The sequence below is a fragment of the Tardiphaga sp. 20_F10_N6_6 genome (assembly GCF_052076045.1).
In the GTDB taxonomy this organism is placed as follows: Bacteria; Pseudomonadota; Alphaproteobacteria; order Rhizobiales; family Xanthobacteraceae; genus Tardiphaga; species Tardiphaga robiniae.
In genome coordinates this window covers 3115514-3172594 of record NZ_CP197239.1, presented here as the reverse complement: position 1 = coordinate 3172594, position 57081 = coordinate 3115514, and the positions used below count along the sequence as shown (strand labels likewise).

The window sequence follows — 57081 nt, the reverse complement described above, 5'->3', positions numbered from 1 at the left end:
GGTATCGTCGACCTTCCATTCGGTGGCGAGGCCGGGAATGAGTTTGCCGGGACGATCGGCGACATCCATTTCCCAGGCGACGAGCGGATCGTAGATCGTGTAGCCGGTGAACTGGTAGCCTCCGGCGCCGCGATCAGGCTGGCCTGTGGTCAGCGGCACGTCCGCCATCGAGATGCCATAGCGCACCACCGTTTCGGCTTGCGCCGGCGCGGCTGCACCTATGGCGGCGGCGATGGCCGCAACAAATAACGAGCTTCGAACGCGCATAAACCAGACTCCGTATGGTGGGATATTGTCCGCCAGATACCTGCAATCCTGATGCCAGATTGGGCATATCGAACGGTTGGTGTGTGCTGGTGTGCTGCAGTGCCGCAGTTTGAGTCATTGCGGTGCAAGGTTGCAGGCCTTGGCACAAGCGTTGCATAAGAATTAGCCAGTTTAGAACAAGCCAACACTGGCGAAAGCCAACGTGTCATCCAAAGCCAAGAGGGACTGATTACGATGCGTATCGAAAAGCCGACAAAGAGCCGTCTCGCGACAGCAATCACCTTGCTGACGCTTGCCACGGCCCTGACCTTGCCACAGGTGGCGCGCGCCGAAACGGTGCTGCGCATCGGCATGACCGCTGCCGATATTCCGCGCACGCTCGGCCAGCCCGATCAGGGCTTCGAAGGCAATCGTTTCACCGGCAATACGATGTATGACGGCCTGACCGGCTGGGATCTGTCGTCCGCGACCAAAGCGAGTGTTGTTATCCCGGCGCTCGCCACTGAGTGGGCAGTGGACGACGCCGACAAGAAGAAATGGACCTTCAAGCTGCGTCCCGGCGTCACATTCCACGACGGTTCGGCCTTCAATGCGGATGCCGTGGTCTGGAATGTGGACAAGGTGCTCAAACAAGATGCAGTCCAGTTCGACGCCAGCCAGGTCGGTGTAACCGCCTCGCGCATGCCGACCCTGGTGTCCGCGAAGAAGATCGACGACATGACCGTCGAACTGACCACCAAGGAGCCGGACTCCTTCCTGCCGATCAATCTTACCAACCTCTTTATGGCGAGCCCCACCAAGTGGCAGGCGCTGTTCGACAAGGCCGAAGGCGCCGATGCCAAGGCCAAGTCGCAGGCCGCATGGGCGGCCTTCGCGCGCGAAGCCTCCGGCACCGGCCCGTGGAAGATGTCGAAGTTCACGCCGCGCGAGCGTCTCGAACTGGTGAAGAACGACGCCTACTGGAACAAGGACCGCGTTCCGAAGACCGACAAGATGGTGCTGCTGCCGATGCCGGAAGCCAACGCACGCACCGCTGCGCTGCTGTCCGGTCAGGTCGACTGGGTCGAGGCGCCGGCGCCTGACGCCGTCAAGGAAATCACCGCACGCGGCTTCAAGATCGAGAAGAACGAGCAGCCGCATGTCTGGCCGTGGCAGTTCTCCCGTGCCGAAGGCTCGCCGTGGAACGACATCCGCGTCCGCAAGGCCGCCAATCTCTGCATCGATCGCGAAGGCCTGAAGGACGGTCTGCTCGCCGGCCTGATGGTGCCGGCAAGCGGCACTTTCGAGCCGGGCCACCCCTGGCGCGGCAAGCCGAGTTTCGAGATCAAGTATGACCTGAAGGCTGCACAAGCGTTGATGAAGGAAGCCGGTTACGGTCCCACCAAGAAGCTCGAAGTGAAGACGCAGACCTCGGCGTCCGGCTCCGGCCAGATGCTGCCGCTGCCGATGAACGAATATCTGCAGCAGGCGCTGGCGGAGTGCTACTTCGACGTCAAGCTCGACGTTATCGAATGGAACACGCTGTTCACCAACTGGCGCCGCGGCGTCAAGGATCCCTCGGCGAACGGCTCCAACGCCACCAACGTCACCTATGCGGCGATGGATCCGTTCTTCGCACTGGTTCGCTTCCTGCAGTCGTCGATGGCACCGCCGGTCTCGAACAATTGGGGCTTCATCAACAATCCGAAGTTCGATGAACTCGTGACCAAGGCACGCACCACCTTCGATGCGACGGCACGTGATGCGGCTCTGGCCGAGCTGCACGCCGCGTCGGTCGATGACGCAGCCTTCCTCTACGTGGCCCATGACGTCGGTCCGCGTGCGCTGAGCCCGAAGATCAAGGGCTTCGTGCAGCCGAAGAGCTGGTTCGTCGACTTCTCGCCGGTGTCGATCACGCCGTAAGCAACAAGCGAATATCGGCCGCATATTGTGCAGCCGATATTCGCACGAACCTCTCCACGTCATGGCCGGGCTTGACCCGGCCATCCACGCCTTCTTCGCTGCAAAGACGTGGATGCCCGGGTCAGGCCCGGGCATGACGAACGAGGGGGCAGAGTTTCTGAATCGAAGGTGATCAGTGTTCGTCTACATCGCGCGACGCGTCGTCTATGTGATTCCTATCGTCCTCAGCGTGGCGCTGGTGTGTTTCCTGCTGGTGCACATTACGCCCGGGGATCCTCTCGTTGCCATTCTTCCCGCTGACGCATCGCAGGAGCTGGCGCAGCAACTGCGCGTCGCCTACGGCTTCGATCGTCCGCTGCCGGTGCAGTTCGGCCTTTGGCTGTGGCGCGCGCTACACGGCGATCTCGGCAGCTCCATCGCCACCGGACGTCCTGTTCTGGCGGAGGTGATGAAAGCCGTCGGCAATACCGTGACGCTGGCGATCGCCGCCGCCGCCATCGGCTTCACGCTCGGTCTGTTCTTCGGGCTGATCGCCGGCTACTTCCGCGATACCTGGATCGACAAGGTCGCGACCTCGATTGCCATCGCCGGCGTCTCCGTGCCGCATTACTGGCTCGGCATGGTGCTGGTCATCATCTTCTCGGTGCAGCTCAATTGGCTGCCTGCGGTCGGTGCCGGGCCGGGCGGTTCGGGCTCATGGGCCTGGGACTGGGAGCACATCAAATATCTCGTGCTGCCGGCGATCACGACATCGGTCATTCCGATGGGCATCGTGACGCGCACAGTGCGCGCGCTTACCGGCGATATCCTGTCGCAGGATTTCGTCGAAGCGCTGCGCGCCAAGGGCTTGCAAGAAACCAAGGTGTTTCGTCACGTCATCAAGAACGCTGCGCCGACGGCGCTGGCCGTGATGGGCCTGCAGCTTGGCTACATGCTCGGCGGTTCGATCCTGATCGAGACTGTGTTCTCGTGGCCCGGTTCGGGGCTTCTTTTGAACTCCGCAATCTTCCAGCGCGACCTGCCGCTGCTGCAGGGCACGATCCTGGTGCTGGCGCTGTTCTTCGTGTTCCTCAATCTTCTGGTCGATATCGCGCAGGCGTCGATCGATCCGCGCATCAAGCGGAGCTGACCATGCTGGATATCCTCTCATGACCGCGATGACAGACACTGCACTGCAGGCGGCGCCTGCCACCAAGGCCCGCGGCTATTGGGCCACGGTCGGCCGCCGCATCGTGCGCGACAAGGTCAGCATGGCCTGCGCGTTCATTCTGCTGCTGATCTTCCTGGCAGCGATCTTTGCGCCCTATCTGCATCTCGCAGATCCCTATCAGGGCTCCATGATCCGCCGTTTGCGTTTCATCGGCACACCCAACTATCCGCTCGGCACCGACGAACTCGGTCGCGACATGCTGGCCAGGTTGATCTATGGCGGGCGACTGTCGCTGCTGATCGGCATCCTGCCGGTGATCCTTGCCTTCTTCATCGGGACGGGGCTTGGCGTTGTGGCCGGCTATGTCGGAGGGAAGCTCAATACCGCGATCATGCGCACCGTCGACGTGTTCTACGCGTTCCCCTCGGTTCTGCTGGCCATTGCGATTTCCGGTGCGCTGGGCGCCGGCATCGTCAATTCGATCGTGTCGCTGACCATCGTGTTCGTGCCGCAGATCACGCGCGTCGCCGAGAGCGTCACGACTGGCGTGCGCAACATGGACTATGTGGAAGCGGCACGTGCCTCCGGCGCGAACGCCTTCACCATCATGCGGGTGCACATGCTCGGCAACGTGCTGGGCTCCATCTTCGTCTACGCGACCGGCCTGATCTCGGTGTCGATGATCCTCGCCGCCGGTCTGTCGTTCCTCGGCCTCGGCACCAAGCCGCCGGAGCCGGAATGGGGTCTGATGCTGAACACGCTGCGCACTGCGATCTACGTCAATCCATGGGTGGCAGCACTCCCCGGCGCGATGATCTTCGCCGTGTCGATCTGTTTCAATCTGCTGAGCGACGGCATGCGCAGTGCCATGGACATCCGGAACTGATGGCATGAGTGATATTGTAGAAGAAATCGACAAGCTGGAACCGCTCGAAGATATTGGCGGTGTTGCGCAGCCGCTGTTACAGGTGGTCAGCCTGACCAAGCATTTCCCGGTACGCGGCGGGCTGTTCGCGCCGAGCAAGACCGTGCGCGCGGTGGACGATGTGTCCTTCGCCATCGCCAAGGGGGAGACTGTCGGCATCGTCGGCGAGTCCGGTTGCGGCAAGTCCACCACGGCGCGGCTGCTGATGCATCTGATGCCGCGCAATTCCGGCGATATCATCTATGACGGCCGCACCGTCGGGCGCGAACTTTCGCTGCGCGAGCTGCGCCGCGGCATGCAGATGGTGTTTCAGGACAGCTATGCGTCGCTCAACCCGCGCCTGACCATCGAGGAATCGATCGCCTTCGGACCGAAGGTGCACGGCATGGCCGACAAGGCCGCGCGACTGCTGGCGCGCGAGCTGCTCGGCAAGGTTGGCTTGCGGCCCGAGACATTCGCCAACCGCTATCCGCATGAGGTCTCCGGTGGCCAGCGTCAGCGTGTCAACATCGCGCGTGCGCTCGCGCTGTCGCCGCGTCTTGTCATTCTCGATGAGGCCGTCTCGGCGCTCGACAAGTCGGTCGAGGCGCAGGTGCTCAACCTGCTGGTCGATCTCAAGCGCGAGTTCGGCCTGACCTATCTGTTCATCAGCCACGATCTCAACGTGGTGCGCTATATCTCCGACCGCGTGCTGGTGATGTATCTCGGTGAGGTTGTCGAACTCGGGCCGGTGGACGAGGTCTGGGACGGGCCGGCGCATCCCTATACCCGCGCGCTGCTCGCGGCGATGCCATCGTCCGATCCTGACAAGCGCACGGAAACGCCGCCGATCACCGGAGATCCGCCGAACCCGATCGATCCACCGTCCGGTTGTCGTTTCCACACACGCTGCCCCTTTGCCGAAGCGATGTGCGGGGAGGCGACGCCGAAACTGACTGAAATCACGGTGACTGGCCATCAGGCTGCCTGTTACATGGCGATCCCGGGTTCGGGACACAGCAAAGCACCTGCCGCAGGAGTGCACTGACATGACCAAACCGACTGCCAAGCAGATCAAGGCGCTGACCGAAGTCAGCGGCCTTCCCGCATCCGACGAGGTTGCCGAGCGCATCGCCAATTCGATCGGCCCGGCGTTCGAAGGATTCGCGGCTGTGTCCGGGACCCTACCGTTCGATCTCGAACCCGCGACCTTCCTCGCTGTCCAGAATACCAAGGCTGCCAAATGAGCGTCACCGAACCCGCATTGCTGTCGCTGACGGAAGTCGCCGACGCTATCGCCACGAAGAAGATTTCGTCGCGCGAAGCCACGCAGTCGTGCCTCGATCGCGCCGTGAAATCGCAGCCGAGCCTCAACGCCTATATGTCGATCGAGGCCGATGCAGCGCTGAAGGCGGCGGACGCGGCCGATGCGTCGCTCGCTAGGGGGCAAAGCCGCGGCGTGCTGCATGGGGTGCCGCTGGCGCACAAGGACATGTATTACGACGAGGGACATGTCGTGACCTGCGGCTCGCATATTCGCCGCGACTGGGTTGCAACTACCACGGCGACATCGCTGCAGCGCCTGAAGGATGCCGGCACGGTGCGGCTCGGTTCGTTGCAGATGGTCGAATTCGCTTATGGCCCGCTCGGTCACAACGTGCATTACGGCGCCGTGCATAACCCGTGGCATGTCGATCACGTCACGGGTGGTTCGTCGTCGGGTTCGGGCTCGGCCGTCGCAGCGCGTCTCACATTTGCAGCGCTGGGCTCCGACACCGGCGGATCGATCCGTCTGCCAGCGCATTTCTGCGGCGTCTCCGGTTTGAAGACGACGGTGGGTCTGGTCAGCCGCGCCGGCGCGATGCCGCTGTCGCAATCGCTCGATACCGTCGGTCCGCTGGCACGCACCGTCGAGGATTGTGCGCTGCTGACCCGCCTGATGGCTGGTGCCGATCCGCTCGATCCAACCACCAGCGCACGCCCTGTGCCGGACTACGTGGCGGCGACGCGCGCCTCCGCCAAAGGCATGACGGTCGGCATCCCCAAGGCCTTCTATGTCGACGATCTCGATGCCGACACGGCTGCCATTCTGCAGAACACCATCGCGACGCTGAAGGATGAAGGCATCAAGATCGTCGAGGTCGATCTGCCCAATCAGGGCCAGCTCACGGCGGCCTGCCAGTTCGTGCTCGCGACGGAAGCCGCGGCGATGCATAAGCGCTGGATGATCGAGCGGCCGCAGGATTACGGCGCGCAGGTGCTGATGCGGTTACAGAACGGTCTGGCGATCACCGGCGTCTCCTACATCGAGGCGCTGCGCTGGCGCGGTCCGGCACTTGCAGCCTATCTCGCTGCAGTCACCGGTACTGACGCCGTGCTGGCACCCGTCTCGCCCGGCGCGGCTCCGACCATTGCGGAGACCGATGTCGGCAACAGCTCTGGCGCCGAAGCGATGATCCAGCGCCTGACGCGCTTCACGCGCCCGATCAACTATCTCGGTCTGCCCGGTCTCTCGATCCCGGCGGGTTTCACCAAGTCGAAACTTCCGGTGGGCATGCAGCTGATCGGTCGCCCGTTCGATGAAGCGACGTTGCTGACCATCGGTGCGGCCTTCCAGCGCGCCACGGACTTCCACAAACAGTGCCCGGAGTTGGCATGAGTAATCTCGTCGAGGTTCGCAATCTCAACGTCCGGTTCGGCGGCGAACGCACCGTCTATGCGGTGAACGATCTCAACCTCACGCTCGGCGAAGGCGAGGTGCTCGGGCTGCTCGGTGAGTCCGGGTCGGGCAAGAGCGTCACCTTGCGCGCGCTGATGCGGCTACTGCCGAAGAAGCGCACGCAGATCACTGGCACGGTCAATGTGCTCGGCAAGGACGTGCTGGCGCTCGATGACGACGAGCTTTCGGCGTTTCGTGGCCAGACGGTGTCGATGATCTTCCAGGAGCCGGCGCTGGCGCTGGACCCGGTCTATACGATCGGCCAGCAGATCGCTGAAAGCGTGATGCGGCACGAGGGCAAGAGCCAGGCCGAGGGCGTGAAGCGCGCGCTCGAAATGCTCGAAGTCGTGCGTATCCCCTCCGCCAAGCGTCGCCTCGATGCCTATCCGCACGAGATGTCCGGTGGCATGCGGCAGCGCGCAATGATCGCGCTGGCGCTGGCCTGCAAGCCCAAGATTCTGCTCGCGGACGAGCCGACCACTGCGCTCGATGCCACCGTGCAGATCCAGATCCTGCTGCTGCTGCGCGAGCTGCAGCGCGAATTCGGCATGTCGATCATCTTCGTGACGCACGATATCGGCGTGGCCATCGAGATCTGCGACCGGGTCGCGGTGATGTATGCGGGCCAGATCGTCGAACAGGGCACGCTGAGCCAGATCGTACGCTCGGCCGTGCATCCCTATCCGCAGGGGCTGCTGGCCTCCACCGTGCACGGCGCCAAGCGCGGGGCACGGCTTGAGACCATTCCCGGTACGCCGCCGTCGCTCGACAAGCCGCCGGTGAATTGCTCCTTCGCGCCGCGCTGCAAATTCGCCCAGCCGCGCTGCGTCGAGGCGCCGCCGCCGAATGTCGAACTCGCCGATAATCGTGTGGTGCGGTGTATTCTCGCGGAGCAGGCGGCAGCGGCAGTGCCGGCCTGACGCTGTCCTAACCCGCCAAATTCTTCAGCAGGAACGTCAGCGCCGTCTGCGCGAAACTGTGCATGTTGCCGGAGCGGTCGTTGCTGCCGGTCTCCAGTGTCATGACCTCGTTTCGCGGGCCGGCGACGGCCATGCAGCTATGGCCGGCGGCATCGCCATAACGATTGCCGGAGGGGCCGGTGGCGCCGGTCTCCGACAGTCCCCAGTCGCAGCCGAGGCGGGTGCGGATCTGCGTCGCCAGCAGTTGTGCGTAGGGCTCTGAAGATGAGCGCATGCCCGGTATCCGAAACGCATCATCGGAAATATCCATCAGCACACGCCGCGCATCGCGCGTATAGATCACGCCGCCGCCGATGAAATAGGCGGAGGCGCCGGGCACTGCGAGCAGTGCAGCGGAGATCAAACCGCCGGTCGAGGATTCAGCTATGCCGATGGTCTGCTTGCGCGCGATCAGCTCAATGGCGATCTTCTCGGTGAGGGGGATGAGATCTCTCATGACTTCTTCCCCCAAGGTTTAGACCAGGGCCTGATCCACGGCTTCTTCGCCAGTGATCCATAGACAGCGCGAATGAAATTCTTGCTGGTGGTCTCATTCGGCGCCCATTTGGCGTCGAGATCGGCGAATGGCTTGGCCGCCAGAACCTCGTCCTCGGTCTTGCCCTCCTTGATCAGCTTGGTCATGCGATCGCGCGCCGTCACCAGCATGGTGCGATAGTCGACCAGCGCAGCTTTGTTCGCGAGCGAGCCGTGGCCGGGGACGATCTTGGTGGTGTCGGTCGCCAGTTTGAGATAGGCGTCGGTCGCGGCGATCATGCCCTTGATATTGCCGCCGTTGAGAACATCGATATTGGGATAGCGGCCATTGGTGAATGTATCACCGGTCGCAATGACATTGGCGCTCTTGAAGTAGACATAGGTGTCGCCATCGGTATGCGCGTTGTCGGGATGGCGCAGTTCGGCGATGCGGCCGCGCAGGCTGAGCTTGAGCTGATGCGTGTAGGTGTTGGTCGGCAGCGCCGCCTTCGGCGTAGGCGGATTCTGTGCACCGGTCAGGAAGTTCGTGGTGCCTTTTTTCAGGCGGGTTCTGACCTTGACGTTGGCGACGATGGTTGCGCCTTCGTTGGCAAAGGCCTCGTTGCCGCCGGTATGGTCGCCGTGGAAATGCGTGTTGACGAGATACTTGACCGGCTGCGGTGTCACCGCGGCGATGGCCGCCTTGATCTTGTCGTGCAGCGGGGCAAACTGGCTGTCGACGAGGATGGCGCCCGATTTGGCCGTGGCCAGCGTCATGTTGCCGCCTTGGCCTTCGAGCATGTAGACGCCGTCACCGAGATCCGTGGTCTTGATCTCGACCTTTGAGAAGTCGGGCGGCGGCGGTGCTGCCGGCGGTGTGGACGCCTGCTGTGCGAGCGCAGGCGCCAGCGCCAGAAGGGTGAAAACCGCGGCCAGTGTCGTCCGATTCATCGCAAGCTCCATTCCGAAACAGGCCAGACTTCTAGCATGTTTCGGATGGCGATCTGCTCGCGAACACGTGATGTCGACAATGCCGATCAGCGGCCAGAACGGTCACGTTCCGGCGGGACCTGGGAGAGCAGCCAGTCGCGAAAGGCCCTTAGTTTCCGCGAATCCGACGACGCTTCGGGAGATACCAGATAGAAGCCGGCATCGGCAGGCATGCGCATGTCGAAGGGCACCACCAGCCGGCGCTTGGCGAGATCGCCCTCCACATAGGTGGTGCGGCCGATGGCGACGCCGAGGCCGTCGATCGCCGCCTGCAGGGTCATGAAGATCATGTCGAAGGTCAGGCCGGGCTGCTTCGAGATATCGGCCGGCAATCCGGCGGCGGTGAGCCAGAGCCGCCAATCATCGTCATAGCCGCCGCTCGAATGCAGCAGCGTATAGCCAGCCAGATCCTGCGGCTTCAGCAGCGCCTTCTTTCCGGTGCGAAGCGCCGGGCTGCAGACCGGAAACAGATCGTCCGCCGTCAGCCAGTCGGCGCGGAGGCCAGGCCATTGGCCACGACCGTAACGGATCGCGGCATCGACATCGCCACTCTTGAGATCGACCATGCTTGTCGATGTGGTGATGCGCACATCGATATCGGGATGGGCTTTCTGGAACGCTGAGATGCGCGGCAGGAGCCATTTCGATGCCATCGATGCGAGCGTGCTCACCGTCAGCACGTGGTCATTGTCGCGGCGCTTGAGCCGGTCTGTGGCAAGACGCAGGTCGTTGAAGGCGGCGCGAACGCCCGGCAGATAGTCGTGTCCTTGCGGGGTGAGTGCGAGCGCGCGGTTCTGCCGAATGAACAGCTTGAGACCAAGCTCTTCTTCCAGCCGCTTGATCTGATGGCTGATCGCCGTCTGCGTGACGTTCAGCTCGCTTGCCGCATTGGTGAAGCTCAGATGGCGTGCGGCGGCTTCGAAGGCGCGCAGCCCGTTGAGTGACGGCAACCGGGTGCTCATCCGTGCTCTCTCCCCTGGCGATTCACCCTTCGTCCCATCCATGAGTTTGTCTCATGTGATGCGGTGCACAATGTCGTTTGTGCAATGTGAGAATGAAGCCGATATTTCCTAAGTAAATTTAGCTTTAGGAGAGCAAAATGTCTACTTGCACCCATGAATCGATGACAAATCATCATGCTCCGCTCAGCGTGGCGGCCATCGCCGAGACTTTCCACGTCTGGCGGGAGCGCGCCCATCAACGCCGCGAACTGACCCATTGGAGCGAGCGTGACATCCACGACGCCGGCCTTTCGGTGGGCGACGTGATGGCCGAGGCCAGCAAGCCGTTCTGGCGCGCGTAAGGACGGTCCGATCGTCCGGGAGCAACTGTCATGCAACATCTCAACCTCGATGACCTCGGTCAGTATTCCGATGTGGTGTTGTCACGCAGCGGCGCTGCGGTGACGGTTCGGTTTGTCGAGCTTCACGATGCGGACGCGTTACAGGCCTATTTCCGCGGCCTGTCGGTGCGGTCGCGCTACAATCGCCTGATGGGCGCCGCCAGCGAATTGCCGGCGGGGCAGCTGGACAAATTCATCCATGTCGGTGAGGCCGACAGTTTCTCGGTCGTCGCGACGGTCTCGCGCGATGGCTCGGAGACCATTGTCGGCGAGGCCCGCTACGCGTTCGATGAAGCGACGTCCCGTTTCGAACTGGGCCTGTCCGTAGCTGATTCCATGCAAGGGCAGGGCATCGGCCTGGCACTCATGTCCAATTTGGAATGCCGTGCTGCTGCGCTCGGAGCCGACCAGCTCTTCGGAGATACATTGCGCTCAAACGAGGCAATGCTCGCACTGGCCCGTAAGGCCGGCTTCACATTCGCGCCGACGCCGGGCGATTGGAAGCAGGTGCGCTTCGTAAAGCAGATCGATGCGGCGTCAATCGCAAACCCATGTGCGGTCTGGCGCCTCGCAGCGCAATCCCTGCAGCCGATACTTGCCTAAGCGCGGCAACGCTCGCCACGTTTAGGCAAGGTATGATGCGACGAAGCAATTCAATCCGTCTCTAGCTCAGGATTTCTTCGTCGCATCTGCGTGTCTTGAAGACGGCGCCTATGCCGTTCCTTTCGCGAAGTCTGTCGATGTGGCCACGTCGCGCCACGCAGCCAGTTCCTTTTCGACAAAAGCATGCTTGCTCTCAATCCGCGCAACCGTGTCGCTGCCAAGCGGCAGACGGATCGGAGGAGTCTTGGCAGCTGCAAGCTGCATGAAGGCCTTCGCCAGCTTGCTGGGATCGCCGGGCTGCGCGTGATTGACGTCGGCGGCGTGGTTGCGGGTCTTGCCGACGGTGGCGTGATAGTCGCCGATCTCCAGTGCGGTACGCACCAGCGAGTTATCGTCCAGAAAGTCGGTGCGGAAGAAGCCGGGTTCGACCACGGTGACATGGATGCCGAGCGGCGCGACTTCGCCGGCCAGTGCTTCACTGATGCCTTCGACCGCGAACTTGGTCGAGCCATAGACGCCCCAGCCGGGGAAGCCGGCATATCCGCCGACGGATGAAATGTTCATAATGTGACCCGAGCCCTGCCGGCGCATATGCGGCAGCACGGCACGGGTGACGCCGAGCAGGCCGAACACGTTGGTGGCATAGAGGCGTTCGACTTCATTGGCACTGGCTTCCTCGATCGCGCCGAGCAGGCCATAACCGGCATTGTTGACCAGCACATCGATGCGGCCGAATTTCTTCACGGCCTGACCTGCGGCCTCATGGGCCTCGGTCTCGCTGGTGACATCGAGCCGCGTCGCCAGCAGGCGCTCATGGGTGCCGAGACGTGCAGTGACAGCATTGGGATCGCGGGCCGTTGCCACGACGGCATCGCCCTGGGCCAAGGCTTCTGCCGCGATGAGGGCGCCGAAACCGCGGGATGCTCCTGTGATGAACCAGACACGCATGGTGGTCTCTCCTGTGTTGGCCCCGCGTTAGTGCAGGGCTGATGGGAGGAAACTAGCGGCTCGCCAGAACTGAAATAATCCTCTATTTGTTCCATGTGTTCATGAGTCGGATTCAACAATGAGCCTGATCGGCCCGGCCGACCTCGCCACCTTTCTGGCGATTGCCCGGCATCGCAGCTTTCGCAATGCCGCCATTGAGCTGGGCGTATCCGCCTCCGCGCTGAGCCACGCCTTGCGCGGCATCGAGGAGCGTCTTGATGTCCGGCTGGTCAATCGCACCACCCGCAGCGTCGCGCTGACGGAGGCGGGCGAGCGGTTGTTCGCGCGGGTCAGTCCGGCGTTTCAGGACATCAATGATGCGCTGGAGGACCTCAACCATTTTCGCGGCAAGCCGGCGGGGACGTTGCGCTTCAACGCCGCCCGGCAATCCGCACAGCTCGTGCTGCTGCCGATCGTCACGCGATTTCTGAAAGCCTATCCGGAGATCAATGTCGAGATTGCCGTGAATGACGGTCTTGTCGACATGGTCTCGGCCGGTTTCGATGCGGGCATCCGCTTCGGCGAAACTGTTGCGGCGGACATGATTGCCGTGCCGATCGGCCCGCGGCAGCGATCGGCGGTCGTTGCGTCACCCGGCTTCTTCAAGCAACACAAGCCGCCGCAGACGCCGCACGAGCTGAAAGACCTGCCGTGTATCCGCTATCGCTTCTGGGGTGGCGCGCTGTATCGCTGGGAGTTCGAGCGCGGTGGCATCGAGGTCGAGATCGATGTCGCGGGCACGCTCACTTTGAACGATCAGGACCTGATGGTGGACGCTGCGCTGGACGGAGCCGGACTGGCTTACGTGTTCGAAGGGCAGGTCGAGGAGTTGATCGCCAAGCGCAAGCTGGTGCGGGTCCTCGCTGATTGGTGCCCGGCCTATCCCGGCTTCTTCATGTATTATCCCAGCCGCCGACAACTGCCGGCGGCATTGCGGGCCTTTGTCGATTTTGCCAAGACGCCGGCTTTAGTGAAGTCGAAGGTTTAGATGCGCATCAGTTGCCTTTGAAGTTCGGCTTGCGCTTCTCGATGAAGGCTTGCACCGCCTCGCGGTGATCTGCCGTCATGGTCGTGCGGATCAGCCGCTCGGCCTCATGGTCCCGCGCCGTCGCAAAATCGAAGGCCAGTGCCTCATCGAGATTGTCCTTCATGTAGCGCAACGCCAGCGTCGGCCCCTGCGCCATGCCGCGCGCCAGTGCGAAAGCCTCGTCCTGCAGCCTGTCGTCCGGCACCACGCGGTTGAACAGCCCGATGGCTTCGGCGCGGGTTGCCTCGACTTTGTCGGCAGTGAACATCAGCTCGCGCGCGCGGGCCGTGCCGACAAGACGCGTCAGCAGCCAGGCGATGCCGTAATCGCCGCTGAGGCCGACGCGCAGATAGCCGGTGGAAACGAAAGCCGATTGCGCCGCGATGCGGATGTCGCAGGCCATGGCTATGGCAAGGCCGGCGCCTGCAGCGGGGCCGGGCAGGGCGGCAATGGTCGGCTTGCGTACGGCGACCAGCGCACCGGTCAGCAGGCGCTGGCGCTCCTGCAGGTCGGCAACGCGTTCGTCGAAGGACATATCGAGCGTGGACTGCTTGCGATGAGCGCCCATGCCCTTCACGTCCCCGCCGGAGCAGAAGGCCGTGCCGGCGCCTGTAATCAGTAGCGCGCCGACATCGGGGTTTTCGCCGCAGGTGCGGATCATTGTGCGCAATGCAGGCGTGAGATGGTCCGACAGCGAGTTGCGCGCTTCCGGCCGGTTCAGGGTGATGACGGCAACGCGCTCGCGGATCTCGCACAGCAGCTCACCGGTGCCGGTGTTGATGACCTGTACGGCTTCACTCATGTATCTCGCCCCGTTCTCGCGTCAGAATTTTTCGACCCATGGACGGATTTCGAGCTCCGAACTCCAGGCACTGCGCGGCTGCTGTAGCACGTTCCAGTAATTCATGGCGATGGCATCGGGGTCGAGCATCGAGTCCGGCCTGTCCGCTGGCTCAACGCGGACTGAACTGCGAATGCCGCCATCGATGACAAAGTGGGCGATGTGGATCCCTTGCGGTGCAAACTCGCGGGCCAACGACTGCGCCATTCCGCGCAACGCGAACTTGCCCATGGCGAAGGGTGCCGATTGTGCGAAGCCTTTGATACTCGCGGAGGCACCAGTGAACAGGATGGCGCCGTGCTTGTTGGGCAACATGCGCTGCAATGCCTGTTGCGCGACCAGAAATCCGCCGAAGGCGCTAACGGCGATGGATTGTGCAACATCGGGAGGTGCGAGCTCGATGAAAGGCCCACGGGCGCGTTGGCTGGCGTTGTAGACGACGATATCGGGCGCGCCGATCTGGCGTTCGACATCTGCAAACAGCTTGGCGACATCTCCGGCCTGGGTCGCGTCGCAGGCAAAGGCCTTGGCGCCGGTCTCCTGGCACAGCGCATCCAGCTTGCCGGGATTGCGGGCGGCGAGTGCGACGCGGATGCCCTGTTTGGACAGCAGCCTCGCCAGCGATGCGCTGATGCCCCCACCGACGCCGACGATCAAAGCGGTTTCGTAATGCGGAATTTCCATGGATCAAATCTCCGGCTGGGGCACTTTATTCGCTGGCGCGGCAGGCGCATGATGAAGATGGAAACGCAACTGCCAAACACAAGAGGCCGTCATGAACGCCCACGCCCAGATTGCCGCCAATCTGATCGCACCCGACACGTCCGGCATGAATTTCTACCGGGCCGATCCGGCACTGACCGATTTGCTGCGTATTCATCTGCCGGAGGATCTGTTCAACCATATCGAGCCGCATCTCGATCGGCTGGGCGGTCTTGTCGGTGGGCCGCTCGATGAAGCCGGGCGGATGGCCGACAAGCATGGACCCGTGCTGCATCAGCGCGACAAGTTCGGCCAGGACGTGCAGTGGGTCGAATATCACCCGGCCTATCGCGAACTGGAGAACGCAGCCTTCGGCGAGTTCGGCATTCACGCGCTGTCGCATCGCAAGGGCATTATGGGCTGGCCCTCGACCTATCCGGTGGCGGCCAAACACGCCTTTACGTTCCTGTTCAACCAGGCCGAGTTCGGCATGGGCTGCCCGATCAATGTCACCGACGGTGCTGCGAAGCTGCTGTCGAATTACGGCGACGATGCGCTCAAGGCGAAATATCTCGACGGGCTGACGCAGACCGACATGAGCAAGCTGACCCAGGGCGGCCAGTTCATGACCGAGAAGGAAGGCGGCTCCGACGTCGGCAAGCTGACGACGCGGGCCGTGCAGGAGGGCGATCACTGGCGGCTGTATGGAGAAAAGTGGTTCTGCTCCAATGCCGATGCGAAGGTCGTGATGCTGCTGGCGCGGCCGGAAGGTGCGGTCGGCGGCACCAAGGGCGTCGGCCTGTTCCTGATGCCGCGGACGCTCGATGACGGCACGCCCAATCACTACCGGATCGTGCGCCTGAAGGACAAGCTCGGCACGCGGTCGATGGCATCAGGTGAGATCAAGCTTGAGGGCGCTATCGCTTATGCCGTCGGCAAGCTCGATCGCGGCTTCGTGCAGATGGCCGAGATGGTGAATTCGTCGCGCCTGTCGAATGGCGTGAAGTCGACCTCGCTGATGCGCCGCGCCTGGCACGATGCGATGGCAGTCGCGCGTGGACGTGTCGTGTTCGGCCAGCGCATTATCGACATGCCGCTGGCGCGGCGGCAGTTGATGAAGATCATGCTGGCGACCGAGCAGGCGTTGTCGATGAGCTTCCTCACCGCGGATGCGCTGGACCGTGCAGAGGCCGGCAGCCAGGACGCTGCAGCACTGCTGCGGATCCTGACGCCGACGCTGAAATTCCGTGCTACCCGTGACGCGCGCAAGGTCTCCGGCGACGCGATGGAGATGCGCGGCGGTGTCGGTTACATCGAGGAATTCGCCACCGCGCGGCTGCTGCGCGATGCGCATCTCGGCTCGATCTGGGAAGGCACCGGTAATATCGTCGCGCTCGATGCGCTGACACGTGCGGTTGGGCGGCATGGCGCGGAGGCTGCGCTTGCTGCCGACTTGCATGCGCGGCTCGATGACTCGCCAAGCGTGCCGCAGGCATGGCGGGATCGCCTGCGCGGTCTGACAGACAAGGCGATCGACTTTGCCCGTGAGGTGGCTGCACGTTCGGACAATGAGGGCGATGCCCGCCGCGCAACGAGTTCGCTGTATCATGTGGCCAGCGCCGTGGCACTCACATGGGAGGCGCACCGCATCCACGCCCGGCGCGGCGACGCCCGGCGCCTGCTGCTGTCGCGCCTCGTCATCGATCATCGCCTGATGGCGCCCGATCCGTTTGCTGTGATCGAAAGCGAAACCCAGAAGCAGATCGTCGCGCATCTGCTGGGTGAGCGCGATGTCAGCATGGAGGAGGCCAGTCGGCTGATGCTGGCCTGACCTGATCGCAGGGACTATGAGCGCGGACCGTTATCTTTCAGGAACTTGAGCAGCAAGCGGCCGACCTCTTGTGGTTGTTCCTGCTGCACCCAATGGCCTGCGCCGTCGATCAGGTGCACCGCGCGCATATTCGTGCAGGCGCTGTTTTGCATCGTCTCGATGGCGCCGGGACGCTGATAGATGCCCCAGTCCTGCTTGCCCGAAATGAAAGCTGAAGGGACGTCGATGGTGCGACCGGCAAAGGTCTCGTAGTCGGCATTGAACGCGCCTGTCGTGTTACAGCGGTACCATTGCAATCCGCCCTGGAAGCCGGTGCGGGCATATTCACCGGCATAGAAGGCCAGTTCATTGTCCGGCAGCCATTTGCATGATGCGATCTGTTCAGGCGTCGGCATCTCTGCCGCGACGGTCTCGGCCATGGTCTGGTCGCGGTCCATCACATAATAGGTCGGCAGTTTCGCAAGTTCATTCGCCGTCCAGCCCTGCAATGGAGTGGGCGTGTTGCCCGGCCAGTCCGCACTCTTGTGATGATAATAGGCGCGCAGGAAATCATGCACGCCTTGCGGTGCGTGTTGCATGTGAGCATTGGCTTCGCGTGTGGCGTAGTACCACTGATAGTGGATACGCGGCCGCGGCAGTGCCGCGAGGTCGCGATGCACGGGATCTTCGGCCTTTGGCGGTGCCGGCTGATCGGCGGTGCCGAATGGCAGCGGCGGAGGCCCGGCAAAGGGCGCGCTCATCAGCACAACGGATCTGAAGACATCCGGTCGCACCAGCGCGCACCAGGCCGCAACCGAGCTGCCGTAGTCGTGTCCGACCACGGCGTCGACATGGCGATAGCCGAAAGCTGCGACCAGCCCGACCGCATCGCGCACGAGGTTGAGCAGATTGAAGGGACGCAGATCGCCATCATAGTCTGCGCTCCAGCCGGTGGTACGACCATAGCCGCGTTGGTCCGGCGCAATCACGTGATAGCCGGCCGCGGCGAGCTGCGGCATGACCTTGCGCCAGCTGAAGGCCAGCTCGGGAAAGCCGTGCACCAGCAGGATGCAGGGCCGGCCTTTGGTTTCAAAGCCGGCCTCCAGCACATGGACACGCAAACCGTTGATGCCCTCGACAAAACGCGAGCGAATTCCGGCCGGAAGAATGTGGGACTCGATGGGTGTCACGTCGCCTCCATGCTGCACTTGTCTGACAGCGTGGGCGCACTCCAGCGCAAGCACCGTGAAAAGACAACTAGCGTTTGAAGCGGGCCACCAATTCGATATGCGGTGTATGCCGGAACTGGTCCACGGGTGTGACGCTTTCGAGCTTGTAGCCGCCATCGATCAGGATCTTTGCATCGCGTGCGAAGGTCTGGACGTTGCACGACACGGCGACGACGACGGGGATCTTGCTTGCCGCGAGCCGTTCGACTTGTGCCTGCGCACCCTGGCGCGGCGGATCGAACACGACAGCGTCGAAGTCGCGCAATTCCTGCGGCACCAGCGGACGGCGAAACAGGTCGCGCGTCTCCGCTTTGATCGGCTTCAGGCCCTTGGTGTCCTTGATGGCCTGCTGCAGCGAGGTGATGGCGCCTGCATCGCTATCGAAAGCTGTAATCTTCGACTTGGTGGCCAACCGCAGCGCAAAGGGACCGATGCCGCAGAACAGGTCGGCGATGTTCTTCGCGCCCTTGCACAGCTGCAGCACAAGTGCTGCCAGTGTCTCTTCACCGGCCGCGGTGGCCTGCAGGAACGAGCCGGGTGGTAATGTGACCTGTGCGCTGCCCATCGTGACGACCGGCGGCACGCGCATCAGCACGAGTTCGCCATGCCGTGTGAGGCGCGCGAGTTTGTGCGCTTCAGCGATGCGCGACAGCGCTGTGATGATCGCGGTCGGCAATGGCCCGGTGCCGCGGACGTCGATATCGAGTCCGTTACTGGCCGCTGTCACCTGAATGTCCAGCGGCTTGCTGACCGGCTTCAACACCTCGGCTAGTGCGCGCGCGGCATCGAGCGCGCCATCCAGCGCGGGATCCAGAATCGGGCACGCGTCGATAGCGATGATGGCGTGGCTTGCCGATGCCGCGAAGCCGACACGCAGTCCGCCATCGCTGCCACGCCGGGCATGCAACGTCACGCGGCGGCGGCCGGCGCCATGGGCATCGACGATCGGATCGACCGGGCAAGTGATCTTCGCCTGCGCCAGCGTGTCGATCACGATCTGGCGCTTCCAGGCCTGATAGGGATCGGGTTGCCAATGCTGGATGGCGCAGCCGCCGCAGCGCGTGAAGTAGGTGCAGAACGGATCAATTCGTTCCGGGCTGGCGGTGTCGATCTGCAGCAATCGTCGACGCTCCGGATGTTCGTCGTCGCGTTCCGTCTCGACGATCTCATGCGCCAGCGTGTAGGGCACGAACAGCGACGCGCCACTGGTGAGGCTGACGCCGTCGCCGCGCTGGCCGACATGATCGATGGTCAGGTGTTCAGCCACGCCGGGCACCCATGAAGAACTCGATATTGCCATCGCCGCCTGTGATCGACGACGGGAAGACCTCGATATCGGTGCAGCCGAGTGTCCTGGCAAAATCCGTGATGTCGTCGCAGATGGCCTGATGCACGGCAGCATTCTTGATGATGCCGCGCTTGGATTGCTTCCGGTCGGCCTCGAATTGCGGCTTGATCAGCGCCAGCAGGCTCATCGGCGCCGCGGCGAGCGACAGCGCGACAGGCAGCACCGCCTTGAGCGAGATGAAGCTGACATCGATCACAACCACATCCGGGCGGGCCGGCAGACGCTTGTTCTCATAGCTGCGGATATCCGTTTCTTCCATCGAGATGATTTTCGGATGGCCGTGCAGCGATGGATGAAGCTGGCTGTGCCCGACATCGATGGAGAACACCATGCTGGCGCCGTTGGCGAGCAGCACTTCGGTAAAACCGCCGGTGGAGGCGCCGACGTCGAGGCAGACGTGGTCCTCGATCTCGATCGGATATAGCTCGAGCGCGCCGGCTAGCTTGACGCCGCCGCGCGAGACCCAGGGATGCGCCGGTTCAGCCTCGATCGCGGCGTCGAGCAGCAGCGGTTCTGACGCTTTGGCGACCGCTTTGCCGTTGGCTTTCACAAGCCCCGCTTCGATGGCGGCCTGCGCACGCGCGCGGCTTTCGAAAATTCCGCGGTCGACGAGAAGTGTATCGGCGCGTTTGCGCGGCGCGGTAGCAGTGTTCTGAGATTTCGTCATGGTCAGTACGATGCAGCAAGTTTCAAACAGGCTTCGAAGCTCGTTAGATCCTGCCAGAGATCTTCGGGTGCTTCGCGGGGGACGATCATGGGCGCGCCGTAGAGATCGAGCGCATGGATCATCATCAGATTGTCGGCGAGGCCGAAATTCTCAACGGTGAGCCCATCCGCATCCACCAGATGTCCGTCCCGATCGGTGACCTCTGTCATGCGGCGGACACGGTCGATATAGAGCGTGGGGTCATTGCAATAGCCGAAGCAGAGCTTGCCGTGGCCCGCCATATAGCCAAGCTCGAACACCGTGCCGGCATCGGCGCTGGGACCGCGGAACGGCGTGAGATTGGCGATGATAATGTCGCAATGATTCATCATCGCTTCGTTGCCGTGGAAGATCTGGCGCGAAGCGTCGCCGGCATTGATGTCGATGGCGTTATCGAGCGGGAAGAACCCGTGCGCGCCGTAGCGCTTGCAGAGCGCGACCTTCTGCCGGCCGATCTCGGCGGCATTGGGTAGGAACACGTCGGGGCCTGCGAGATAGATATTCATGAAGTCCCCGTCTCATGGTGAGCCGCGCCGACATTGACGAGCCAATTCAGACGAGAACGAGGCAATCCGGCGGTTCCTGCCGAATTGCCTCGTCGTATTCTCTTCGCAATTGCAAACGCGATGTCGCGTTCAACGACAGATCAAGCGAGCTTGACGGTCTCGGCCTTGAAATCCTTGCCGAGGGTCTCGAACACCTTCTTGACGATCCCCTTGGAGTCGAGACCCGCCTGGGCATACATCGCTGCCGGCGTGTCGTGATCCTGGAACATGTCGGGCAGCACCAGCGAACGCATGCGCAGACCGCCGTCGAGCATGCCGTTGTCGGCGAGCAGCTGCATCACATGCGAGCCGAATCCACCAATCGAACCTTCTTCGACGGTCAGAAGGATCTCGTGATCGCGGGCGAGCTTGAGGATCATGTCAGTGTCGAGCGGCTTCATGAAGCGCGCGTCGGCAATGGTGGTCGACAGGCCGTGGGCGGCGAGTTCGTCGGCAGCCTTCTCACATTCGGCGAGGCGCGTGCCGAACGACAGAAGCGCAACCTTGCTCCCTTCGCGGACGATGCGGCCCTTGCCGATTTCCAGGGGAATGCCGACTTCCGGCATTTCGACGCCGCGGCCTTCGCCGCGCGGATAACGCAGGGCGCTCGGTGAATCGTTGATGGCGACCTGGGTCGCGACCATGTGGACCAGTTCGGCCTCGTCGGAGGCGGCCATGATGACCATGTTCGGCAGACAGCCGAGATAGGCATTGTCGAATGAGCCCGCATGGGTCGCACCATCCGCACCGACCAGTCCGGCGCGATCGATGGCGAAGCGCACGGGCAGGTTCTGGATCGCCACGTCGTGGACGATCTGGTCGTAGCCGCGCTGCAGGAAGGTCGAGTAGATGGCGCAGAACGGCTTGTAGCCTTCGGTGGCGAGGCCAGCCGCAAAGGTCACCGCATGCTGCTCGGCGATGCCGACGTCGAAGGTGCGGTTCGGGAACGCCTTGTTGAAGATGTCGACGCCTGTACCCGACGGCATGGCCGCGGTGATGGCGACGATCTTGTCGTCCTTCTCGGCTTCCTTGACGAGGCTCTGGCCGAACACGTTCTGATAGGCCGGGGCGTTGGGCTTGGACTTCGATTGGGTGCCGGTGGCGACGTCGAATTTGACGACCGCATGATATTTGTCGGCGGCGGCTTCGGCCGGACCGTAGCCCTTGCCCTTCTGCGTCACGACGTGAAGCAGGATCGGGCCGGTCTCCATGTCGCGGACGTTCTGCAGCACGGGCAGCAGGTGATCGAGGTTGTGGCCGTCGATCGGGCCGACATAATAAAAGCCGAGCTCTTCAAACAGCGTGCCGCCATTGACCATGAAGCCGCGCGAATATTCTTCGACGCGCTCGGCACGATCGGCGATCAGTTTCGGCAGATGTTTGCCGAGCTGCTTGGCGGCATCGCGCAGCGAGCGATAGGTCTTGCCCGAATACATGCGCGACAGATAGGCCGACATGGCGCCGACCGGCGGCGCGATCGACATGTCGTTGTCGTTGAGGATGACGATCAGGCGGGAATTCATCGCGCCTGCGTTGTTCATGGCTTCATAAGCCATGCCGGCCGACATCGAACCGTCACCGATCACGGCGATAACGTTGTTCTTGCCGCCGGAGAGGTCGCGGGCGACCGCCATGCCGAGGCCGGCGGAGATCGAGGTCGAGGAATGCGCGGCGCCGAACGGATCGTATTCGCTCTCGCTGCGCTTGGTAAAGCCGGACAGACCACCGGCGGTGCGGAGCGTACGGATACGGTCGCGGCGGCCGGTGAGGATCTTGTGCGGATAGGCCTGATGGCCGACGTCCCAGATGATGCGGTCGCGCGGCGTATCGAAGACGTAGTGGAGGGCGGTGGTCAGTTCGACAACGCCAAGACCGGCGCCGAAGTGGCCGCCGGTGACGGACACCGCATCGATGGTTTCCTGACGAAGCTCGTCGGCAACCTGACGAACCCGCTCGATCTTCAGCTTCCGGAGATCTTCCGGAGTCTTGATGGTATCGAGCAACGGTGTCTTACTAAAATCGGTCACGGCACTATTCCAATTTTACATGTCCGGGACTGCGTCTGGCTTCGGGGCCGTCGCGTTTCCGCGCGCCCACCGGACAACCGCAGCCTCCAGAACCGGGAAGCCTGTTTCGAGGCCTTATAATGGGCTTCGATTTTTCAGTGTGATATCTAACATGCTTGGCGGCGACTTCATCTGATCATTTTTGCCAGATGAATGAAGCGCTTATCTACGTTAACGGCCGGCGTTTCAGCCTGCTCGTCAGCGCATAGTCCTAGTCCCTTTACACCAAAGCGATGGCCAAAGCCAACCGCCGTGCCTGCGGGGGTGGCAGCACAAAGGCGCTATGGACATTCGCGCGGTGTGCCTAGCCGATGCGCCGGGCGACCGGTTCCGTCTCATGGGAACCCGTGTGAGTAGGGCTCTTCGCACCCAAATCGAGCTTTTTCCATGCGTTTTCGCGGGTAGTAGGGGTGCCGTCCACCAACGCCAAAGTTGTGGCCGGCTGACTGACACGCCCCCTGAGAGGCACAGGCCCGCAAACGATCATAAAGAAATCGTAGGCATGCGGCCGCTCATTGGCCATGACGAACTGGAAGTGCACCCGGAAGAACTTCCAGCGGAACCGGTTGTAATGTTCCGGGCGGATGATTTCGCGGAACCGGACGGGGACGATGGTTGGATTCCGCCGGGCCGGGCCAGCGTCGATCCCGTGACCGGCGATGGGATCGAACGGGAAGAAGTTCATCACGTCCTTGCGGGATTGGCAGTCAATCCAATCGACGGAAGGCTCCACGGCCAGCAGCCGCAAATTGTCGCGAAAGCCTTGCGCGACTCTATGGAAGCCGACGATGGGCATATTGCCGCCGAGCGTCAGCAGCACGACGCGAGGGCCGTGGCTGCCGAGTTCCGGATCGAGTTTCAGCGCGCGGGCGAGGATTTCGGAGCCAAGGAACGAGCCGGAGCTGTGACCGACCAGCACGATTTCCTGCGCTTTGGTAGACTTGGCGACCTGGACCAGATGCTGCGCGAAGCGGTCGATCCGGGCGTCCCAGTCCGGCCGGTTGCCGTGGGAAAACTGCCAGGTGAAGATTGTATCGGCCATCAGATAGAGCAGATAGGTGTGCTTTTCGGTGTATTTCAGCAGCGAGCCGAGCACGGCCACGAACACCGCCGCAGCGCCGCAGCCCACCAGAAATCCGTGTATTCCAAGCGCCTGCAGCCCCAACGCGAACAGCCAGGCGATGCCCGCCGACCAGATCGCTCCGTTGAGCAGCAGGACGTGGGGCCAGCTGATGAAGGTGGCGAAGCGCCAATGCGCCTTCCAGAACCGGCCCATCGTGCCGGAGAAGACAAGGCCCCAATAGATGGCGATGGCGTGGATCAGCGTGCGCCAGATCGGCACGGCCAGATCGCGCTGGATCATGTCTTCCCAGCGCAGGAAATCGTAATCGGTCGTGGTCTGCCAGCCGTCGCCGGAGGTTTCGATGCGCCAGGAGGCGGATTCATGCGCGAATTCGCCGTCCGTATGACCTTTCGGTCGGCTGACCGAGGTGGTCAGGCCATAAAGGCGGCCGAACTTGCGCAGTTCGGTCCGAAACATGCGGTAATACTGCGAGAGTCCCCGCGGATCGTATCCCTGCACATAGATGACATGACGGTGCTGGACGCGCACGCTGGTTCCCCGGACTGACGGCGGACTATAAACAGGCCGCGCCATGCGCCAAGCGCTAATTCGGCCGCGGGGTGGTGCGAGGTCTCAGCCGCGCGATTTCCTACTGGACGTCCAGCGGTTCGGTGCCGACCGCTTTGCCGTTCGAATCCGTGGTGATCTTGTCCACGCGGGCTTCGGCCTGACGCAGCAATTCGTCGCAACGCCGCTTCAGCGCCTCGCCGCGCTCATAGATGGCGACCGACTCTTCCAGCGGCACCTTGCCGTCTTCGAGGCGCTTCACGATCGATTCCAGTTCTTCGATCGCGGTCTCAAACGTCAGCTTCTTGACGTCAGCATGGGTGTTCTCGGCCATTCGGTTTCCCGTGTGCGCATTTTGGAAGGACGGAGTCAAAGATATGTTTGAGGGCGTATTGTGGCGGGTACGTTTTGCGACCTGCGCCCCTTTCAGCGCGATGCCCCCATCAGCGCAGAGACATGGGCCGCGGCCGATTCTTTCAAGCCCTGCAGATCATAACCACCCTCGAGTACCGAGACAATGCGGCCACCGGCGGTGCTGTCGGCGAGATCCATCAGCTTGCGCGTCACCCAGCCGAAATCCTCGGCGTCCAGATTAAGCGACGCGAGCGGATCGCGACGATGCGCATCGAAGCCGGCAGAGATGATCAGCAGTTCCGGTGCGAATTTCTGGAGTTGCGGCAGGATGAGATTGTCGAAGGCAGAGCGAAATTTTGCACTGCCGTCGCCGTCATGCAGCGGGGCATTGACGACTGTGTCGTGCTCGCCGCGCTCCTGGGATGCACCGGTACCGGGAAACAGCGGCATTTGATGTGTCGAGCAATACATCACGGTGGGGTCGGCCCAGAAAATGTCCTGCGTGCCATTGCCATGGTGGACGTCGAAATCCACGACGGCCGCGCGGGTAATGCCGTAGGTGCGCTGCGCATACCGCGCTGCAATCGCCGCCTGATCGAAGAAGCAGAAGCCCATCGGCTTGTTGTGCTCGGCATGATGGCCGGGCGGGCGCGTCGCGACGAAGGCATTGGTGTGCTCGCCTTTCATCACCGCGTCGGTCGCCGCGATTGCGCCGCCGACGCCGCGCATCACCGCTTCCCAGGTGCCGGGGGACATCGACGTGTCGCCGTCGAGATAGACGAGGCCGCTGCTCGGCGCGACATGGCGCAGCTCATCGATGTAATGATTGTCATGACAGAGGCTGACGACGTCGAGATTGCCCTCCGGCGCTTCGCCCCGCACCAGCGCGTTGAAGCGGTCTTCGCTGAGTGCCTGCGCCACCGCGCGCATACGGTCGGGGCGTTCGGGATGACCGGGCGGGGTGAGGTGATCGAGCGAGGCCGGATGGCTCAGAAGAAGTGTCGTCATGCAAATGGTCCGCAAGCGCAGGGTGCGCTGGTATGATGAGACGATAACCTAGCCGGTCAGGTCAGGTTCCGATAGGGGGGCATCGCTGGTGCGGTCGTCCCCTAACAAAGCTACCGATCAGAATTATGGATCGCTTTCTTCACATTCGATTCATGTCGTTTCATCGACACCGCCTGACGCCGCGGAATTGAAATGCGCGTTAAGTCGCGGCTGCTATCGGTGGAGGCCGCGGCATTCTGCGGAGAAGGTGCGCATATTCCATCGTCGGACTCCGCAGTTGCGCTCGCGTCTGGGGTGGGTTCGTACGCGATGAGTGAATCGAAATATCCAAGGCGCGTACCCCATCTCTTGCGTTCGGTGTGGCCGTTCGTTGCCATCGTCTTGCTGCAGGCATTTCTCGCCGGCACCAGCATCCACATCCTGTCGTCGGTCCGCGCCTATGTCACCGGCGAAAGCCGATGGTCGAAGGGGCAGATGGAGGCGGTGCATTCGCTCAGCCTCTATGCCGAGACCGGCGACGACAAATATTATCGTCTCTATCAGGCGAGCATCGCCGTGCCGCTCGGGGATCTCATCGCGCGCCGCGCGCTCGAACAGGCGGTGCCGGATCTGCGGGCTGCCTATGACGGATTCCTGCAAGGCGGCAACGATGCCGCAGACATCCCCGGCATGATCTCGCTGTTTCGCAATTTCAGCAAGGTCGTCTATCTCGCCCGAGCCATCGAGACCTGGCACGCCACCGATCCCGTGATCCAGAATTTGGTGGATACGGCCGACGCCATTCACGCCAGCGTCACCGATGGCAAGGTGGGATCGATGCGCCTTGCAGCCCTGAAGGCGCAAATCGACCAGATCAATGAACAGACCTCGCCGCTGGCAGTGGAGTTCTCCCGACGCCTCGGCATCGGCTCCCGCGCCATTCAAGGCATTCTGCTGGTCGCCAATGTGTTCACCGCGGCGCTGTTGATCCTGCTCGGCATCTGGCGGACACGTAATCTGCTGATCCAGCGTCAGCGCTTCGAGACGGCGCTGAAGATCGAGAAGGAGCGTGAGCAGAAATACATCTCACGTCTCGCGTTCCAGGCCTCGCATGATGCACTGACGGGGCTGGCGAACCGCCGCGAATTCGAGCGTCGGGTCCAATACGCATTGCCGCGGATCGACGCCGATGCGCGGCCGCATGCACTGATGTTCCTCGATCTCGATCAATTCAAGATCGTCAACGACACCTGTGGCCATGCTGCCGGCGATCATCTGCTGCGGCAGGTCTCGGGCATACTGAAAAAACATCTGCGCCCGGACAATCTGTTGGCCCGCCTCGGCGGCGATGAATTCGCTGTGCTGCTGGAACGCTGCGAGCCGGATCGTGCGGCGGCGACCGCCGAGCGATTGCGGCGGACGGTCGAAGAGCTGAACTTCGTCTGGAACGGACGTTCGTTCAACGTCACCGTCAGTATCGGCCTCGTCTGTATCGCGCAGCCCGAGGTGACACTGGAAGAAGCGCTGCGCGCGGCCGATGCAGCTTGTTACATGGCCAAGGAGAAAGGCCGCAATCGCGTTACACTGCATCAGCCCAGCGATTCCGAATTGCTGCAGCGGTTCGGCGAAATGAACTGGGTCCAGCGCATTCACGATGCGCTGGAACAGGATCGCTTCTGTCTCTATGCCCAGAAGATCATTCCGCTCAGCGAGCGCGAGGATGGCACTCTGCATGTCGAACTGTTGTTGCGGCTGCGCGACGAGGCGGGGCAACTGGTTGCGCCCGGCCATTTCATTCCCGCGGCAGAACGTTATGGTTTGATGACGCTGATCGATCGCTGGGTGGTCAGGAATGCGTTCATCATTCTCGCCGCGCGATTGGTCGAAGGTGCGACGCCGGTCTCGACCTGCGCCATCAATCTGTCCGGCGCGACATTCAAGGATGAAAGCTTTCTGGACTATGTCCGCGAGCAGTTCCGCATCTATCGGATACCGCCGACCATCATCTGCTTCGAGATCACCGAGACAAGCGCCATCGCCAATCTCGCCGATGCCAATAAATTCATCCAGGCGCTGCAGCAGATCGGTTGCCGCTTCTCGCTGGACGATTTTGGCAGCGGCATGTCGTCCTTCGCCTATCTCAAGCACCTGCCTGTGGACTATCTCAAGATCGATGGCTCCTTCGTCAAGGACATGCTCACCGATCCGATCGACCGCGCCATGGTCGAGATGATCAGCCATATCGGCAAGATCATGGGCAAGCGGACGGTGGCGGAATTTGTCGAGAGCGACGAGATCATCACGACGCTCACCGAGATCGGCGTGGACTTTGCGCAGGGATATGCGGTGGGCCGGCCGGAGCCGTTCGATGTCCATAGCGAGATCGATCGGAGAAACGTGGCGTAGAAGGTGGAGCGGTTGAATTTCATGATCGTCATGGCCAGATGGCGCGAAGCGAGCTTCGCAATAATCCCAGGCCTCTCCCCACGTCATGGCCGGGCTTGACCCGGCCATCCATCTTTCTTGTGCGACGGTGTGCGGGCCAAGCTGGATCCCCGGGTCAAGCCCGGGGATGACACCTGTGGGTGCGGCGCCTCCATCGCAGATTCAAATTTCAAACAGCCACTGCTCTTCAGACATGCGTCATCGCCCCCATTGTTTGCGGCGCGGGGCGCCGTCGTCCTTTGCATTCCCACCCCCTTGTGAGAGGGCGTGCGGAACGCCGGGTGCCCGTTGCACCCTTGGGCCTGATGCGAATGCGGTCTTCCGCAATTGAGAGTGCATCAGGACTTTCGGAGGCGCCGAGCGAGTGCCCGACGTTCCGCCTACGGTGTTTTTTCGGTTGCTTGCACATCTGCCATGGCGAACGGTCCCATCACCAAAATTAATGTCCCAGGGCGGAGGGACAGGGTAGCCGCAAAGCACTTGGCCGAACGCGTTTCGATTTGGTCGTCCGTCACACTGTCCAGGGGGGCTTCCATCCGAAGGTCGGCCGTCTCCTTGCCAGTGGCAGTGCTGGCGCAGATCCGTCCTGCCCGAAGACAGACGTCACCCCCAAACCGCGTGACGCCGCATCTCCGGCGTCCACCGCATCCCACCCCGCGAACGTGACGATCGCGATCGCCCCTCTCGGTGGGGCAGGACGAGGGGGAATATAATCAATGCAGGGATATTGTCAACGGGGGATAGGAAAAAATGTTTGGGCGCCCCAAACTGTCATTCCGGGGCGCGAGGAGACGCCGCAGGCGGCGTATCGCGAACCCGGAATCTCGGCATGGGAGTCTCTGATCGTGCCAAACACATCGAGATTCCGGGTTCGCACTACAGCGGCTCCGCCGCTTTCGTGCGCCCTCAGGCAAACCAATTGGTTTGCCGGGGAATGACGAGTGTGGATCGAGATTCCGGGCCTCGGAATGACAGCTTCGGGCAGACAGTCGTTCCGCTAATCCACCCGCGCAATCCGCCCCAGCGGCATCGGCGACACCGGGCTGTTGGCCTTCATGTAAGCGTTCAGCGCATCGACATCGTAGACGCCGACCAGCGGCTCCTTGCCCTCTTTCAATACCGTGAAGCCATCGCCGCCGACGGCCAGAAAGCCGTTCACGGTGACGCGATAGTTGGCCGTGGGATCGATCACCTTGCCATCCAGCATCATGCGCCCGGGCGGGACGCGCTGACCCGCCGCCGCCGTGTTGTCCCACGCGTAGCTGAAGCCTTTCGAGGCCTGCAGGATGCGCGGCCGGCTCGGCGTGTTCCATTGCTGCTCGAGCATCGCCTTGATTTGCGCGCCGGTGAGCGTCAGCGTCACCAGCTGGTTGCGGAACGGCTGCGCTGCGAAGACGTCGCCATAGGTCACGCTGCCGTCGGCCGATCTGGTGATGTCGGCGCGGATGCCGCCGGGATTGGTAAAGGCGATCACGGCGGCGCCGAGATTGCCGGCCGATGTCGCGGCGAGATGTGCGTCGGCGATGATATCGCCAAGTGGGCTTTCGCCGGTCGTCATGTCGGGCATGCGCGACAGCGTTGCGGTGATCGATCCCGCAGGACGGCGGGCGATCGGCGCGGCAACCTTGTCATAGGCGGCGAGCAAGGCGGTCTGCGCGGGATCGGCGGGATAGGTCGCCGTGCGCACGATGACGTTGTCGGCCTTGGCGCTGATGACATCGCGCGTCGTACGGTCGAGCTTGAGGTCGATGGTGGTGACCAGCGTGCCGTATTTGTCGCCTGACGTGACGAGGCGTCCGTCGATCTGGCAGGTGTAGGCGCGGTGCGTGTGACCACTGACCACGACATCGACCGCCTTGTCGAACTTCTTCACAATATCGACGATTGGTCCGGAGATGCCCGGGCATTCATTGTAGTCGCCGGTGGGGAAGCCGCCCTCATGGATCAGCACCACGATGGCCTCGACGCCTTTGGCCTTCAGTTCGGGCACCAGCGCATTGACCGTCTCGGCTTCGTCCCTGAATTCGAGACCGGCAATGCCGGGCGGCGCCACGAGGCCGGGCGTACCTTTCAGCGTCAGGCCGATGAAGGCGACGGGAATGCCGTCGAATGTCTTGATCTGATAGGACGGCAGCAGCGACTGGCCGGTCTTGGTATCGATGGTCGAGGCGGCGAGATAGTTGAACGTCGCGCCGGCAAACGGATGCGGGCCTTGGCAGCCATCGACGGGATGGCAGCCACCGTTCTGCATGCGCAGCAGCTCCTCGCGGCCTTCGTCGAATTCGTGATTGCCGACCGAGGCGATCTCAAGGCCCATCATCGATAGTGCCTCGATGGTCGGTTCATCATGAAACAGCGCGGAGAGAAACGGGCTGGCGCCGATCAGGTCGCCCGCGGCCACGAATACGCTGTTCGCCTTGCCGGCGCGGAGCTGCTTGACCAGCGTCGCCATATGCTCGGCGCCGCCGGCGGGCACGGTGATCTTCTTCGTCCTGTCGGCGGGATCGTCGATACTGATACCGCCGGGGGCAGGGCGCAGATTGCCGTGGAAGTCGTTGATGGCAAGGACGGTGACGTCGACGGGGGTGGGGGTCTGGGCGTAAGCACCCGTAAAGCTCAGCGACCATGCCGCGAGCACCGCAAGTACGATGGTCTTAACCTCTCCCCGTGTCCATGCGAAGCGCAGCTTCGCTAGGCGGGGAGAGGTCGACCGGCGAAGCGCAGCGAAGCCGGTCGGGTGAGGGGCAGGGCACGATGTCAGCAAAGCGGAGGGTCTCTCAGGTCGGATATTCGCAGCTTTGGTTGCGATGAGTGGTCATTCATGCCGCTATCGTTTGACATGACAGCGACACGATAGCTCACAATTGCGTTGACGACAGTGCCATGCCCCTCACCCGACGTTCATGCGCTGCGCGCCTGAACGTCGACCTCTCCCCGTGAAGAACGGGGAGAGGTTAAGAAAGCGCAGAATCATCACCCCTTCTTGCGCGCGAAGAACGCCTTGAACGCCGCGCTCGCTTCCTGCGACTTCATGCGCTCGCCGAACAGATGGCTCTCCTGATCGATCCGCCGCGTGAGATCCTCGGGCGGGAGCTTCAGCAGCCGGCGCGAGATTGCCACGGCTTCCACCGGCAATGCGCAGATCTCGCGTGCGACCTTGCGCGCCTCGACTTCGGTGTGACCGGGCGGCACGATTTCGTTGATGAAACCGGCGGCCTGGCCATCTTCCGCCGTCATCGTGCGGCCCATCACCAGCGCGGCGAAGGCCCGCTGATGACCCATGGTGCGCGGGAACAGCAGGCTGGAGGCGGCTTCCGGCACCAGGCCGAGATGAATGAACGGCGTTGAGAAGGTTGCGGTGGTCGAGGCCAGCACATAGTCGCAGTGGAACAGCATGGTCGTGCCGATGCCGATGGCAATGCCATCCACCGCGGCGATGATCGGCTTGGTGTTCTGCGCCAGCGAATACAGAAACTTCACGGCGTTCGACGCGCGTGGGGACTCGGCCTTTTCGGCGCTGTCCTTCAGAAAATCCTGCAGGTCGTTGCCCGCGGTGAAAGCGCCGGAGCCGCCGGTGATGATCATGCAGCGGATATCGGGATTGTTCTGCGCGGTGTCGATCGCGTCCGACATGGCGTGATACATGTCCTGCGTCAACGCGTTCTTCTTTTCCGGCCGGCGCAGCGTGATCACGCGCGTGGCCTCGTCGTCGGTCACGATCAGATGTTCGGTCATGTCAATTCCCTGGCATAGCCCATAGCGCCCCGCAAAAAGCGCGGCTGCCGCGTTTCCTCTGCCGGATATTACATCAATCCGCTGCGGCCGATATGGTGGGCGATGGTTTATGCCAGCAAAACAGCATCGGCCGACATCACGGATTCACTGGAGTCCATCACGGTGCGTTCAAGCGAACCAGCCTGCACCGCAACATTCTCGGCGAAGAACCGCGCAACTGTCACATAGCGTGCAGCGTCGCCGTCGCCATCGCGTGCGGCAAGGGCTTCGTTGGCCAGCATGCATCCGCCGAGCGCGGAGCCGAACAGCCGCAGATAGGGCGTGGCGCCGGACAGTGCGTCGTTCGGCGCCGAGGCCAGCTTCTCCAGCAGCCACTTGCTCGAACGCTCCAGCGAGCCGAGCGCGTCGCGGAGTTTTGCGCCGGTGGTGCCGAAGGCGGGATCGTTGGAGGCCTCGACGCGCGACACGATGCCTCCGAGTTCGTCCAGCAGTGCCCATACGGATTCGCCGCCCGATGCCGCGAGTTTGCGCGTGACGAGATCGATCGACTGGATACCGTTGGTGCCTTCATAGATCGCGGTGATGCGCGCATCGCGGTAGTGCTGCGCAGCGCCGGTCTCCTCGATGAAGCCCATACCGCCATGGATCTGCACGCCCAGTGACGTCACTTCATTGCCAATATCGGTGGAGAAGGCCTTGGCGATCGGCGTCAGCAGTGCGCCGCGCGCGGCCGCTTCGGTGCGCACCTTGGCGTCGGGCGAACGTGCGGCGATGTCGAGCGCCACGGCGGTGGCGTAGCAGATGGTCCGCGCGGCGGCGGTGAGGGAACGCATCTGCATCAGCATGCGCTTGACGTCGGGATGGACGATGATCGGGTCCATGCCGGCCGTCTTGCTGCCGATACCGCGGCCTTGTTTACGCTCCTGCGCGAAGGCCAGTGCCTGCTGATAGGCGCGGTCGGCAATGCCGACGCCTTCAAGCCCGACGCCGAGCCGGGCCTGGTTCATCATCGTGAACATGCAGAGCATGCCGCGATTTTCCTCGCCGATGAGGTAGCCGACCGCGCCGCCCTTGTCGCCCATGGTCATGGTGCAGGTGGGGGAGGCGTGCATGCCGAGCTTGTGTTCGACGCCGGACGCATGGATATCGTTGCGTTCACCGAGCGAGCCGTCGGCATTGACCAGGAATTTCGGGATCAGGAACAGCGAGATGCCCTTGGTACCGGCGGGGGCGTCGGGCAATCGCGCAAGCACGAAATGCACGATGTTATCGGTCATGTCGTGATCGCCATAGGTGATGAAGATCTTGGTGCCGGAGATGCGATAGCTGCCGTCCGGCGCACGCTCGGCGCGCGAGCGCAGCGCGCCGACATCGGAGCCGGCCTGCGGCTCGGTGAGCTGCATGGTGCCGGTCCATTCGCCGGTGACCAGCTTTTCCAGATAGATCTTCTTGAGCTCATCGCTGCCATGGGCGTCGAGCGCCTCGATGGCGGAGAGCGTCAGCAGCGGGCAGAGGCCGAAAGCGATATTCGACGCGCTCCAGATCTCGGTGCAGGCGGCATTGATCGCCAGCGGCAGGCCCTGGCCGCCGAAGGCTTCGGGGCCGGAGACGCCGTTCCAGCCGGCGGCAGTCCAGCGCGCATAGGCATCGGGCCAGCCGGGGGCGGTGGTGACTTTATTATCCGAGAGCTTGATACCGTTCTTGTCGCCCACGGTATTGAGCGGCGCCAGAACGTCACTGGCAAAGCGGCCGGCCTCTTCAAGCACGGCAGCGGTCATATCGGCGTCGAAGTCGCCGTAATGGCCGGCTTTCAGGGCCGCCTGCAGGCCGGCGCCATGATTCAGGGCCAGCAGCATGTCGTTGATCGGTGCTCGGTAGGTCATGGCATCTCGCTCCCAGCAATTCTTTGGGTACACTTTTTCAGCTTTCCGCCGTCTTCCCACGAAACGGGCAGCTCCTCAACACGCCAAAGGGCGCATCCGGGGCCCTCTGTGGCTGGGGCGGCAAGATCCGAGTCTCTGTATGGGGAAACGAAATCCGCCAACTTCTGCTGCAATATCAATGGCTATCTTGAAGCTGACTTGTGCGATACGACGCATCCATGTTGATGCGGATCAAAAGCTGGGCCCGGAACATCAAGACGGACACGCATGCCGTCTATCTCGCCGCGCGCGATCCGCGGGTGCCATGGTTTGCGAAAGTTCTCGCGATCGCTGTCGCCGCCTATGCGCTGTCGCCGATCGATCTCATTCCGGATTTCGTGCCGGTCCTTGGCTATCTCGACGACCTGATCATCGTGCCGCTGGGTATCTGGCTCGTGGTGGCGCTGGTCCCGGGCGAGGTGATGGCCGAGTACCGGATCAAGGCGCGCGAGGCTGCGGAACGCCCGACCAGCAGATCGGGCATGATCGCCATCCTCGTGTTGTGGCTCGCCAGCGCACTCCTGCTCGGGTGGCTCGGCTATCGCTACTGGACGCGGGCCTGATCGCCGACGCTCGTCAGAACCTGACTTTCACACCGGCATAGAAGGCACGCGGCCGCGCCGGGCTGACCGAACGTGCGTCCGTGAACTGGGCGCCGCCATTGGCAAAATTCGGCACCGAGTCGGTCTCGAAGAAAGTCCCGTATGTCGAATAACGTCGGTCGAGGAGGTTGTCGACGCGGGCGAAGACCTGCACGGATTTATCGATCTGGTACGACGCGTGGGCATTGAACACGGTATAGGCTTCAAGTTTCGGCGCCTGGTTGGAATCGTCGCCGACGAAATACTGGCTGCTGACGAACAGCGCATCAGCCCCGACCTTGAAAGCGTCAGTCAGCGCATAGTCGAACCCGGCCTTGACGCGGTGACGCGGGATCGCCGGGATCTGGTTGCCGGGCAGGATCTGGACGTTGCCGTCGTCATCCTTGAACGGGCTGTTCGATCCGATCGCGAGCGGATCAAGGAAGCGCGCATCGACGAAGGCGTAGCTCGCATAGAGCTGCAGGGTCGGTGCACGCAGCGTGACCTCCGCCTCGATACCCTGCCGGCGCGTCGAGCCGACATTCTGGAAATAGCCATAGCCTTGCAGCACCGGGCTCGGGATTGCGAGAATGTCATCGGTGTTGGTGGCGCGGAAGGCGCCGAGTTTCCAGCCCAGCGTGCCCGCATTCAGCTCCTTCGTGCCACGCAGGCCAGCTTCTATCGTATGCGAAACCACCTGCTTGAGCGGCGGATCAGAGATCAGGAAGGCACCGACGATGCAGGGATTGGCAGGGTCGGCGCAGCCGAGTTCCAGCGGGGTCGGCGCGCGGTTGGCTTCCGAATAGCCGGCATAGGCGGTCAGCTCAGGCGTGATCTTGTAGGTACCGCCGATGATCGGATTGAAACGGTTGAAAGTGTGGTCACCGTTGAGCGCGGTGCCGATCTGATCCTCAAGCACGATCTGCGCCGTGTTGAAGCGGCCGCCGCCGGTGATCGAAAAGGCATTGGTCACGTCGAACGTGTCGAGCGCGTAAATGCCGCCATAGCGATTGGTGGTCCGCAACGACACCGGGCCGATCGCGATCGGATCGCCGGACTGGCCGAGGGAAATCCCGCTGCCGGTGACGACGTAATCCGGGCCGATGGTGCCGAGTTCGGCGCTGGCCGTGAAGTGACTGGCGCTGGACGAATAGCTGGCGCCGACGACAAAGCGGTTGTTATGGCCGAACAGCTGATCGGTATTGGTCGCCTGCAGGGAGCCGCCCACCGTGGTCGAGCGCGTCGAGGTACGATCATTCTCGCCAAGAACCGCGCCGGGCGCGAAAGGATTGGCAATTTGCGCGCCGTTCAGGCCGTTGGCCGGCGTGTCGTCATCGCCGAAGCACAAGAGGGTCGGATCTTCGCAGGGCTGGGTGCCGGTCGGATTGCCATCCTGGGTCTTGTTCCGGAAGAATCTCAGATGCGCCGCCGCCTCCACCGTCCAGGTCGGCGTCGCCTCGACCTTGCCCGTGAAATTGAGATAGCCGACGCGGTTATTCGAGGTCTGCGGCGTCGTATAGGTGGCGCCATAATTCTGCTGCAGCAGTTCGACCGGAACGGTCGCCGAGGCGCCAAACTTGTTGTTGGCGACGCCCATATTCAGGTGAAGCTCGCTGCTGTCGCTGCGATAGCCCACATCGCCATAAAAGCGTCGGACGTCCGATGTCGCGAAGTTGCGGAAGCCCTTGTCATGCAGCCCTTCGAGCGCGCCATAGACGGCGAATCCCTCGACCTGCTTGCCCCATTGCGCCGAGCCCTGGATGCGGCCGAACGAGCCGCCCATCGTGCTGAGCTCGGCTCCCTGATAGTTGAAGCCGTCCTTCATCTGGATGTTGACTGCGCCGCCCAGCGCGTTGAGGCCGAACGCGGGATTATTGGTGACCACGCTGACCGAGCGGATCGCCGCGGTCGGGATCAGGTCCCAATTGACGGTGTCGCCGAAGGCTTCGTTGATACGCACGCCATTCTGATAGACCGCGAGCCCCTGCGGCGTACCGGCCACCGGCGACGCCACGAAACCGCGAAATTGCAGGTCAGGCTGGAAAGGATTGCCCGCGACTTCGTTGATCAGAATGCCGGGCACTTGCTGCTGCAGGGCATCAGTAACGTTCAGGGAATTGGCACGTTCGATCGCACGGGCATCGACATAATTGATACTCGCCGTGACCTTGTCGACGTCGATGCCGGAACGCGACGTCGGCGTGGTCGGATAGACGTAGACCGTACGCGGCCGCTCGGCGACCCGCTGGGTGGTCTGACGCCGGGGGGCGCGTCTACTGGCGGTGGCGGGGGCGGACACCACGACCGGAGGCAGCACCTGCGGTTCTCCAGGTGGACTTTGCGCAAAAGCCGTTTCGGAAACCGGTAGAAAACCCGTCGACAGCGAAGCCACGACCAGCACTCTTACGCGCATCTGTTTCACCCCATTCCGCGTCGGCGCTCTGATGGCACCGTTCGGTAGCGTGATACTAGCGAGTGTGAGAGGCTGCGCTATCTGCAAATGTCGAAATCCGTCTCAGTTATTTTCCCGATAAAGTCGGGACAAATTCCCGATCGCGCGTTGCAGGCGCATTTGGCAGCGGCTCCGTCACGGGAATGATGGCCTCGACAGTCACACCGTCCGCATCAGATCTGACCGTGAGCGTCCCGCCCAGGGCCCAGACCCGCTCTCTCATGCCGACCAGACCAAAGCCGCCATTGCGATCAGGATCGAGGCCGCGGCCATTGTCGCGCACGCGGACCAGCACGTTGTCACAGTCAGGCTTCGCCGCCGCCCCCATCACCGGTTCGATGATCACGCTCACGGCAGAGGCTTGCGCATGGCGGAACACATTGGTGAGTGCCTCCTGAACGACGCGATAGGCGGTTAGTTCGGCAACCTCACCAAGCGGAGCAAGCGTCGGGGATATCAGGCTCTCGATAACGACCTCCGGATGGGATTCGCGCCAGAGACGCAGCAAGACCGTAATGGCACCGGACAGGCCGAGATCCGTCAGCCCGACCGGCCGCAATCGCTCGAGAATGCGGCGATTGAACTGCTGCAGGACATCGACCTGCGCCAGAATGGCAGCGCCATGCCTCGACAAGGCACCTGTGCCCGACGGATCGTGATCGGCGAGGCGCATCACTGCGCCCGCATGGGCGCGCAGGGCGAACAGATACGGCCCGAACTCGTCATGCAGTTCGCGTGCGATATCCTTGCGCTCGATATCCTGCAGCGAGACGGCCCGTTGGGCCAGACGCCGCCGGTCCTCGAGCACATCGCCCAATGTGGCAGCGAGATGATTGAGCCGGATGCAGAGTGCGGCGAGTTCCGGTGCTCCCGTGGGGGCGACGCGCGCCTGATAGTTCCCGGCTTCGATATCGACCATGGCCTGCGACAATGCATCGAGCGGCGCCAGCGCCCGCCGAACGACCAGGCTCGTGACGACGAACAACACCATTGCAACGATCAGACTGAGTGCGAGCTGGGTGACGATGCCGTCCCATATCTCCCGCATCTCGTCATCGGGATGTGAGGTGATCAGCAGCGTCTGCTGTTTCCCGCCAATCGTCACCGACACCGACTCCGATATCCGCTCGGGATGGATCAATGACACGAACCACGATGGTGGAGAACCTGCACCGTCGCTCCGATCCTGACCGTCACTCTTCGGGGACGGCATGTTCCCATCGCTTTGCCTGACAATACTGACATGTCGCAATCGATTGAGATCGGCGACAATTTTATCGAGCCGCGCATTCGGATCCGGCGCTTCGTTCAGGCTGGTTCCGATACTTTCGATGACTTCACGTGTCAGCCGGATCACGCTCTGGTCCTCGGCCTGCACGCGCGGGCCAGCTTCCAGCGCGAGCCGCACGACATTGGCGACCAGGCCAAGAGCGAGCACCAGCGCGACCAGGAGATTGATCCGCGCGCGCAGCGAAAGATTCTGCCACATGACCATGCTTTCACTCGCATCTCGCCTGCATGCCGCGACTATGAACTTGACAGCGAAATTCGACGGCGATCATATCGGATCGAGGCGACCTTCGATTGTCAATCATGTCACTCCAAAGGTGCGCGGCTGATGCAGCGCAGCAATCGAGGAGCAGGTCGAGACTTGCTGACAGAGTTTCTGGCCGTCAGAGTTTACGGGGTTAACCCATGCGCGTTCTGATCGTCGATGATCACCCCATCGTCACATCGGGCTGCCGCGCGGTGTTCGCGGACGATCCGGAGATCGAACTGCTGGAAGCGTCCGATGCCGCCAGTGGTGAGCAGGTTTTCCTGACCGGAGACCCCGATATCTGCATCATCGACATCAATCTGCCGACAGTTTCCGGATATGAACTGGCGCGGCGCATCCTGCTACGCGACGACACGATGCGCATCATCATGTTCAGCATGAATGACGACCCGATCTTCGCCGCCCGTGCGATCGAGAGCGGCGCCAAGGGCTATGTCTCCAAGACCGGTGACCCACACGATCTGCTGGAGGCCGTCTATGAGGTTGCGCGCGGCGGCGTGTATCTCCCACCGGCGATGGCGCGGAGCCTTGCTTTTGCCGGACCTGCGCTGACGCAAAGCCCGCTGTCGAAGCTGAATTCGCGCGAGATGGAGATCCTGCGACTGCTCGGTGCCGGCAAGAGCCTCGCCGAGATTGCATGGATGGTTCACGCCTCCTACAAGACGGTGGCCAATACATCGTCACTCATGCGGCAAAAGCTCGGCGTCCGCAGCTCAGTCGAACTGGTGCGCTTCGCCATCGAGCGTGGCATCGCCTGACCGGGCGTCCCTGACCAGACATCACTTGTTTCGGCGGTGTCGCATCGCTGCCGCACCCAACCTGTAAAGTCATGACCATGCAGACAGTTTCGCTCAATCGATCATATGGCGGCACACAGGGCGTCTACAAACACGCCAGTCGCGCGACCGGAACTGACATGACATTTTCGGTCTATGTGCCGCCGCATCAAGACGGCGCCAGGCTGCCTGTGGTCTGGTATCTCTCGGGCCTCACCTGTACCCACGCCAATGTCACCGAAAAGGGCGAGTTTCGCGCCGCATGCGCCGAACTGGGGCTGATCTTCATTGCACCGGACACCAGCCCGCGAGGTGCCGATGTTCCCGGTGACGCCAACAATGCCTATGACTTCGGGCTGGGCGCCGGCTTTTATGTCGATGCCACCCAGGAGCCGTATGCGCGCAACTATCGTATGTGGAGTTATGTGACCGAGGAGCTGCCGCAGCTCGTGGCCGACCAATTCCCGATCGATAGCAGTCGTCAGTCGATTCTCGGCCATTCCATGGGCGGGCATGGGGCGCTGACCATTGCGCTGCGTCATCCTGATCGCTACCGCGCGGCCAGCGCTTTCGCGCCGATCGTGGCGCCGTCGCAGGTGCCGTGGGGGATCAAGGCGCTCGGCGGCTATCTCGGCGACGACAAGGCTGCCTGGCGAAAGCATGATGCGGTTGCCCTGATCGAGGACGGCGCGCGATTCCCCGAATTGCTGGTCGATCAGGGCGACGCCGACAATTTTCTGGCCGAACAATTGCGGCCTGAACTGCTGCGGAATGCCTGCGCAAAGGCAGGCATTCCGCTGACGCTGCGCCATCAGCCCGGCTACGACCACAGCTACTATTTCATCTCGACCTTCATGGCCGACCATCTGCGCTGGCACGCAGCGCGGCTCAAAGGGTGAGTTGCGGCTCGCGCTACTGCGGCTGCGGGGCGCCGTAATTCGGTGCGAGCAGGCGGTTGCGAACCAAATAGCTCGTCGCCCGTGACCAGCTTTCATCGGTGTTGCCGCGCAGGTCAGCGCTCATGGTGGCGACCAGCCGCCCGGTGTGAACATTTCGCAGGGTGATGTTCATATTAAGGATTAGGTTCGAGACTTTCTGTACGAGCCCCGTAATGACGAGGTCGGCACCGATCTGCTGCGCGAGTTGTACGTCACAGCCGCCGCATGCCTGCAAGTTCCGGCCTTGCGCCGCAACATTGAGGGATGACATGTCCAGCAGCTCGAAACGGCCGGATTGCTTCATCTCCTCGCGAAGCTGGTCGGCAGCATGGAGTAGTCTTGCCTGCTCGTCGCTGCGGCGTCCCTTCACCTCGCCTTCGAGGCTCGTATCCAGCCATTCGAAATTGAACACCGCCACTTTAGGCGCTGCGGCGTGAGCCGTCGCTGTCATCATCAATAACAGCACGGTGATCGATAGGGCTCTCATCGCGGACCTCGCATCATTAAAATGCAACGCGTCGGCAGAATCCGAGGTTGCAAGCTACGATAATTGGTTCATGTTTCAAGCACGAGACCCTTCACCGGCGCCAAGCCGGGAAGGAGTAGCCGGAGGGAACATGATACGGTGGTTGATCGGCGCGATCAGTCTCTGCGCCGTGACGTCGTCTGCGCTGGCGGCCGAACCGCTGACGATCAGCATCGGTTATCTCGGTCAGGTCGGCATCAAGGCAACTCTTTCGCTGGTCGAATTACCGTCCGAGAACGATGGCATCGCCGGCGCGCGGCTCGCCATCGAGGACAACAACACCACGGGCAAGTTCCTGAAGCAGCAGTTCGGGCTGGACGAGGTCCGTGTGAAGGACGGTGACGATGTCGCCGGAGCCGCACGCGATCTCGCTGGCCGTAATACCTTCATCATTGCCGACCTGCCGCCCGATGCATTATTGCAGGCGGCCGACGCGGTGCGTGACCGCGGCGGCATCCTCTTCAATGTGGGCGCTGCCGACGACCGGCTGCGCGAGGCGGACTGCCGTGCCAATGTGATCCATATTGCGCCGACGCGATCGATGCTGGCGGATGCACTGGCGCAGTATCTGGTGTGGAAGCAGTGGAAACGCTGGCTGCTCGTGGTCGGCTCGCATGACGACGATCGACTTGAAGCCGACGCCTATCGCCGTGCCGCCGCGCGGTTCGGCGCAAAGATCGTGCAGGAACGTGTCTTCGAGGACACCGGCGGCGCGCGGCGTACCGATAGCGGTGTCACATTGATCCAGCGCCAGATACCGGTCTTCACACAACAGGCACCGGCCTATGACGTCATGATCGCCGCCGACGAGAGCGAAGTCTTCGCCTCCTATCTGCCGTATCGCACCTGGGATCCGCGGCCAGTCGCGGGATCGGCGGGCCTGGTGCCGACCAGTTGGCATGCTGCTCAGGATCAATGGGGTGCCGTGCAGATCCAGAACCGCTTCACGAAACTGAATGCGCGCCGCATGACAGCGCGCGACATGCAGGCCTGGCTCGCGACCCGCATGATCGGCGAAGCCGCATCCCGCACGAATTCGGGCGATGGCAAAGCCATTCTGGCGTTTCTGAAGTCGCCCGATTTTTCCATCGCCGGCTTCAAGGGACAGCGGCTCACGATCCGCGACTGGAACCTGCAGCTACGCCAGCCGATCCTGCTGGTCGACGGGCGCATGGTGATTTCGGTCTCGCCGCAGGAAGGCTTCCTGCATCAGGTCTCGGAGCTCGACACGCTCGGTATAGATCGCCCGGAAAGCAAATGCAGGCTGCAATGATGATGAACAGATCGAAGATGCTGCGCCGTGTCTGGCTGTGCGGAGCGGCGGCATGGCTTGCAACGGCGGCGCCTGCATCGGCCTTTCTCGCTTATGTGTCGAACGAGAAGAGCAACACGGTCTCGGTGATCGACACTGATAGCTGGACCGTCACGGCGACTATCAAGGTCGGTCAGCGTCCGCGTGGGATCGAACTGACGCGCGATGGCAAATCGGTCCTGGTCGCGGTCGGCGACGACGACACCATCCAGATCATCGACGTCGCCAGTCAGAAGGTGGTCGACTCGCTGCCGTCCGGTCCGGATCCCGAGCTCTTCACCCAGGATGCCGCCGGCAAGGTTCTCTATGTCGCCAATGAGAACGACAACACGGTGACCGTGATCGATCTCGAAAAGCGCGTGCGCATGGGCGACGTGCAGGTCGGTGTCGAGCCCGAAGGCATGGCGATCAGCCCTGACGGCAAGATCCTGATCAACACGTCCGAAACCACCAATATGGCGCATTTCATCGACACCGCGACGCGCGAGATCGTTGCCAATGTCCTGGTCGACGCACGCCCGCGCTTTGCCGAATTCAAGCGCGACGGCTCGGAACTGTGGGTGTCGTCCGAGATCGGCGGCACCGTGTCCGTGATCGATCCCGCCAAGCGGGTCGTGACCGACAAGATCGAGTTCAATATTCCCGGGCTGCGGCGCGAAGCCATTCAGCCGGTCGGCATCGGCATGACCCGGGACGCCAAAATCGCCTTCATCGCGCTCGGCCCCGCCAACCGGATCGCCGTCGTCGATGCGGCGACCCACAAAGTGATCAAGTATCTGCTGGTGGGCCAGCGGGTCTGGCACATGGCGTTTACTCCCGATGAGAAATATCTGCTGGTCACCAATGGCGTCTCCAACGATGTCTCGGTCATCGACGTCGCGGCGCAAAAGGTCATCAAGACCATTCAGGTCGGCGAATTGCCCTGGGGCGTCGCCATGGCACGGCCATGACCACCATCGACACATCACGCCCGGAACAGATCGCGCACGACGCGCCGGAGCCAATTGACGTTTCGGCGATCACACCCGCTCTGTCGGTCGCAGGCATCAGCCATTGCTATGGTCGTCGGCAGGCGCTGTCGGATGTCTCCTTCAGCGTCGCACCGGCGAGTTTCACGGCTCTGCTCGGCCTCAATGGCGCGGGCAAGAGTACGCTGATTGCGCTGATCACCCGGCTGTTCGGTATTCAAACTGGACGGATCAGCGTATTCGGCCACGACATCAGCGATACGCCGAGCGAAGCCTTGCGGCTGCTTGGCGTGGTGTTTCAGCCGCGTACGCTCGATCTCGATCTGTCTGTCATGCAGAACCTGCTCTATCATGCGGCACTGCAAGGCATCGCGCGGCGCGAGGCTCGCGTGCGCGGCGACGAGGTGATTGCGCGCATCGGCCTTGCCGACCGGGTGAACAGCCGGGTGCGCGATCTCTCCGGCGGACAGATGCGACGTCTCGAGATCGCCCGCGCATTGCTGCACCGGCCGCGGCTGCTGTTGCTGGATGAAGCGACCGTTGGCCTCGACGTGCAGGCGCGCGCCGATATTCTTGCGCATGTTCGAATGCTGGTCGCGGAACAAGGCATCGGCGTGCTGTGGGCCACACATCTGTTTGACGAGATTGCCACCAGCGACGATCTCGTCGTTCTGCATGGCGGCCATGTGCTTGCACGCGGTTCCGTGACGCAGATCCTGAGCGAAACCGGCGCGCCCAATTTCGACGTGGCTTTCCGGGGTATGACCGAGGCGGCCGACCGGCGCGGGAGGTCATCGTGAGTACGACATTCGTCACGCATGAGCGTCGCAAGCTGAGTTTCGGCAATTATGTCACCTGCCTCAACGGCATCCTGTGGCGGGAGGCGCTGCGCTTCCTGCATCAGCGCGAACGTTTCGTTTCGGCGCTGGTGCGTCCGCTGGTCTGGCTGTTCATTTTCGCCGCCGGCTTTCGGCAGGTGCTGGGTATTTCGATCATCCCGCCTTACGAAACCTATATTCTCTATGAGGTCTATATCGCGCCCGGCCTTATCGCGATGATCCAGTTGTTCAATGGCATGCAGTCCTCGTTGTCGATGGTCTATGACCGCGAGATGGGGAATATGCGGACGCTTCTGGTCAGCCCGCTGCCGCGCTGGTTTCTCCTGGTATGTAAACTGCTGGCCGGGACCGTCGTCTCCCTGCTGCAGGTCTATGCATTTCTCCTGATCGCCTGGTTCTGGGACATCGCTCCGCCGCTCATCGGCTATCTCACTGTTCTGCCGGCACTGATCCTGTCCGGATTGATGCTGGGATCGCTGGGCATGCTGATCTCGTCGCGCATCAAGCAATTGGAGAATTTTGCGGGGGTCATGAACTTCGTGATCTTCCCGATGTTCTTTGCGTCGTCCGCACTCTATCCTTTGTGGCGCGTGCAAGAGGGCAGCCCGATGCTCTATTATCTCTGCCTGTTCAATCCCTTCACCCATGCGGTCGAACTGATCCGCTTCGCGCTCTATGACAAGGTCAACTGGGTCTCCCTTGCCGTTGTCGCGGGCTGTACCGCCGTATTTATGATCGGTGCAATCATTGCTTACGATCCCGGTCGCGGCCTTGCCCGCCGGGCACCAGCCGGGGGCGAGACATGAACAGAGCGATCGGCATCATCACAGCACTCTTGTTGATCTGGTCGGGCACTGCGCAGGCCGCGGATCCGCGTTATCCCGACTGGCCGTGCATTCAGGCCAAAGTGCCGGAAATCTCGCTGGCCGCCGTCTGGGCCGGACCGCCGATCGACGATGTCGCCAGCGCCTGGAAGGACGACGCGGAGGTCAGCGCACTTGTCGAACGTCTGGCGACACGGCGCGTACCCGTTGAGGAAGCGCAGAAGGCGATCACGGATTTTCTGTCGCGATCGCCGGACAAGGCCAGGTCAGGCAAACTGATCTTCGCCGGGCTGTTCGACAGTCTGAACGCGCAGCGCGCGACAGTGCTGGCCGGTCTCGAACGCGTCACGCGTAAACAGCGCGAAGCCGCCGACCGTGTCCGCGCCGACACGGCCATGCTGCAGACGCTGCAGAGCGCGTCACCACCCGATCAGGCGAAGATCGACGAACTCAACAACAAGCTGCTATGGGAAGCCCGCATCTTCGACGACCGGCGCCGCGTCGTCACCTTCGTCTGCGAGGTGCCGACGCTGATCGACCAGCGGCTGTTCGCGCTCAGCCGCACCATCCAGCAGGAGATGGAATGATATCGCGTGGCAGGTTGGGGACTCATTAGCGCATAGCCAAATTCGGATTGATGCGGGTTTGACGAACGCCAGATAGTTGACTGCGAGTTCGTCGTATCAGGTCGCGACGCGCCGATATTGCTCCGGTTTGGACGCTCGAAGCACGTCTAAGCCGGTGCCTTCAACCGGCAAAGAACGGAGGACCGTACTTCCGCGATCACCCCGTAAGCGGACATATCCCGGACATGCCAAAATCGACGTGAATGACCGAACTCGGACATGGCGGCCTGTCCCTACAGCGACCAACGTGCTTTGATGATCACTATCGAAGCGTCGCGACCTCTTACCTTGCCCGCACCGGCAATCCATGTCCCACAATCCAGCAGCTGAAAGCATGTCCAGGTCTCGTGTCCGGCGGCTTTGAAGGGGAGCGAGCTTGAAGCAGATCGGCCTTTTCGAAATGCGCCGATTGGAGGCGTTGAGCAACACCATCTTCGGCGTTGCGATGACGTTGCTCGCCTACGATCTGCCGAAGGCCAGCAGGTTCACAAAAGCGCCGACCTGGATGGAGCTTGTCGGTGCCTACGCACAACCTGTCATCGCGCTGATGATCAGTTTCATTGTGGCCGGGGTGTTCTGGCTCAGCCATCATCGGCGACTCACTTTCGCGCCGGAAGGCAGCCGCGGCGAAGTCTTCCTCAATCTGATCTTCCTGCTGTCGATTGTCATGCTTCCGGTGACGAATGGACTTTATGGCGCGTATCGGCTCGATAGTGTCGTCGCAGTAAGCTACGGTTTCCATCTGACAGTCATTGCATGCTTGAACGCGCTGCTGTGGGTTCTGGCGCTGCGAGGTCGCCGCAATTCCGAGTTGCTGGCAATCGCGGTCTTTCCGGTCTTTGCACTCGTGCTCGCAACGGTGATGGCCGCCGTCGCTCCATTCGTTGCGCAATTCATGTGGTGCCTGGCCTTTGGCGCGCCTCTGGCGGGCTGGTTGGCGGCCCGGCGCTGGCCGCCGAGAACGAATTAGCCAGCTCGATCTCTGCCAAGGCTTCCTCGTATGCAATGGCTAGCCGCCCCGCGATGGGCGTCTGCCGTCCGCTCCAAGTTTATGGGGTCACGCCCTAGTTCGCCGGCGACCGCGGTTCGGGCTGCGCATCCGCCAACGGTAGATCCTCCAGCTCCCAACCGTCGGTGCCTTCCGGATACCAGACGACATTGCTGTAGCCATAGGACACCGCGCGCTTTGCGGCATTCCACGACATCCAGCAATCGGCCTGACAGTAGATCACCAGAAGCGCAGTGGGGTTGCCGGCCGATGCGCGCGCGAGACCATCCCGCAGATAGGCCTCGGTCTCGGTGGCCAGCCTGCCGTAGCCGGTGTCGGGCAGCCACAGGCTGCCCGGAATGTTGTGCCGCGGCTTGTCGCGCCAGACCGTTTCCGGCGGCAGATTGGCCGGCTTCGGCGGACGCGGCATGACATCAATGAAAGTGCCGCGTTTGTCGCGCCAGATCGCCTCCGCGTCTTTCGTCGTGATGACGCGTCCGCCTTTCAGCGTCGCCGGCACCAGCGTGCGATAATTGTCGGTGCGATAGTCGTCGGGCTCGGGCACGGCGTCCTGCGCCTGGGCCGAAGTGACCATCACCAGTGCCATCGCGAGAAGGATGGCGTAACGCATGGTCACGGCGACTTGGCTGCCGCCTCCGGCCCGATCGGACGATTGTTCTCATCGAGAATGGGAACGCCGAAATCGAGCAGGACCTTGTTGATGGCCGGTTGGTTTTCCTGTATCAGCCGGTTGAGCTGCCGCTTCCAGTTCTGATCCGCGGAGCGCACGCCCATGCCGATGCGATAGACGAGGCGCGGCCCGGTGGTTTCCTTGACCAGCGGCGTGACATGAAGCGGAGGATTGGCGTTCTTGGCGTAGAAGCCCGCGATAGGCCCCCACAGGATCGCAGCGTCGATATCGCCGGATGTGAGATCCTTGATCATGGCCAGTGCCGATGAATCGATGCGGGTATCGATTACCAACGGATAGGGCTTCGCATTCACCATCAAGCCGTTGACCGCCATATTGGTCGCGGGCGGCGTCCCCGCCACGATGCCGATATGTTTGCTCTTCAACCTGGCGTCATCCAGCGTCGTGACGTCATCGAGACCTGCGCCGGTCTTCGACACCAGGGCATAGGCCGTCCGGTAATAGGGATTGGTGCCCTGGACGAGGTCGTCGCCCTGCGGGAAGCCCATGATGACATCGCAACGATGCGCGCCGAGAGTCATGCGAACAAAGCCCGTCGCCTGCGGGAAATAGACGTAATCGAGCTTCTTGTTCAGCTTGGCTGCGAACAGCTCGGCGAGCTTGTTCTCCAAGCCCTCGCCCTTCTCATTCGAGAACGGCATGTTACGCGGATCGGCGCAAACACGCAGCGACTGTGGATCGACCAGCTCGATCGAGAGATCGTCGGTCGCAGCAGTCTGGCCAAGCGCGGTGCATATGCCCTCAAGCAACAGCGCACTCGCAAAGAGCGACGTGAGTAGCGCGCGACGTTTTCCGGATCGTTCCGCTCTGTGGTGCATGCGCTACCTGCCGTTCACATTTGATGGGTGACACGACAAAAACCTAGGCCTCTCGTTTTAAGCGTGCAAGATGCAATGGAGCGCTTCCGATGTTGCGCCGCACTTTCCGGGTGATTGCAGAATCGCTACTTGCCCCGGAGTGATATGGAGATGCAAATGACATCTCGCTTTGCGATGCATGTAGCGCTCATCATGCTGGCAATGCTCGCATCTGCTCGCGCGCAACAACAGACTTTGGCGATCAGTGAAATCGCACCGGGTGTTTTCATGCATCAGGGGCGCATCGCCTTGATGTCGTCGGATAATGACGGCGCCATCGCCAATATCGGCGTCGTGATCGGCGATCGGGCGGTTGCCGTGATTGACACCGGCGGCAGCGTGCGGGAAGGGCGACAGTTGCTGGCTTCCATCCGCGCGCGCACAGACAAGCCCATTCACTACGTCATCAACACCCATGGCCATCCCGACCATATGTTCGGCAACGCCGCTTTCGTCGCTGACGGAACCGAGTTCGTCGGCCATATCAGGCTGCCGCAGGCACTGGCCGTACGCGGGCAGTATTATCTCGACGCATTCAGGCGCAGCATGGGCGACGCACTGATCGATGACGTCCGTATCGTACCGCCAACCCGGCTCGTCGATGGAGAGCTCGTCCTCGATCTCGGCGGGCGCACGCTTGTCGTGAAAGCCTGGCCCACCGCCCATAGCGATAGTGATGTGACGGTATTCGACACGGCGACGAAGACGTTGTTCGCTGGAGATCTGGTCTTTCTCCGCCATATTCCCGTGCTCGATGGCAGCATCCAGGCGTGGCTCAAGCTGCTGGACGATCTCGCAGCGCTGCCGGCCGAACGGGTCGTTCCCGGCCATGGTCCAGTGAGCGATTGGCCTCAAGCCCTCGCCGGCGAACGCCGGTATCTCGAAACACTCGCGTTCGGTATCCGCAAGGACGTCATCGACGGCAAACCGATCGCGGAAGCTACGAAACACGCGGCAGAAGCGGAACGCGGCAAATGGGAGCTTTTTGATGACTACAACGTCCGCAACGCAACTGCAGCATACTCACAATTTGAATGGGAATGACTGCCGGTTGGGGTAGTATGAAGCGCGTCGCTTCTTCCCTTGCGAGGGCCGTACCATGCCGGAGTTTGCAATCCGCAGCGTCTGTGCCGCCATCCTGCTGAGCGCTTTACTCAGTCCGCATTCTGTGTCCGCGGCCGGTCCGGAGCCTTACGATCCATGGCCGGGGCTGGTGCAGGATATTTTCGACAGCCGACCGATGGAAGACGGCAGCAACCTGATCGCACTCGAGATGCCGACGCGCGCGGAGGATGCCGCGATCGTGCCGGTGACGTTACGCCTCAAGCCGACATTCGACGCACGCTCGCGGGTGGTGACGATCACGCTGGTGATCGACCAGAACCCGGCGCCCATGGCCGCGAAATTCAAGCTCGGGGCCGACGCCAATGTCTCGGAGATTTCAACTCGTGTCCGAATCAATAATTACACCAACGTCCATGCCGTCGCTGAGACCGGTGACGGCAAACTCTATGTGGTGCAAACCTACGTGAAGGCATCCGGTGGCTGCTCTGCGCCGGCGGCGAAGAATGCCGAAGAGGCCAAGGGCCGGTTGGGCCAGATGCGCTACAGGGAGTTTGCTGGAGCGCAAAACGAGGAAAAAAGCGGTACGCGCGAGGCGCAGGTCATGATCGGCCACCCCAATAATTCCGGCCTGCAGATGGATCAGGTCTCGCAACTCTATATTCCGGCCCTCTATGTCGACCGGCTCCAGCTTTGGCAGGACAACAGCCCGGTCCTGTCGGTGGAGGGCGGGATCTCGATCTCCGAAGACCCGAATATTCGATTCACTTACGTCTCAAATGGCGCAAAGACGTTCCGCGCCGAGGCCAAGGACACTGACGGGCATCAGTTCAGGCATGAGTGGAAGGTCAATGGCTCCGGCATGTAACGCAGCGCATCATGCAGAGCATAGCGCTAGAAGCAGCGCACTTCAGCCTCGGCCTGGGCACGCCTGACGTCATTGATGGCGCTGTTAGCCTGCTCCGAGGTCCGGAACTGGGCGCTCAGATTGCCGCGCACCTGCGACATGCTCAGCGCCGTTTCCGCCGTGATATAGCGGGTATAGGGCACCAGCGACGCCACGACATCGATCGAGCACGAGCATTGCTCGATCGACTGCCGGCTCTCGCCATTCGCTTTCATGCAGCCGAAGACATATTCGGCGCGCGCGGAGGTCGGATAGTCATTGACCTCCGCCGCCCTTGCCGACCCCGACAAAACGGCAACGGCCGCAAGCGTGACGAGATATCCTGTCATTCGATCGGGTCCCACGAGAGCCTCGCAAAGCTGGCGAAGACGACTGGCAAACTATACTAAGAAAACGAAACGGCTCAATAAGCCGAACAGATATGGAGGGGACATGTCACGCGCATCTCTATCGATGGCTGTCATACTGCTGCTCATCGCAGGCCATGCTCATGCCCAGGGCAAAGCCGGCAAGGGCATTCGGCTCTGGAACCTGACGACATCGACCATTACCGGGTTCCAGCTATCCCCGGCAGGAAAGCAGCAATGGAGCGCCAACTTGACACTGGCGGACAAGGATAAGGAAGTCGATCACGACGAGCGGCTGCGCATCACGGGGATAGAGCCCGGCAGTTACGACGCCAAGGTCAGCTATTCCGAGGCGCGCCAGTGCGTGGTCAGGAATATCGAGATCAAGGCCGATGCGGTATTCTCGATTGCGGACAAGGACCTGCAGGACTGCAACAAGTAACGATCATGCCTTGTCATGGCTATGCGGATATTCGCAGCGCCACTTCACCGCGGTCCATTTCGGGTGTTCGCCGATCCACTGGGCAATGTAGGGCGGCGCTGCCATGGCGCATTGATGCAGCGAGAAGTCTGCCGTGAACGACAGGTTCCGCTCTTCGCAGGTGTTTGGCGACATTACCGCGCAGACTGTCAGGACCAGATTGATCATATTCATGTCGGCATCCCAGATCGTTCACCGGACGATAACATCTGAAATACGCGCCCGTCAGCGCGAAGTTTCGGCGATTTCCAGGCTAAAAATTGATCCCGTAAACCAGACGGGCCTGGTGACGCTCAAAACTGACCAGATCCAGCGACGATCCCGGCACCTCGGAGCGGCCCCACACTTGCGTGCTCCAGCTTGCAGTCAGTCGTGATCGGTCCGAAAGCTGGACATAGGCAGTTGGCCCGACGAACAGCGCCTGACCAGACAGCTCGCCCAGACCGATCCCTTCATATCGGCGCATATAGCGCGCCTCGCCGCCGAGAAGGATGCCGGGGCGCACCTGCATCATGACGCCGAGCGCCGCTCCGATGCTCGCCTCGCGTTCCCGCGTTCCAGTATCGACATAGCGCGTCCATTCCGGCTGATAGATCAGATTGAGTGCCGCAACAGCAACGTCAGGAACGATCTCTCGATCGAAGGCCAGCGTGAGCCCAGTGCCGTAGCTCCTGACCCGCGCTGCGCTCGTTTCGTCGATCCCGTTGAACTGCGTGTCGATCGCGAGCGTCATGCCGACGGGGGCCGTCTCGCGATCAAGAAATCTGTAGCGGAAATCCAGCGATGCCCCCTGCCAGGCAAGCGTGCGCTGATCGGCGAATCCGGGAACGCCAGTGATCCGATGGGCCGAGAAACTGCTGCCGATCTCGATGCGAATGTCCTTCGCGGGAACGAACTCCAGTTCGAATTCCTGCTCGCCCGCGCGATAGCGACCGCCGGATTTGCCGAATCGCCCGGTCGTCTCGCTCTGGAATTCCCGCTCGCCCACCCGGCCGACGTCACTGCCGATCATGAAGCCGAAAATATGCTCGGTATCGATGTCACCGGCCTGTGCGCGCGGCACGGCGGCCAGCGTGCTGAATGCAAGAATCGCCGCGTAGACTGTCCTGACGCCGCGCTGCACCTGCATCCAATCCTGTCATCGAAGAGAGGCGTATATATAGAGATAACGCACCGCGCGAGCCTAGTCGAAATTGGCCCAGCCGCGAAGACGTCTCTGCGATTGACTTGAACATCGCACCAGGATCGGTTGCTATACGCATGCGGCGCGCCGTTAGTGCCAATAGTCAGGGAAGGATATGTCCATGGCGAGACTCCTGGTCCTCTACAAAACACCGAAGAAGCCCGCAGCCTTCGACAAATACTATCAATCTGTACATATCCCGCTGGCAAAGAAGATTCCAGGGCTGAGACACTATGGTGTCAGCACGGGGGGCGTCACAACGCCGACGGGAGACAGCGATATTCATCTGGTCGCGGCGCTGGATTTCGAAACGGTTGCGGCGCTCAAGCTTGGCCTCGCCTCGCCGGAAGGGCAGGCTGCAGCAGGCGATCTCGCGAATTTTGCGGATGGCGGCGTAGATCTTCTGATTTTCGATACGAAGGACGCCTGACAGCCGCAACGCGGGTTCAGCGGCCTCTGCCCGGCTCACAAACCGCAGTCTGCGAGCCGGGAGAGATCGATCAAGACGATCAATCTGTCACTTACGGGCCGCGCAGGCGTACATGTTGATTTCCATGCCGACCTGCACTTCCACGATCTTCGGAGTCTTCCAGCTCATCTTGGTCTCCTCAGAGTTTGCGCGATGATTGCGCCGCCGCACGATAAGCAGTGAGGCGACGTCTTTCAACTTAACTCCTCAGGTTGCGGCGCAAAATGTGCAGGCAACCGAAGTTTAACTACACTTCCTCGGTGAGAGCAGGCCGCTGATGGCCGTGATGCGCTTTGTGTATCGCGGATGGAGCCACGCCAAAATATTTCCGGAACACGCGACTGAAGTGCGAGGAACTTGAGAAGCCCCAGGAAAATGCGACGTCCGTGATCGTCTTTCCGTTCTGCGCTTCCAGCTCCTGCCGGCAATTCTGCAGCCGCGCCTGCCAGATATAGTCGCTGACGGTTATTCCGCGGTCGCTGAACAGCATATGCAGATAACGTTTGGTGCAGTGCAGTGCAGACGAAATCTGATCGATGCTGAGCTCGGGGTCCCGCAAGTGTTCCCGAATGAAACCCTGCGCACGGACATACATGGCTTCCGGACCGACGCGATCGAGCGTCATGTCGACTTCCCGCAGCGGCAACAGCAACAGATCAATTAGTGAATCCGCAACACCGATGGCACTGTTTGGCGATAGTCTGGTCGCTTCGTGGAAGGCAGCCTGTACAAATTCGTGTGCGATGCGCCCGGTGCCGGCGCGCGCCGACAGTTTGCAGGCGGCCAGATTTCCCGCACCGAGGCCGCGCTCATGCAGCAGCTCCTTGGGCACGATCACGACGTCATGGCGTGTAAAGGCCGGGCTGACGATGGTATGCGGGCACGATACATCATAGACGAGGCAATCGCCGGGTCCGATATCGATCCGGCGACTGTCCTGTTCGAAATGCGAAACGCCATAAGTTTGGAACACAATCTTTACGTATGGATGGTCGCTTTGCCGAATTCGCGGGGCCGCGTGGCCGATTCGATGCTGGCTCGCCTCGATGTGACACAATTTCAGCCGCGAAACCGATGTGCAGCTGATCAGCGCATCGAATGTGGATGCTTCCAGCGGATCGATGTCAAATCGCCCGCACAGATCGGTCAGGGCATCTGACCAAACCTGGATCTGCCTTGTCGGCGTCAATCCGGATGTGCTGAGAGAACTAAGCGTATCGGACATGAACAATTCACCGATGAAAGGTCATCACGTAACAATTCGTCACGAGACGGAACTATACTTACAGAACGAAGCACATATCGAACGAAGCACATATGGAAAAATGTGCGAAACAATATGTAACGGCACAGCCCGCAGCTCGTGAATTGTGGTCAGAGTAACTCACTTCTCCTTGTCGATCCTCTGACTCGATACCAGCCCCGTCAAGTGAAACATCACCCTTAGGTCGCAGTGCGGCGATCCGTGTGCAGTGCGAAAGGTGTGGGCTTTCCAGATACCGTCAGGTTTTTCGTCAATGTACGAGAAAATTATCTTGCACGGGTTCTCTGTCGAGCAAGCCTGCTTCGCTCTTGGGCAAGTATGCAGCAGCGGATCTTGCTACTCATAGATACCAAAATGAAGCTGGGCCGCTTGACGAGACCCGGCATTATGTCTGGGAGGACATCACGATGCGAAAGGTGCTGCTTGCGACCTGTCTTGGCACAATGGCGGCCTCTGCCGCAGGCGTTGCCATCGCCAATGATGAACTGACAAAGATGGCGCAGAACCCGAAAGACTGGGTCATGCCAGCGGGCGACTACGCCAATACGCGCTATTCGAAGCTGAACCAGATCACGGCGGCTAATGTCGGCAAGCTGCAGGTGGCTTGGACCTTCTCTACCGGTGTTCTGCGCGGCCACGAAGGCGGTCCGCTGATCATCGGCAACATGATGTATGTGCATACGCCGTTCCCGAACAAGGTCTACGCAATGGACCTGTCGCAGGACAACAAGATCGTCTGGAAGTATGAGCCGAAGCAGGATCCGAACGTCATTCCGGTGATGTGCTGCGACACCGTCAATCGCGGCGTCGCCTATGCGGATGGCAAGATCTTCCTGCACCAGGCTGATACCACGCTGGTCGCACTCGACGCCAAGACCGGCAAGGAAGTTTGGACCGTCAAGAACGGCGACCCTGGCAAGGGTGCAACGGGCACGTCGTCCCCGCTCGTGGTCAAGGATAAGGTCCTGATCGGCATCTCGGGCGGCGAATTCGGCGTTCAGTGCCACATGACTGCCTATGACCTGAAGACCGGCAAGCTCGCTTGGCGCGCCTTCTCGGAAGGACCGGACGACCAGATCATGGTGGATCCGGAGAAGACCACCGCGCTCGGCAAGCCCGTCGGCAAGGACTCCAGCATCAAGACGTGGCAAGGCGATCAGTGGAAGATCGGCGGTGGCTGCACCTGGGGCTGGACCTCCTACGATCCGGAGCTGAACCTCGTCTATTATGGCTCGGGCAATCCTTCCACCTGGAATCCGAAGCAACGGCCGGGCGACAACAAGTGGTCGATGACCATCTTCGCGCGCGATGCCGACACAGGCATGGCCAAGTGGGTCTATCAGATGACTCCGCATGACGAATGGGACTATGACGGCGTCAACGAAATGATCCTCAGCGATCAGCAGATGAACGGCCAAAACCGTAAGCTGCTGACGCATTTCGATCGTAACGGCCTCGCTTACACCATGGACCGTGTCACCGGCGAATTGCTGGTTGCCGAAAAATACGATCCGAAGGTGAACTGGACCACCGGCGTCGACATGAACAAGTCGTCGCCAACCTATGGCCGCCCGAAAGTGGTCGATCAGTACTCCACCGAGAAGCAAGGTGAAGACGTCAACACCAAGGGCGTCTGTCCGGCAGCACTCGGCACCAAGGATCAGCAGCCCGGAGCCTATTCGCCGGATACCCAGCTGTTCTATGTGCCGACCAACCATGTCTGCATGGACTATGAGCCGTTCAAGGTGAACTACACCGCCGGCCAGCCTTATGTGGGTGCGACGCTGTCGATGTATCCGCCTCCGGGCGAAACCCATATGGGCAACTTCATTGCCTGGGACAACAAGACCGGCAAGATCGTCTGGTCCAACAAGGAACAGTTCTCGGTCTGGTCGGGAGCGCTCGCCACTGCCGGTGGCGTGGTGTTCTACGGGACGCTGGAAGGCTACCTGAAGGCGGTCGATGCCAAGACGGGTAAGGAACTCTACAAGTTCAAGACTCCGTCCGGCATCATCGGCAACGTCACCACCTACGAAAACAATGGCCGGCAGTATATCGCCGTCCTGTCAGGCGTCGGCGGCTGGGCCGGCATTGGTCTCGCAGCGGGTCTGACGGATCCGACTGCCGGTCTCGGTGCCGTCGGTGGTTACGCAGCCCTGACTAACTATACCGCACTCGGCGGCGCGCTGACGGTCTTTGCACTCCCACAGTGAACTGACGCATCAGTCACCGGCGCATGGCTCCGTCCATGCGCCGGTCTTTTCTGAAATCGCATGCCGAGGACAAGCTATTGCGTCACATCTGGTCTGTCATTGCCACGATTGTTGTCGTGGCCTCTGGGAATACGAGCTTCGCCGAGAATGCCGGCGATCCGAAAGCCGTTAAATCCGAAGACGGCAAGTATTTGGACAAGGAGGGCAATCCGACCTTCAACGTTTCCGCCGATGGCACCATCGACTGGTACACATATTCGGGTTACCGGCGCTATCACTCGGAATGCCACGTTTGTCATGGCCCCGATGGGATGGGATCGACCTACGCACCGGCACTGAAGGACTCGCTGAAAACGATGAGCTACGGCGACTTCCTCGGCGTTGTCGCCAGCGGCCGCAAGAATGTCAGCACGTCGCAGGAAAGCGTCATGCCGGCCTTTGGCGATAACACCAATGTCGCCTGCTATATGGACGATCTCTACGTCTATCTGCGTGCGCGCGCCAATGATGCAGTCGGCCGCGTGCGCCCGGGCAAGCGTGAGGAAAAACCCGCAGCCTATACCGAGGCCGAGAGCGCCTGCATGGGGAAACCGCACTGATGCGGATCGCAAGCGATCCGCTGACCTGCAGTCCCGGATGACGCGGGCTCGGACCGCACGGGACCGGATGACGCAAGATCAAATGACCGAGGGAGTTGAGAATGAAGACCCGCGCCGCAGTCGCCTTCGAAGCAAAGAAGCCGCTTGAGATCGTCGATGTCGATCTTGAAGGGCCGAAGGCAGGCGAAGTTCTGGTCGAGATCAAAGCGACCGGCATTTGCCACACCGATGCCTATACGCTCGATGGTTTCGACAGCGAAGGCATCTTTCCTTCCATCCTCGGCCATGAGGGCGCAGGTATCGTGCGTGAGGTCGGTCCCGGCGTCACCTCGGTCAAGCCCGGGGATCACGTCATCCCGCTCTACACGCCGGAATGCCGGCAATGCAAAAGCTGCCTGAGCCAGAAGACCAATCTCTGCACCGCGATCCGCGCCACCCAGGGCAAGGGAGTGATGCCGGACGGGACCTCGCGCTTCAGCTATCAGGGCAAGCCGATCTACCACTACATGGGCTGCTCGACCTTTTCGAACTTCACGGTGCTGCCGGAGATCGCGGTGGCGAAGATCCGCGACGATGCTCCGTTCGACAAGAGCTGCTATATCGGCTGCGGCGTCACCACCGGTGTCGGCGCCGTGGTCAATACGGCGAAGGTCACGCCGGGCTCCAATGTCGTCGTGTTCGGCCTCGGCGGCATCGGCCTCAACGTCATTCAGGGCGCACGGATGGTCGGGGCCGACAAGATCGTCGGCGTCGACATCAATGACGACAAGGAAGAATGGGGGCGCCGCTTCGGCATGACCCATTTCGTCAATCCGAAGAAGGTCGATGGCGACATTGTTCAGCATCTGGTGGGGCTGACCGATGGCGGTGCCGATTACACCTTCGATTGCACCGGCAATACCACGGTTATGCGCCAGGCGCTTGAAGCCTGCCACCGCGGCTGGGGTGTCTCCGT

At 61.8% G+C, this 57081-nt stretch carries 56 protein-coding genes (2 of these 56 only partly in view); 28 read left to right on the top strand and 28 right to left on the bottom strand.

Translation table 11 applies throughout. From position 1 onward, the window contains the following. Positions 1–267, bottom strand: the beginning of a protein-coding gene (locus AB7813_RS15345; protein WP_439084093.1) for an ABC transporter substrate-binding protein. 1332 nt of this gene lie to the left of the window's left edge; 267 of the gene's 1599 nt are visible here — the first part of the coding sequence; its start codon is at positions 265–267; its stop codon lies beyond the left edge, outside the window. A gap of 234 nt (positions 268–501) precedes the next feature. On the opposite strand from AB7813_RS15345, the gene AB7813_RS15340 reads away from it, so the two are divergent. The 7 genes from AB7813_RS15340 to AB7813_RS15310 all read left to right on the top strand — a co-directional run bounded on the left by AB7813_RS15340 (position 502) and on the right by AB7813_RS15310 (position 7862). Beyond that, positions 502–2169: an ABC transporter substrate-binding protein gene (locus AB7813_RS15340; protein ID WP_439064974.1), complete on the top strand. Its 1668-nt coding sequence runs from the start codon at positions 502–504 to the stop codon at positions 2167–2169. Positions 2170–2344: 175 nt separating this feature from the next. Further along, positions 2345–3298 (top strand): ABC transporter permease, encoded by a 954-nt coding sequence (locus AB7813_RS15335; protein ID WP_089265970.1) that lies wholly within the window; start codon positions 2345–2347, stop codon positions 3296–3298. Positions 3299–3326: 28 nt separating this feature from the next. Further along, positions 3327–4205: an ABC transporter permease gene (locus tag AB7813_RS15330; RefSeq protein ID WP_170849596.1), complete on the top strand. Its 879-nt coding sequence runs from the start codon at positions 3327–3329 to the stop codon at positions 4203–4205. A 4-nt stretch (positions 4206–4209) separates the two neighbouring features. Next, positions 4210–5271 carry an ABC transporter ATP-binding protein gene (locus tag AB7813_RS15325; protein ID WP_439064973.1) on the top strand — a complete coding sequence of 354 codons (1062 nt, stop codon included), beginning with the start codon at positions 4210–4212 and terminating at the stop codon, positions 5269–5271. A 1-nt stretch (position 5272) separates the two neighbouring features. Next, a complete protein-coding gene (locus tag AB7813_RS15320; protein WP_439064972.1) occupies positions 5273–5470 on the top strand; it encodes a hypothetical protein in 198 nt (65 codons plus the stop codon). Further along, on the top strand, positions 5467–6882 hold the full coding sequence (locus tag AB7813_RS15315; RefSeq protein ID WP_439084095.1) for an amidase: 1416 nt from the start codon (positions 5467–5469) through the stop codon (positions 6880–6882). The genes AB7813_RS15320 and AB7813_RS15315 overlap by 4 nt, the downstream gene beginning before the upstream one ends. Continuing rightward, positions 6879–7862, top strand: a complete 984-nt coding sequence (locus AB7813_RS15310) for an ABC transporter ATP-binding protein (protein ID WP_093757055.1) — start codon at positions 6879–6881, stop codon at positions 7860–7862. The genes AB7813_RS15315 and AB7813_RS15310 overlap by 4 nt, the downstream gene beginning before the upstream one ends. A gap of 7 nt (positions 7863–7869) precedes the next feature. Here the strand turns inward: AB7813_RS15310 and AB7813_RS15305 are convergent, their stop codons facing one another. From AB7813_RS15305 to AB7813_RS15295, 3 genes are all read right to left on the bottom strand, one after another. Then, a complete protein-coding gene (locus AB7813_RS15305) occupies positions 7870–8358 on the bottom strand; it encodes a CinA family protein (protein ID WP_439084097.1) in 489 nt (162 codons plus the stop codon). Further along, the gene (locus AB7813_RS15300) at positions 8355–9326 is read right to left on the bottom strand and encodes an MBL fold metallo-hydrolase (protein ID WP_439084099.1); all 972 of its coding nucleotides are present in this window, start codon (positions 9324–9326) and stop codon (positions 8355–8357) included. Before AB7813_RS15300 ends, AB7813_RS15305 begins: the two co-directional genes overlap by 4 nt. 86 nt (positions 9327–9412) lie before the next feature. Further along, positions 9413–10327, bottom strand: a complete 915-nt coding sequence (locus tag AB7813_RS15295) for a transcriptional regulator GcvA (protein ID WP_441228236.1) — start codon at positions 10325–10327, stop codon at positions 9413–9415. 137 nt (positions 10328–10464) lie between these two features. On the opposite strand from AB7813_RS15295, the gene AB7813_RS15290 reads away from it, so the two are divergent. Both AB7813_RS15290 and AB7813_RS15285 read left to right on the top strand, forming a co-directional pair. Further along, positions 10465–10668, top strand: coding sequence for a DUF1127 domain-containing protein (locus tag AB7813_RS15290; RefSeq protein WP_439064966.1), 204 nt, complete (start codon positions 10465–10467; stop codon positions 10666–10668). Positions 10669–10698: 30 nt separating this feature from the next. After that, entirely contained in the window at positions 10699–11310 is a 612-nt protein-coding gene (locus AB7813_RS15285) for a GNAT family N-acetyltransferase (protein WP_439064965.1), read from the top strand. A 108-nt stretch (positions 11311–11418) separates the two neighbouring features. On the opposite strand, the gene AB7813_RS15280 is transcribed toward AB7813_RS15285, so the two are convergent. Then, positions 11419–12258: an oxidoreductase gene (locus AB7813_RS15280; RefSeq protein ID WP_439064964.1), complete on the bottom strand. Its 840-nt coding sequence runs from the start codon at positions 12256–12258 to the stop codon at positions 11419–11421. 118 nt (positions 12259–12376) lie between these two features. On the opposite strand from AB7813_RS15280, the gene AB7813_RS15275 reads away from it, so the two are divergent. Next, complete coding sequence (locus AB7813_RS15275) at positions 12377–13285, top strand: LysR family transcriptional regulator (RefSeq protein ID WP_439064963.1); 909 nt, start codon at positions 12377–12379, stop codon at positions 13283–13285. Between the two features lie 7 nt (positions 13286–13292). Here AB7813_RS15275 and AB7813_RS15270 read toward each other — a convergent pair whose 3' ends face one another. Beyond that, positions 13293–14126, bottom strand: a complete 834-nt coding sequence (locus tag AB7813_RS15270; RefSeq protein ID WP_439064962.1) for an enoyl-CoA hydratase — start codon at positions 14124–14126, stop codon at positions 13293–13295. Positions 14127–14147: 21 nt separating this feature from the next. Continuing rightward, entirely contained in the window at positions 14148–14849 is a 702-nt protein-coding gene (locus AB7813_RS15265) for an SDR family NAD(P)-dependent oxidoreductase (protein ID WP_439064961.1), read from the bottom strand. 91 nt (positions 14850–14940) lie between these two features. Here AB7813_RS15265 and AB7813_RS15260 point away from each other — a divergent pair, with 91 nt between their 5' ends. Continuing rightward, the gene (locus tag AB7813_RS15260; protein WP_439084103.1) at positions 14941–16698 is read left to right on the top strand and encodes an acyl-CoA dehydrogenase family protein; all 1758 of its coding nucleotides are present in this window, start codon (positions 14941–14943) and stop codon (positions 16696–16698) included. A 14-nt stretch (positions 16699–16712) separates the two neighbouring features. Here the strand turns inward: AB7813_RS15260 and AB7813_RS15255 are convergent, their stop codons facing one another. The 8 genes from AB7813_RS15255 to AB7813_RS15220 form a co-directional block, all read right to left on the bottom strand. Continuing rightward, complete coding sequence (locus AB7813_RS15255; protein ID WP_439084105.1) at positions 16713–17867, bottom strand: alpha/beta fold hydrolase; 1155 nt, start codon at positions 17865–17867, stop codon at positions 16713–16715. Between the two features lie 67 nt (positions 17868–17934). Beyond that, positions 17935–19173 carry a class I SAM-dependent RNA methyltransferase gene (locus AB7813_RS15250; protein ID WP_439084107.1) on the bottom strand — a complete coding sequence of 413 codons (1239 nt, stop codon included), beginning with the start codon at positions 19171–19173 and terminating at the stop codon, positions 17935–17937. Beyond that, positions 19166–19921: a TlyA family RNA methyltransferase gene (locus AB7813_RS15245; RefSeq protein ID WP_439084109.1), complete on the bottom strand. Its 756-nt coding sequence runs from the start codon at positions 19919–19921 to the stop codon at positions 19166–19168. The genes AB7813_RS15250 and AB7813_RS15245 overlap by 8 nt, the downstream gene beginning before the upstream one ends. 2 nt (positions 19922–19923) lie before the next feature. Further along, the gene (locus AB7813_RS15240; RefSeq protein ID WP_439084111.1) at positions 19924–20466 is read right to left on the bottom strand and encodes a nucleoside 2-deoxyribosyltransferase; all 543 of its coding nucleotides are present in this window, start codon (positions 20464–20466) and stop codon (positions 19924–19926) included. Positions 20467–20606: 140 nt separating this feature from the next. After that, the gene (gene dxs, locus AB7813_RS15235; protein WP_089265987.1) at positions 20607–22532 is read right to left on the bottom strand and encodes a 1-deoxy-D-xylulose-5-phosphate synthase; all 1926 of its coding nucleotides are present in this window, start codon (positions 22530–22532) and stop codon (positions 20607–20609) included. Positions 22533–22875: 343 nt separating this feature from the next. After that, complete coding sequence (locus AB7813_RS15230) at positions 22876–24183, bottom strand: hypothetical protein (RefSeq protein WP_439084113.1); 1308 nt, start codon at positions 24181–24183, stop codon at positions 22876–22878. Between the two features lie 100 nt (positions 24184–24283). Further along, positions 24284–24535: an exodeoxyribonuclease VII small subunit gene (locus tag AB7813_RS15225; protein WP_089265989.1), complete on the bottom strand. Its 252-nt coding sequence runs from the start codon at positions 24533–24535 to the stop codon at positions 24284–24286. Between the two features lie 92 nt (positions 24536–24627). Next, entirely contained in the window at positions 24628–25563 is a 936-nt protein-coding gene (locus AB7813_RS15220; RefSeq protein WP_093757041.1) for a histone deacetylase family protein, read from the bottom strand. A gap of 309 nt (positions 25564–25872) precedes the next feature. Here AB7813_RS15220 and AB7813_RS15215 point away from each other — a divergent pair, with 309 nt between their 5' ends. Next, a complete protein-coding gene (locus AB7813_RS15215) occupies positions 25873–27948 on the top strand; it encodes a putative bifunctional diguanylate cyclase/phosphodiesterase (RefSeq protein ID WP_439064955.1) in 2076 nt (691 codons plus the stop codon). 1036 nt (positions 27949–28984) lie between these two features. On the opposite strand, the gene AB7813_RS15210 is transcribed toward AB7813_RS15215, so the two are convergent. The 3 genes from AB7813_RS15210 to AB7813_RS15200 form a co-directional block, all read right to left on the bottom strand. After that, positions 28985–30625, bottom strand: coding sequence for a bifunctional metallophosphatase/5'-nucleotidase (locus AB7813_RS15210; RefSeq protein WP_439089163.1), 1641 nt, complete (start codon positions 30623–30625; stop codon positions 28985–28987). 335 nt (positions 30626–30960) lie between these two features. Continuing rightward, positions 30961–31722 (bottom strand): crotonase/enoyl-CoA hydratase family protein, encoded by a 762-nt coding sequence (locus AB7813_RS15205; protein WP_089265991.1) that lies wholly within the window; start codon positions 31720–31722, stop codon positions 30961–30963. Between the two features lie 107 nt (positions 31723–31829). Continuing rightward, entirely contained in the window at positions 31830–33605 is a 1776-nt protein-coding gene (locus AB7813_RS15200) for an acyl-CoA dehydrogenase (protein ID WP_439064954.1), read from the bottom strand. 218 nt (positions 33606–33823) lie between these two features. Between AB7813_RS15200 and AB7813_RS15195 the strand changes: the two genes are divergently transcribed. Further along, complete coding sequence (locus AB7813_RS15195; RefSeq protein ID WP_439064953.1) at positions 33824–34207, top strand: YkvA family protein; 384 nt, start codon at positions 33824–33826, stop codon at positions 34205–34207. Between the two features lie 13 nt (positions 34208–34220). On the opposite strand, the gene AB7813_RS15190 is transcribed toward AB7813_RS15195, so the two are convergent. Next, a complete protein-coding gene (locus AB7813_RS15190; protein ID WP_439064952.1) occupies positions 34221–36638 on the bottom strand; it encodes a TonB-dependent receptor in 2418 nt (805 codons plus the stop codon). A 106-nt stretch (positions 36639–36744) separates the two neighbouring features. Continuing rightward, the gene (locus tag AB7813_RS15185) at positions 36745–38166 is read right to left on the bottom strand and encodes an ATP-binding protein (protein ID WP_439084115.1); all 1422 of its coding nucleotides are present in this window, start codon (positions 38164–38166) and stop codon (positions 36745–36747) included. A 206-nt stretch (positions 38167–38372) separates the two neighbouring features. Here AB7813_RS15185 and AB7813_RS15180 point away from each other — a divergent pair, with 206 nt between their 5' ends. Further along, the gene (locus AB7813_RS15180; RefSeq protein WP_068734560.1) at positions 38373–38993 is read left to right on the top strand and encodes a response regulator transcription factor; all 621 of its coding nucleotides are present in this window, start codon (positions 38373–38375) and stop codon (positions 38991–38993) included. 71 nt (positions 38994–39064) lie between these two features. Beyond that, a complete protein-coding gene (gene fghA / locus AB7813_RS15175) occupies positions 39065–39910 on the top strand; it encodes an S-formylglutathione hydrolase (protein ID WP_439084117.1) in 846 nt (281 codons plus the stop codon). A 13-nt stretch (positions 39911–39923) separates the two neighbouring features. Here fghA and AB7813_RS15170 read toward each other — a convergent pair whose 3' ends face one another. Beyond that, positions 39924–40403: a DUF3280 domain-containing protein gene (locus tag AB7813_RS15170; protein WP_089266262.1), complete on the bottom strand. Its 480-nt coding sequence runs from the start codon at positions 40401–40403 to the stop codon at positions 39924–39926. 163 nt (positions 40404–40566) lie between these two features. Here AB7813_RS15170 and AB7813_RS15165 point away from each other — a divergent pair, with 163 nt between their 5' ends. From AB7813_RS15165 to AB7813_RS15140, 6 genes are all read left to right on the top strand, one after another. After that, a complete protein-coding gene (locus AB7813_RS15165) occupies positions 40567–41748 on the top strand; it encodes an ABC transporter substrate-binding protein (RefSeq protein WP_439084118.1) in 1182 nt (393 codons plus the stop codon). Beyond that, entirely contained in the window at positions 41745–42737 is a 993-nt protein-coding gene (locus AB7813_RS15160) for a YVTN family beta-propeller repeat protein (RefSeq protein WP_439084119.1), read from the top strand. The genes AB7813_RS15165 and AB7813_RS15160 overlap by 4 nt, the downstream gene beginning before the upstream one ends. Next, on the top strand, positions 42734–43555 hold the full coding sequence (locus AB7813_RS15155) for an ATP-binding cassette domain-containing protein (protein ID WP_439084120.1): 822 nt from the start codon (positions 42734–42736) through the stop codon (positions 43553–43555). The genes AB7813_RS15160 and AB7813_RS15155 overlap by 4 nt, the downstream gene beginning before the upstream one ends. Beyond that, the gene (locus AB7813_RS15150; RefSeq protein ID WP_439084121.1) at positions 43552–44400 is read left to right on the top strand and encodes an ABC transporter permease; all 849 of its coding nucleotides are present in this window, start codon (positions 43552–43554) and stop codon (positions 44398–44400) included. Before AB7813_RS15155 ends, AB7813_RS15150 begins: the two co-directional genes overlap by 4 nt. Then, positions 44397–45005 carry a hypothetical protein gene (locus tag AB7813_RS15145; RefSeq protein ID WP_231079385.1) on the top strand — a complete coding sequence of 203 codons (609 nt, stop codon included), beginning with the start codon at positions 44397–44399 and terminating at the stop codon, positions 45003–45005. The genes AB7813_RS15150 and AB7813_RS15145 overlap by 4 nt, the downstream gene beginning before the upstream one ends. A gap of 439 nt (positions 45006–45444) precedes the next feature. Further along, on the top strand, positions 45445–46014 hold the full coding sequence (locus tag AB7813_RS15140; protein ID WP_439084266.1) for a TMEM175 family protein: 570 nt from the start codon (positions 45445–45447) through the stop codon (positions 46012–46014). A gap of 94 nt (positions 46015–46108) precedes the next feature. Here the strand turns inward: AB7813_RS15140 and AB7813_RS15135 are convergent, their stop codons facing one another. Both AB7813_RS15135 and AB7813_RS15130 read right to left on the bottom strand, forming a co-directional pair. Beyond that, a complete protein-coding gene (locus tag AB7813_RS15135; RefSeq protein ID WP_439084267.1) occupies positions 46109–46663 on the bottom strand; it encodes a PQQ-dependent catabolism-associated CXXCW motif protein in 555 nt (184 codons plus the stop codon). Between the two features lie 2 nt (positions 46664–46665). Next, a complete protein-coding gene (locus AB7813_RS15130) occupies positions 46666–47562 on the bottom strand; it encodes a substrate-binding domain-containing protein (RefSeq protein ID WP_439084122.1) in 897 nt (298 codons plus the stop codon). A 156-nt stretch (positions 47563–47718) separates the two neighbouring features. Between AB7813_RS15130 and AB7813_RS15125 the strand changes: the two genes are divergently transcribed. Together AB7813_RS15125 and AB7813_RS15120 are read left to right on the top strand one after the other, a co-directional pair. Then, on the top strand, positions 47719–48645 hold the full coding sequence (locus AB7813_RS15125) for a quinoprotein relay system zinc metallohydrolase 2 (protein ID WP_439084123.1): 927 nt from the start codon (positions 47719–47721) through the stop codon (positions 48643–48645). 55 nt (positions 48646–48700) lie between these two features. Next, a complete protein-coding gene (locus AB7813_RS15120) occupies positions 48701–49531 on the top strand; it encodes a quinoprotein dehydrogenase-associated SoxYZ-like carrier (protein WP_439084124.1) in 831 nt (276 codons plus the stop codon). A gap of 26 nt (positions 49532–49557) precedes the next feature. Here AB7813_RS15120 and AB7813_RS15115 read toward each other — a convergent pair whose 3' ends face one another. Continuing rightward, positions 49558–49899, bottom strand: a complete 342-nt coding sequence (locus AB7813_RS15115; RefSeq protein WP_439084125.1) for a hypothetical protein — start codon at positions 49897–49899, stop codon at positions 49558–49560. A 103-nt stretch (positions 49900–50002) separates the two neighbouring features. Between AB7813_RS15115 and AB7813_RS15110 the strand changes: the two genes are divergently transcribed. After that, the gene (locus AB7813_RS15110; RefSeq protein WP_089266005.1) at positions 50003–50359 is read left to right on the top strand and encodes a hypothetical protein; all 357 of its coding nucleotides are present in this window, start codon (positions 50003–50005) and stop codon (positions 50357–50359) included. Between the two features lie 3 nt (positions 50360–50362). Here AB7813_RS15110 and AB7813_RS15105 read toward each other — a convergent pair whose 3' ends face one another. Further along, positions 50363–50572 (bottom strand): hypothetical protein, encoded by a 210-nt coding sequence (locus AB7813_RS15105; protein ID WP_068734580.1) that lies wholly within the window; start codon positions 50570–50572, stop codon positions 50363–50365. Between the two features lie 79 nt (positions 50573–50651). Continuing rightward, entirely contained in the window at positions 50652–51521 is an 870-nt protein-coding gene (locus AB7813_RS15100; protein ID WP_439084126.1) for a hypothetical protein, read from the bottom strand. A 181-nt stretch (positions 51522–51702) separates the two neighbouring features. Between AB7813_RS15100 and AB7813_RS15095 the strand changes: the two genes are divergently transcribed. After that, positions 51703–52011, top strand: coding sequence for an EthD family reductase (locus tag AB7813_RS15095; protein WP_231079394.1), 309 nt, complete (start codon positions 51703–51705; stop codon positions 52009–52011). An 87-nt stretch (positions 52012–52098) separates the two neighbouring features. Here AB7813_RS15095 and pqqA read toward each other — a convergent pair whose 3' ends face one another. Together pqqA and AB7813_RS15085 are read right to left on the bottom strand one after the other, a co-directional pair. After that, complete coding sequence (gene pqqA, locus AB7813_RS15090) at positions 52099–52179, bottom strand: pyrroloquinoline quinone precursor peptide PqqA (protein WP_081421972.1); 81 nt, start codon at positions 52177–52179, stop codon at positions 52099–52101. Positions 52180–52297: 118 nt separating this feature from the next. Further along, entirely contained in the window at positions 52298–53275 is a 978-nt protein-coding gene (locus AB7813_RS15085) for a helix-turn-helix domain-containing protein (RefSeq protein WP_170849575.1), read from the bottom strand. Between the two features lie 446 nt (positions 53276–53721). Between AB7813_RS15085 and xoxF5 the strand changes: the two genes are divergently transcribed. The 3 genes from xoxF5 to AB7813_RS15070 form a co-directional block, all read left to right on the top strand. Next, positions 53722–55527, top strand: coding sequence for a lanthanide-dependent methanol dehydrogenase XoxF5 (gene xoxF5, locus AB7813_RS15080; RefSeq protein WP_093757023.1), 1806 nt, complete (start codon positions 53722–53724; stop codon positions 55525–55527). A gap of 107 nt (positions 55528–55634) precedes the next feature. Then, positions 55635–56126 (top strand): c-type cytochrome, methanol metabolism-related, encoded by a 492-nt coding sequence (locus tag AB7813_RS15075; protein WP_231081034.1) that lies wholly within the window; start codon positions 55635–55637, stop codon positions 56124–56126. A 101-nt stretch (positions 56127–56227) separates the two neighbouring features. Continuing rightward, a protein-coding gene (locus tag AB7813_RS15070) for an S-(hydroxymethyl)glutathione dehydrogenase/class III alcohol dehydrogenase (RefSeq protein ID WP_439084127.1) crosses the window boundary here: on the top strand, positions 56228–57081 show its 5' portion. It continues 256 nt past the right edge of the window; only the first 854 of its 1110 coding nucleotides appear in the window; the start codon lies at positions 56228–56230; its stop codon lies off the right edge, out of view.

Coding starts and splice junctions, on each gene's coding strand:
- AB7813_RS15340 (WP_439064974.1), top strand. CDS start 502: ATGCGTATCGAAAAGCCGACAAAGAGCCGTCTCGCGACAGCAATCACC.
- AB7813_RS15330 (WP_170849596.1), top strand. CDS start 3,327: ATGACAGACACTGCACTGCAGGCGGCGCCTGCCACCAAGGCCCGCGGC.
- AB7813_RS15325 (WP_439064973.1), top strand. CDS start 4,210: ATGAGTGATATTGTAGAAGAAATCGACAAGCTGGAACCGCTCGAAGAT.
- AB7813_RS15320 (WP_439064972.1), top strand. CDS start 5,273: ATGACCAAACCGACTGCCAAGCAGATCAAGGCGCTGACCGAAGTCAGC.
- AB7813_RS15315 (WP_439084095.1), top strand. CDS start 5,467: ATGAGCGTCACCGAACCCGCATTGCTGTCGCTGACGGAAGTCGCCGAC.
- AB7813_RS15310 (WP_093757055.1), top strand. CDS start 6,879: ATGAGTAATCTCGTCGAGGTTCGCAATCTCAACGTCCGGTTCGGCGGC.
- AB7813_RS15305 (WP_439084097.1), bottom strand. CDS start 8,358: ATGAGAGATCTCATCCCCCTCACCGAGAAGATCGCCATTGAGCTGATC.
- AB7813_RS15300 (WP_439084099.1), bottom strand. CDS start 9,326: ATGAATCGGACGACACTGGCCGCGGTTTTCACCCTTCTGGCGCTGGCG.
- AB7813_RS15295 (WP_441228236.1), bottom strand. CDS start 10,327: ATGAGCACCCGGTTGCCGTCACTCAACGGGCTGCGCGCCTTCGAAGCC.
- AB7813_RS15290 (WP_439064966.1), top strand. CDS start 10,465: ATGTCTACTTGCACCCATGAATCGATGACAAATCATCATGCTCCGCTC.
- AB7813_RS15285 (WP_439064965.1), top strand. CDS start 10,699: ATGCAACATCTCAACCTCGATGACCTCGGTCAGTATTCCGATGTGGTG.
- AB7813_RS15280 (WP_439064964.1), bottom strand. CDS start 12,258: ATGCGTGTCTGGTTCATCACAGGAGCATCCCGCGGTTTCGGCGCCCTC.
- AB7813_RS15275 (WP_439064963.1), top strand. CDS start 12,377: ATGAGCCTGATCGGCCCGGCCGACCTCGCCACCTTTCTGGCGATTGCC.
- AB7813_RS15270 (WP_439064962.1), bottom strand. CDS start 14,126: ATGAGTGAAGCCGTACAGGTCATCAACACCGGCACCGGTGAGCTGCTG.
- AB7813_RS15265 (WP_439064961.1), bottom strand. CDS start 14,849: ATGGAAATTCCGCATTACGAAACCGCTTTGATCGTCGGCGTCGGTGGG.
- AB7813_RS15260 (WP_439084103.1), top strand. CDS start 14,941: ATGAACGCCCACGCCCAGATTGCCGCCAATCTGATCGCACCCGACACG.
- AB7813_RS15245 (WP_439084109.1), bottom strand. CDS start 19,921: ATGACGAAATCTCAGAACACTGCTACCGCGCCGCGCAAACGCGCCGAT.
- AB7813_RS15240 (WP_439084111.1), bottom strand. CDS start 20,466: ATGAATATCTATCTCGCAGGCCCCGACGTGTTCCTACCCAATGCCGCC.
- AB7813_RS15225 (WP_089265989.1), bottom strand. CDS start 24,535: ATGGCCGAGAACACCCATGCTGACGTCAAGAAGCTGACGTTTGAGACC.
- AB7813_RS15220 (WP_093757041.1), bottom strand. CDS start 25,563: ATGACGACACTTCTTCTGAGCCATCCGGCCTCGCTCGATCACCTCACC.
- AB7813_RS15215 (WP_439064955.1), top strand. CDS start 25,873: ATGAGTGAATCGAAATATCCAAGGCGCGTACCCCATCTCTTGCGTTCG.
- AB7813_RS15205 (WP_089265991.1), bottom strand. CDS start 31,722: ATGACCGAACATCTGATCGTGACCGACGACGAGGCCACGCGCGTGATC.
- AB7813_RS15200 (WP_439064954.1), bottom strand. CDS start 33,605: ATGACCTACCGAGCACCGATCAACGACATGCTGCTGGCCCTGAATCAT.
- AB7813_RS15195 (WP_439064953.1), top strand. CDS start 33,824: ATGTTGATGCGGATCAAAAGCTGGGCCCGGAACATCAAGACGGACACG.
- AB7813_RS15190 (WP_439064952.1), bottom strand. CDS start 36,638: ATGCGCGTAAGAGTGCTGGTCGTGGCTTCGCTGTCGACGGGTTTTCTA.
- AB7813_RS15185 (WP_439084115.1), bottom strand. CDS start 38,166: ATGTGGCAGAATCTTTCGCTGCGCGCGCGGATCAATCTCCTGGTCGCG.
- AB7813_RS15180 (WP_068734560.1), top strand. CDS start 38,373: ATGCGCGTTCTGATCGTCGATGATCACCCCATCGTCACATCGGGCTGC.
- fghA (WP_439084117.1), top strand. CDS start 39,065: ATGACCATGCAGACAGTTTCGCTCAATCGATCATATGGCGGCACACAG.
- AB7813_RS15170 (WP_089266262.1), bottom strand. CDS start 40,403: ATGATGACAGCGACGGCTCACGCCGCAGCGCCTAAAGTGGCGGTGTTC.
- AB7813_RS15165 (WP_439084118.1), top strand. CDS start 40,567: ATGATACGGTGGTTGATCGGCGCGATCAGTCTCTGCGCCGTGACGTCG.
- AB7813_RS15160 (WP_439084119.1), top strand. CDS start 41,745: ATGATGATGAACAGATCGAAGATGCTGCGCCGTGTCTGGCTGTGCGGA.
- AB7813_RS15155 (WP_439084120.1), top strand. CDS start 42,734: ATGACCACCATCGACACATCACGCCCGGAACAGATCGCGCACGACGCG.
- AB7813_RS15145 (WP_231079385.1), top strand. CDS start 44,397: ATGAACAGAGCGATCGGCATCATCACAGCACTCTTGTTGATCTGGTCG.
- AB7813_RS15140 (WP_439084266.1), top strand. CDS start 45,445: ATGCGCCGATTGGAGGCGTTGAGCAACACCATCTTCGGCGTTGCGATG.
- AB7813_RS15135 (WP_439084267.1), bottom strand. CDS start 46,663: ATGCGTTACGCCATCCTTCTCGCGATGGCACTGGTGATGGTCACTTCG.
- AB7813_RS15130 (WP_439084122.1), bottom strand. CDS start 47,562: ATGCACCACAGAGCGGAACGATCCGGAAAACGTCGCGCGCTACTCACG.
- AB7813_RS15125 (WP_439084123.1), top strand. CDS start 47,719: ATGACATCTCGCTTTGCGATGCATGTAGCGCTCATCATGCTGGCAATG.
- AB7813_RS15120 (WP_439084124.1), top strand. CDS start 48,701: ATGCCGGAGTTTGCAATCCGCAGCGTCTGTGCCGCCATCCTGCTGAGC.
- AB7813_RS15115 (WP_439084125.1), bottom strand. CDS start 49,899: ATGACAGGATATCTCGTCACGCTTGCGGCCGTTGCCGTTTTGTCGGGG.
- AB7813_RS15110 (WP_089266005.1), top strand. CDS start 50,003: ATGTCACGCGCATCTCTATCGATGGCTGTCATACTGCTGCTCATCGCA.
- AB7813_RS15105 (WP_068734580.1), bottom strand. CDS start 50,572: ATGAATATGATCAATCTGGTCCTGACAGTCTGCGCGGTAATGTCGCCA.
- AB7813_RS15095 (WP_231079394.1), top strand. CDS start 51,703: ATGGCGAGACTCCTGGTCCTCTACAAAACACCGAAGAAGCCCGCAGCC.
- pqqA (WP_081421972.1), bottom strand. CDS start 52,179: ATGAGCTGGAAGACTCCGAAGATCGTGGAAGTGCAGGTCGGCATGGAA.
- AB7813_RS15085 (WP_170849575.1), bottom strand. CDS start 53,275: ATGTCCGATACGCTTAGTTCTCTCAGCACATCCGGATTGACGCCGACA.
- xoxF5 (WP_093757023.1), top strand. CDS start 53,722: ATGCGAAAGGTGCTGCTTGCGACCTGTCTTGGCACAATGGCGGCCTCT.